51 protein-coding genes and 2 tRNA genes (1 of these 53 cut by a window edge) are annotated in these 54,191 nt (G+C 66.6%); 25 read left to right on the top strand and 28 right to left on the bottom strand.

Annotation, left to right across the window (positions count from 1 at the left end):
• Positions 1 to 2: 2 nt before the first annotated feature.
• The 3 genes from CQ039_RS13045 to CQ039_RS13035 form a co-directional block, all read right to left on the bottom strand.
• Positions 3 to 79 (bottom strand) — tRNA-Asp (locus CQ039_RS13045).
• A 99-nt stretch (positions 80 to 178) separates the two neighbouring features.
• Entirely contained in the window at positions 179 to 721 is a 543-nt protein-coding gene (locus tag CQ039_RS13040) for a GNAT family N-acetyltransferase (protein WP_105563483.1), read from the bottom strand.
• Positions 718 to 2,940: a S9 family peptidase gene (locus tag CQ039_RS13035; RefSeq protein WP_105563484.1), complete on the bottom strand. Its 2,223-nt coding sequence runs from the start codon at positions 2,938 to 2,940 to the stop codon at positions 718 to 720. The genes CQ039_RS13040 and CQ039_RS13035 overlap by 4 nt, the downstream gene beginning before the upstream one ends.
• A 64-nt stretch (positions 2,941 to 3,004) precedes the next feature.
• On the opposite strand from CQ039_RS13035, the gene CQ039_RS13030 reads away from it, so the two are divergent.
• Positions 3,005 to 3,832, top strand: coding sequence for a serine protease (locus tag CQ039_RS13030; protein ID WP_105563485.1), 828 nt, complete (start codon positions 3,005 to 3,007; stop codon positions 3,830 to 3,832).
• Here the strand turns inward: CQ039_RS13030 and CQ039_RS13025 are convergent.
• Both CQ039_RS13025 and CQ039_RS13020 read right to left on the bottom strand, forming a co-directional pair.
• Positions 3,787 to 4,503 (bottom strand): energy transducer TonB, encoded by a 717-nt coding sequence (locus tag CQ039_RS13025; RefSeq protein WP_105563486.1) that lies wholly within the window; start codon positions 4,501 to 4,503, stop codon positions 3,787 to 3,789. The two genes, CQ039_RS13030 and CQ039_RS13025, sit on opposite strands and share 46 nt — an antisense overlap.
• A 303-nt stretch (positions 4,504 to 4,806) precedes the next feature.
• Positions 4,807 to 6,591 (bottom strand): acyl-CoA dehydrogenase, encoded by a 1,785-nt coding sequence (locus tag CQ039_RS13020; RefSeq protein WP_105563576.1) that lies wholly within the window; start codon positions 6,589 to 6,591, stop codon positions 4,807 to 4,809.
• Positions 6,592 to 6,714: 123 nt separating this feature from the next.
• On the opposite strand from CQ039_RS13020, the gene CQ039_RS13015 reads away from it, so the two are divergent.
• Together CQ039_RS13015 and CQ039_RS13010 are read left to right on the top strand one after the other, a co-directional pair.
• Complete coding sequence (locus CQ039_RS13015) at positions 6,715 to 7,266, top strand: cytochrome b (RefSeq protein WP_105563487.1); 552 nt, start codon at positions 6,715 to 6,717, stop codon at positions 7,264 to 7,266.
• Positions 7,263 to 8,186, top strand: a complete 924-nt coding sequence (locus CQ039_RS13010) for an L-threonylcarbamoyladenylate synthase (protein WP_105563488.1) — start codon at positions 7,263 to 7,265, stop codon at positions 8,184 to 8,186. Before CQ039_RS13015 ends, CQ039_RS13010 begins: the two co-directional genes overlap by 4 nt.
• Here the strand turns inward: CQ039_RS13010 and CQ039_RS13005 are convergent.
• The 4 genes from CQ039_RS13005 to CQ039_RS12990 form a co-directional block, all read right to left on the bottom strand.
• Positions 8,183 to 9,223 (bottom strand): patatin-like phospholipase family protein, encoded by a 1,041-nt coding sequence (locus CQ039_RS13005; protein WP_105563577.1) that lies wholly within the window; start codon positions 9,221 to 9,223, stop codon positions 8,183 to 8,185. The genes CQ039_RS13010 and CQ039_RS13005 overlap by 4 nt on opposite strands.
• Positions 9,224 to 9,244: 21 nt before the next feature.
• Positions 9,245 to 10,042, bottom strand: coding sequence for a 3-hydroxybutyrate dehydrogenase (locus tag CQ039_RS13000; RefSeq protein ID WP_105563489.1), 798 nt, complete (start codon positions 10,040 to 10,042; stop codon positions 9,245 to 9,247).
• A gap of 65 nt (positions 10,043 to 10,107) precedes the next feature.
• A complete protein-coding gene (yaaA, locus tag CQ039_RS12995) occupies positions 10,108 to 10,881 on the bottom strand; it encodes a peroxide stress protein YaaA (RefSeq protein ID WP_105563490.1) in 774 nt (257 codons plus the stop codon).
• A gap of 94 nt (positions 10,882 to 10,975) precedes the next feature.
• The gene (locus CQ039_RS12990; protein WP_105563491.1) at positions 10,976 to 12,379 is read right to left on the bottom strand and encodes an FAD-binding oxidoreductase; all 1,404 of its coding nucleotides are present in this window, start codon (positions 12,377 to 12,379) and stop codon (positions 10,976 to 10,978) included.
• A 77-nt stretch (positions 12,380 to 12,456) separates the two neighbouring features.
• Between CQ039_RS12990 and CQ039_RS12985 the strand changes: the two genes are divergently transcribed.
• From CQ039_RS12985 to CQ039_RS12975, 3 genes are read left to right on the top strand one after another with little or no spacing between them, the layout of a single operon-like run.
• Positions 12,457 to 12,936 (top strand): NUDIX hydrolase, encoded by a 480-nt coding sequence (locus CQ039_RS12985; RefSeq protein WP_105563492.1) that lies wholly within the window; start codon positions 12,457 to 12,459, stop codon positions 12,934 to 12,936.
• Between the two features lie 24 nt (positions 12,937 to 12,960).
• Positions 12,961 to 13,983: an SPFH domain-containing protein gene (locus CQ039_RS12980; RefSeq protein WP_105563493.1), complete on the top strand. Its 1,023-nt coding sequence runs from the start codon at positions 12,961 to 12,963 to the stop codon at positions 13,981 to 13,983.
• 3 nt (positions 13,984 to 13,986) lie between these two features.
• Entirely contained in the window at positions 13,987 to 14,445 is a 459-nt protein-coding gene (locus tag CQ039_RS12975) for an NfeD family protein (protein ID WP_105563494.1), read from the top strand.
• Positions 14,446 to 14,449: 4 nt separating this feature from the next.
• Here the strand turns inward: CQ039_RS12975 and rnhA are convergent, their stop codons facing one another.
• Entirely contained in the window at positions 14,450 to 14,902 is a 453-nt protein-coding gene (gene rnhA / locus CQ039_RS12970; protein WP_105563495.1) for a ribonuclease HI, read from the bottom strand.
• 110 nt (positions 14,903 to 15,012) lie between these two features.
• Here rnhA and CQ039_RS12965 point away from each other — a divergent pair, with 110 nt between their 5' ends.
• From CQ039_RS12965 to tatC, 3 genes are read left to right on the top strand one after another with little or no spacing between them, the layout of a single operon-like run.
• Positions 15,013 to 15,231: a twin-arginine translocase TatA/TatE family subunit gene (locus CQ039_RS12965; RefSeq protein ID WP_105563496.1), complete on the top strand. Its 219-nt coding sequence runs from the start codon at positions 15,013 to 15,015 to the stop codon at positions 15,229 to 15,231.
• 26 nt (positions 15,232 to 15,257) lie between these two features.
• Entirely contained in the window at positions 15,258 to 15,824 is a 567-nt protein-coding gene (tatB, locus tag CQ039_RS16980) for a Sec-independent protein translocase protein TatB (protein ID WP_105563497.1), read from the top strand.
• On the top strand, positions 15,821 to 16,708 hold the full coding sequence (gene tatC, locus CQ039_RS12955; RefSeq protein WP_105563498.1) for a twin-arginine translocase subunit TatC: 888 nt from the start codon (positions 15,821 to 15,823) through the stop codon (positions 16,706 to 16,708). Before tatB ends, tatC begins: the two co-directional genes overlap by 4 nt.
• Before the next feature lie 254 nt (positions 16,709 to 16,962).
• Here the strand turns inward: tatC and glnA are convergent, their stop codons facing one another.
• Positions 16,963 to 18,372, bottom strand: coding sequence for a type I glutamate--ammonia ligase (gene glnA / locus CQ039_RS12950; RefSeq protein WP_105563499.1), 1,410 nt, complete (start codon positions 18,370 to 18,372; stop codon positions 16,963 to 16,965).
• 73 nt (positions 18,373 to 18,445) lie between these two features.
• On the bottom strand, positions 18,446 to 18,784 hold the full coding sequence (locus CQ039_RS12945; protein WP_105563500.1) for a P-II family nitrogen regulator: 339 nt from the start codon (positions 18,782 to 18,784) through the stop codon (positions 18,446 to 18,448).
• A gap of 120 nt (positions 18,785 to 18,904) precedes the next feature.
• Between CQ039_RS12945 and CQ039_RS12940 the strand changes: the two genes are divergently transcribed.
• Positions 18,905 to 19,729 carry an NAD(P)H-hydrate dehydratase gene (locus tag CQ039_RS12940; protein ID WP_105563501.1) on the top strand — a complete coding sequence of 275 codons (825 nt, stop codon included), beginning with the start codon at positions 18,905 to 18,907 and terminating at the stop codon, positions 19,727 to 19,729.
• Positions 19,730 to 19,736: 7 nt separating this feature from the next.
• Here CQ039_RS12940 and CQ039_RS12935 read toward each other — a convergent pair.
• Positions 19,737 to 19,821: transfer RNA gene (locus tag CQ039_RS12935), tRNA-Leu, on the bottom strand.
• Positions 19,822 to 19,977: 156 nt separating this feature from the next.
• Positions 19,978 to 21,636, bottom strand: a complete 1,659-nt coding sequence (locus CQ039_RS12930; RefSeq protein WP_105563502.1) for an amino acid permease — start codon at positions 21,634 to 21,636, stop codon at positions 19,978 to 19,980.
• 155 nt (positions 21,637 to 21,791) lie between these two features.
• Between CQ039_RS12930 and hrpB the strand changes: the two genes are divergently transcribed.
• A complete protein-coding gene (gene hrpB, locus CQ039_RS12925; protein WP_105563503.1) occupies positions 21,792 to 24,227 on the top strand; it encodes an ATP-dependent helicase HrpB in 2,436 nt (811 codons plus the stop codon).
• Positions 24,228 to 24,291: 64 nt separating this feature from the next.
• The gene (locus CQ039_RS12920) at positions 24,292 to 25,581 is read left to right on the top strand and encodes an MFS transporter (RefSeq protein ID WP_105563504.1); all 1,290 of its coding nucleotides are present in this window, start codon (positions 24,292 to 24,294) and stop codon (positions 25,579 to 25,581) included.
• A gap of 4 nt (positions 25,582 to 25,585) precedes the next feature.
• Here CQ039_RS12920 and CQ039_RS12915 read toward each other — a convergent pair whose 3' ends face one another.
• From CQ039_RS12915 to CQ039_RS12905, 3 genes are read right to left on the bottom strand one after another with little or no spacing between them, the layout of a single operon-like run.
• Positions 25,586 to 26,398, bottom strand: a complete 813-nt coding sequence (locus CQ039_RS12915) for an RNA methyltransferase (protein ID WP_105563505.1) — start codon at positions 26,396 to 26,398, stop codon at positions 25,586 to 25,588.
• Complete coding sequence (locus tag CQ039_RS12910) at positions 26,398 to 27,294, bottom strand: class I SAM-dependent methyltransferase (RefSeq protein WP_105563578.1); 897 nt, start codon at positions 27,292 to 27,294, stop codon at positions 26,398 to 26,400. The genes CQ039_RS12915 and CQ039_RS12910 overlap by 1 nt, the downstream gene beginning before the upstream one ends.
• Positions 27,295 to 27,311: 17 nt before the next feature.
• A complete protein-coding gene (locus tag CQ039_RS12905) occupies positions 27,312 to 28,589 on the bottom strand; it encodes a glycosyltransferase family 2 protein (protein WP_233190219.1) in 1,278 nt (425 codons plus the stop codon).
• A gap of 255 nt (positions 28,590 to 28,844) precedes the next feature.
• On the opposite strand from CQ039_RS12905, the gene CQ039_RS12900 reads away from it, so the two are divergent.
• From CQ039_RS12900 to CQ039_RS12880, 5 genes are all read left to right on the top strand, one after another.
• The gene (locus tag CQ039_RS12900) at positions 28,845 to 29,510 is read left to right on the top strand and encodes a TetR/AcrR family transcriptional regulator (RefSeq protein WP_105563507.1); all 666 of its coding nucleotides are present in this window, start codon (positions 28,845 to 28,847) and stop codon (positions 29,508 to 29,510) included.
• Positions 29,511 to 29,545: 35 nt separating this feature from the next.
• Positions 29,546 to 30,301 carry an ABC transporter substrate-binding protein gene (locus CQ039_RS12895; protein ID WP_105563508.1) on the top strand — a complete coding sequence of 252 codons (756 nt, stop codon included), beginning with the start codon at positions 29,546 to 29,548 and terminating at the stop codon, positions 30,299 to 30,301.
• Positions 30,298 to 31,287 (top strand): iron ABC transporter permease, encoded by a 990-nt coding sequence (locus CQ039_RS12890; RefSeq protein ID WP_105563509.1) that lies wholly within the window; start codon positions 30,298 to 30,300, stop codon positions 31,285 to 31,287. The genes CQ039_RS12895 and CQ039_RS12890 overlap by 4 nt, the downstream gene beginning before the upstream one ends.
• The gene (locus CQ039_RS12885; RefSeq protein WP_233190220.1) at positions 31,284 to 32,048 is read left to right on the top strand and encodes an ABC transporter ATP-binding protein; all 765 of its coding nucleotides are present in this window, start codon (positions 31,284 to 31,286) and stop codon (positions 32,046 to 32,048) included. The genes CQ039_RS12890 and CQ039_RS12885 overlap by 4 nt, the downstream gene beginning before the upstream one ends.
• Before the next feature lie 125 nt (positions 32,049 to 32,173).
• Positions 32,174 to 32,467, top strand: coding sequence for a hypothetical protein (locus CQ039_RS12880; protein WP_105563510.1), 294 nt, complete (start codon positions 32,174 to 32,176; stop codon positions 32,465 to 32,467).
• On the opposite strand, the gene CQ039_RS12875 is transcribed toward CQ039_RS12880, so the two are convergent.
• The 4 genes from CQ039_RS12875 to CQ039_RS12860 are packed head-to-tail and all read right to left on the bottom strand — an operon-like array spanning position 32,460 to position 34,553.
• A complete protein-coding gene (locus tag CQ039_RS12875; RefSeq protein WP_105563511.1) occupies positions 32,460 to 32,948 on the bottom strand; it encodes a GNAT family N-acetyltransferase in 489 nt (162 codons plus the stop codon). The two genes, CQ039_RS12880 and CQ039_RS12875, sit on opposite strands and share 8 nt — an antisense overlap.
• Positions 32,949 to 33,476, bottom strand: coding sequence for a phage tail protein (locus CQ039_RS12870; protein ID WP_105563512.1), 528 nt, complete (start codon positions 33,474 to 33,476; stop codon positions 32,949 to 32,951).
• 7 nt (positions 33,477 to 33,483) lie between these two features.
• Positions 33,484 to 34,005 (bottom strand): phage tail protein, encoded by a 522-nt coding sequence (locus CQ039_RS12865; protein WP_105563513.1) that lies wholly within the window; start codon positions 34,003 to 34,005, stop codon positions 33,484 to 33,486.
• A 17-nt stretch (positions 34,006 to 34,022) separates the two neighbouring features.
• Positions 34,023 to 34,553, bottom strand: a complete 531-nt coding sequence (locus CQ039_RS12860; protein ID WP_105563514.1) for a phage tail protein — start codon at positions 34,551 to 34,553, stop codon at positions 34,023 to 34,025.
• Positions 34,554 to 34,792: 239 nt separating this feature from the next.
• Here CQ039_RS12860 and CQ039_RS12855 point away from each other — a divergent pair, with 239 nt between their 5' ends.
• The 7 genes from CQ039_RS12855 to CQ039_RS12825 all read left to right on the top strand — a co-directional run bounded on the left by CQ039_RS12855 (position 34,793) and on the right by CQ039_RS12825 (position 43,769).
• On the top strand, positions 34,793 to 36,991 hold the full coding sequence (locus CQ039_RS12855) for an IPTL-CTERM sorting domain-containing protein (RefSeq protein ID WP_146112090.1): 2,199 nt from the start codon (positions 34,793 to 34,795) through the stop codon (positions 36,989 to 36,991).
• Positions 36,988 to 37,365, top strand: a complete 378-nt coding sequence (locus CQ039_RS12850) for a hypothetical protein (RefSeq protein ID WP_105689996.1) — start codon at positions 36,988 to 36,990, stop codon at positions 37,363 to 37,365. Before CQ039_RS12855 ends, CQ039_RS12850 begins: the two co-directional genes overlap by 4 nt.
• A gap of 7 nt (positions 37,366 to 37,372) precedes the next feature.
• Positions 37,373 to 38,188, top strand: coding sequence for an aspartyl/asparaginyl beta-hydroxylase domain-containing protein (locus tag CQ039_RS12845; RefSeq protein ID WP_158255996.1), 816 nt, complete (start codon positions 37,373 to 37,375; stop codon positions 38,186 to 38,188).
• Entirely contained in the window at positions 38,179 to 39,153 is a 975-nt protein-coding gene (locus tag CQ039_RS12840) for a sulfotransferase (RefSeq protein WP_158255997.1), read from the top strand. The genes CQ039_RS12845 and CQ039_RS12840 overlap by 10 nt, the downstream gene beginning before the upstream one ends.
• Positions 39,154 to 39,857: 704 nt before the next feature.
• A complete protein-coding gene (locus CQ039_RS12835) occupies positions 39,858 to 40,655 on the top strand; it encodes a hypothetical protein (protein ID WP_105568008.1) in 798 nt (265 codons plus the stop codon).
• A gap of 60 nt (positions 40,656 to 40,715) precedes the next feature.
• Entirely contained in the window at positions 40,716 to 41,210 is a 495-nt protein-coding gene (locus CQ039_RS12830) for a hypothetical protein (RefSeq protein ID WP_146112091.1), read from the top strand.
• Between the two features lie 48 nt (positions 41,211 to 41,258).
• The gene (locus CQ039_RS12825) at positions 41,259 to 43,769 is read left to right on the top strand and encodes a hypothetical protein (RefSeq protein ID WP_105563521.1); all 2,511 of its coding nucleotides are present in this window, start codon (positions 41,259 to 41,261) and stop codon (positions 43,767 to 43,769) included.
• A gap of 13 nt (positions 43,770 to 43,782) precedes the next feature.
• Here CQ039_RS12825 and CQ039_RS12820 read toward each other — a convergent pair whose 3' ends face one another.
• The 5 genes from CQ039_RS12820 to CQ039_RS12800 form a co-directional block, all read right to left on the bottom strand.
• Positions 43,783 to 45,291, bottom strand: coding sequence for a type IV secretory system conjugative DNA transfer family protein (locus CQ039_RS12820; protein WP_105563522.1), 1,509 nt, complete (start codon positions 45,289 to 45,291; stop codon positions 43,783 to 43,785).
• The gene (locus CQ039_RS12815; protein WP_105563523.1) at positions 45,288 to 46,721 is read right to left on the bottom strand and encodes a hypothetical protein; all 1,434 of its coding nucleotides are present in this window, start codon (positions 46,719 to 46,721) and stop codon (positions 45,288 to 45,290) included. Before CQ039_RS12815 ends, CQ039_RS12820 begins: the two co-directional genes overlap by 4 nt.
• A gap of 95 nt (positions 46,722 to 46,816) precedes the next feature.
• A complete protein-coding gene (locus CQ039_RS12810) occupies positions 46,817 to 47,770 on the bottom strand; it encodes a hypothetical protein (RefSeq protein ID WP_105563524.1) in 954 nt (317 codons plus the stop codon).
• 17 nt (positions 47,771 to 47,787) lie between these two features.
• Complete coding sequence (locus tag CQ039_RS12805; RefSeq protein ID WP_105563525.1) at positions 47,788 to 48,708, bottom strand: hypothetical protein; 921 nt, start codon at positions 48,706 to 48,708, stop codon at positions 47,788 to 47,790.
• Positions 48,709 to 48,736: 28 nt separating this feature from the next.
• The gene (locus tag CQ039_RS12800) at positions 48,737 to 49,048 is read right to left on the bottom strand and encodes a hypothetical protein (RefSeq protein WP_105563526.1); all 312 of its coding nucleotides are present in this window, start codon (positions 49,046 to 49,048) and stop codon (positions 48,737 to 48,739) included.
• A 249-nt stretch (positions 49,049 to 49,297) separates the two neighbouring features.
• Here CQ039_RS12800 and CQ039_RS12795 point away from each other — a divergent pair, with 249 nt between their 5' ends.
• The gene (locus CQ039_RS12795) at positions 49,298 to 51,961 is read left to right on the top strand and encodes a tetratricopeptide repeat protein (protein ID WP_158255998.1); all 2,664 of its coding nucleotides are present in this window, start codon (positions 49,298 to 49,300) and stop codon (positions 51,959 to 51,961) included.
• Between the two features lie 75 nt (positions 51,962 to 52,036).
• On the opposite strand, the gene CQ039_RS12790 is transcribed toward CQ039_RS12795, so the two are convergent.
• Complete coding sequence (locus CQ039_RS12790) at positions 52,037 to 53,665, bottom strand: Na+/H+ antiporter (RefSeq protein ID WP_199183649.1); 1,629 nt, start codon at positions 53,663 to 53,665, stop codon at positions 52,037 to 52,039.
• 4 nt (positions 53,666 to 53,669) lie between these two features.
• Positions 53,670 to 54,191, bottom strand: partial view of a GTPase HflX gene (gene hflX / locus CQ039_RS12785; RefSeq protein WP_105563528.1) — the end only. 792 nt of this gene lie beyond the right edge of the window; the window shows 522 of its 1,314 coding nt (coding positions 793–1,314); the start codon falls outside the window, past its right edge; the stop codon is at positions 53,670 to 53,672.

The raw sequence follows: 54,191 nt of genomic DNA, 5'->3' as shown, positions 1-54,191 counted from the left end.
AATGGCGCGAGTGACGGGGCTCGAACCCGCGACCTCCGGCGTGACAGGCCGGCACTCTAACCAACTGAGCTACACCCGCATTCCCCTCCGCGAGGAGGAGAAGGGCCGATTAAGGGCGACTCACGATGGGGTCAAGCGCAATGTGCGAAGATCCCGAAAATAGCTGAAAAATCAGCCTCTAGCGTCCGCAGTCGAGACCGGGCGCGTCGGGAGCGGCGGTCGCGCCTAGACCCAGCGCCTTCTGCATGAAGACTACGTCGCGCCAGGCATCGAACTTCCATCCGGCGGCATGGAAGACACCCACGTTCTCGAAGCCCGCGGCGGCGTGCAGGGCAATGGAGCCGGCGTTGGCGCTGTCGCCGATCACGGCCACCATCTGACGCATCCCCAGGGCTTCGCAGGCGCTCAGCAAGGCGTCGAGAAGCGCCTTGCCGACGCCGCGCCCGCGAAACGCCTCAGCCACATAGATCGAGTCCTCGACCATGAAGCGATAGGCGGCGCGCAGGCGATAGGGGCCGGCATAGGCGTAGCCCGCGACGGCTCCGTCGATCTCGGCCACCAGGACGGGCAGGCCCAGGCCGGCGGGCGCGGCCAGGCGCGCCCGCATCTCGTCCGCCGAGGGGACGTCCAGTTCGAACGTCCCCGTGCCGTTCAGCACGCTGTCGGCGTAGATGGCCGCGACGGCCGCCAGGTCAGCATCCGTGAACGGCCGGACGATCATGCTTTTTCCCAACCCTTTTCGACGGCCCAGACGGCAAAGGCGTAGTCGTGGGCGATGTCCTTCAGATAGTCGAAGCGGCCCGATGAAGCGAAGTGGCCCGCCTCCATGTTGATCTTCAGCAGCACCGGCTTGCCCGAGGTCGAGGCGGGGCGCAGCTTGGCCACCCACTTCTCGGGCTCCCAATAGGTGACGCGCGGGTCGGACAGGCCGCCAGTCGCCAACAGAGCTGGATAGGGCTTGGCCTCGATCTGGTCGTAGGGGCTGTAGCTCAGCATGTAGTCGTAGGCGGCGGCGTCCTCCAGCGGATTGCCCCACTCGGGCCATTCCGGCGGCGTCAGCGGCAGGCTGGTGTCGCTCATGGTGTTGATGACGTCGACGAAGGGCACGCCGCCAATGACGCCGGCCCAGAGCTCGGGCCGCATATTGGTGACGGCGCCCATCAGCAGACCGCCCGCCGAACGGCCTTCGGCCACGATATTGCCGGCCTTGGTGTAGTTCCGCGCGATCAGGTGGTCGGCGGCGGCGGTGAAGTCGGTGAAGGTGTTCTTCTTGGTCATCCGCCGGGCGTCCAGGAACCAGCCCCAGCCCTTGTCCGAACCGCCGCGGATATGGGCGATGGCGTAGATGAAGCCGCGATCGACCAGCGACAGCCGGTTGGTCGAGAAGCTGGCGGCGATCGGGATGCCGTAGGAGCCGTAGCCGTAGAGCAGCAGGGGCGCCGAGCCGTCGACCGGCGTGTCCTTGCGCCGCAGCACTGTCACCGGCACCAACTGGCCGTCCGAGGCCGGGGCGTTCAGCCGTTCGACTACATAGTCCGCCGGGTTGTGGCCCGAGGGGATCTCCTGGATCTTGCGCAGGGTCCGCTCGCGCGTTTTCAGGTCGTAGTCATAGGTCGAGGTCGGCGTGGACGGCGAGTTGTACCCATAGCGCATGACCGTGGAGTCGAACTCCGACGCCCCGCCCAGCGACAGGGCGTAGGCGGGCTCGTCCACCGCGATCTCATGCTCGGCGCCCGCACGGTCGCGGATGACGATCTTGGTGTTGGCGTCGGCGCGCTCCTGACGGCCCAGGTAGTCCTTCACCAGGGCCACGCCCTCGATGAAGCGGCCCGGCGTGTGGGGGATCAGGTCCTTCCAGTTGGCCTTGGCGGGCGCATCGGTCGGGGCCTCGACGACCTTGAAGTCGATGGCGTCGTCGGCGTTGGTGCGGATCACCCAGCGGTCGCCCCAGTGGTCCAGGTCATAGAGGCGGCCGACATGGCGCGACTCGACCACCACGGGCGTGGCCGTGGGGGTCGCGCCGGGAATGATGCGGCCCTCAGAGGTTTCCTGATTGCCGATGCTGATGATGATGAAGGCGTCGTCCGAGGTGCGGCTGACGCTCTGGAACATACCGTCGTCGGTTTCCTCATAGACCAGGGTCGTCTCGCCGCCGCGCGCGGGACGGCGGAAGATCTTGTCCGGGCGGCCGTTGTCGTCGCGGTTGGTCCAGAAGATCCACTGGCTGTCGGGCGAGAAGGTGAAGTTCTCGGTCGCCGATTCGATGGGGTTGGGCAGGACCTCGCCGGTCGCCAGATCCTTGACGTAGATCTTGAAGACCTCGGAGCCTTGCGCGTCCTCGGCATAGGCGAACAGGGCGTGGTCAGGGCTGTGCTCGGTGGCCGAGACCTCCGAATAGGCCTTGCCCTCGGCCAGTGCGTTGCAGTCCAGCAAGAGCTGAGGCGTCGGGGCTTGGATGAAATTTTTGGTCACGGGCTGGCCATCGACCATCCAGGTGCCCTGGCGTTCCACCCGCATGTAGCGCGGGTGCTGCTCGCCCGTCCGGTATTCGGTGTAGTATTCCCACGGACCGTCGGGCGCCGGGACGGAGCTGTCGTCCTCCTTTATGCGGCCCTTCATCTCTTCGAACATCGCGGCCTGCAGCGGCAGGGTCGAGGCCATCATGGCCTCGCGATAGGCGTTCTCGGCGGTCAGGTGTTCCTTGACGTCGGCCTTGATCAGCGACGGATCGCGGAGCACGGCCTGCCAGTTGTCGTCCTTCATCCACTGATAGTCGTCGGTGCGGACGCGGCCCAACTGTTCGATGCGGACAGGGACCTTCTTGGCGACGGGCGGTTGGGGCAGGGACATCGAGGCTCCGGTAGTCGAACGGGCGAGTGCAGGGGAGGCGGCCACAAGGCCGACGGCGGCGGTCGAAGCGATCAGTTCGCGGCGATTCATCAATAGGCTCCCCAATGGTTCGGGCGGACCTTGTGCCTGCGCGCGGGCGGCGTCAAATGGCGGAATGATCACTCAGGACGTTCCGCCCGCACCGCCCGCCGCCGTCGCGCCTGTCCCCTGGGACCTGACCGTCGGCTTGATCAACGCGACTGTGCAGATCGACCAGCCCCTGGACGCGAGCACGCGCAAGGTCGGCACGGGTTTTCTGATTTCCGCACCCAAGCCGGACGGGACGCCGCGCGTCGTGCTCGTGACGGCCGCCCATGTTTTCAATGTCATGCCAGGGGCCGAGGCGCGCATCGGCTGGCGTACGCCGGAAGCGGACGGGGCGTGGAAGTTCACGCCCGGCAACCTGACCATCCGCGATGCATCGGGGGCGCCGCTATGGACCCAGCATCCCGAGCGCGACGTGGCGGTCATGGAGGTCGCCGCGCCCGCCGCCTTCGCTCAGGCGGCGATTCCGCTGGGTTGGCTGGCGGATGATACGACCTTCGATCGCTGGCGCGTAGGGCCGGGCGACGAGTTGATGGCCCTGGGCTATCCGCACGGCCTGTCAGCGAACAAGGCGGGTTTCCCCATTCTGCGCCTGGGCCGGATCAGTTCCTGGCCGCTGACGCCGATCCGCCACTTCCCGATCTTCCTGCTGGATTTTGCGGTGTCCCAGGGCAACTCGGGCGGGCCGGTTTTCTGGACCCCCGCTGTCGACCGCTTGCCCGGCGCGCCGACGCCCGACCATCCCTATATCGCCGGGGTTCTGGTGCAGGAGGTCCAGGGCGGCGGCGAGGGGCTGGAATTGGGCGTGGTCGCCCATGCCCAGTATGTCCGCGAGGCGATTGCGCTGCTGGATCAGTCGACCGCTGCTCCCGAAACGCAGTCGAACGCCGCGCAATAGCGGCGCCGCATTTCGTTTCTGATCGGGGCAGGGTCTTCTGGGCTGGCCTGGGTGACCTGGGCGTACCAGACGTCCCAGCCGATCGGTTTCCGGGTTGGCAGATAGTCCAGGCCGTGCAGCGCCAGGACGTGAGCGACCCCTGCGGCGTGCCAAGCCTTCTCGGCTTCAAGATCGGGATATAGCTCGGCCATCCAGCCGCGCAGAAGCGCTGCTTTTTCGGGCGGCATCTCGTCGACCTTCCAGTCACGGATCGAGCGTTCGGTCGCAGAGCGGCTGCCGCGATAGAAGCTGTCGGTAAAGGCCTGGGCCGCCTGGACATGTTCTGAGCCGGGCTCAGGACCCTCCCAGGGTTGACGTAGCGGTTCGTCGCCTTCGGTCAGGATGTCGAAGGGCAGTTCGATTATGAAGGGGACGCCCGCAGGCTGGGCGACGCGCCCTCGGAACACGATCGCCAGGGCGGCCTGCTGAAACCCCGAATCGGCCGGCTTGGCCGACACCGCCGCGCACCGGGCGAGGGCGCCGGTGTCGTTATTCTCGCACTCGAGCGTGACGGTCCCGTTGATCCGCAAATCTCTGGCCAGGGCCGGGTAGTCGGAACGTTTCACATCCGGCGGCGTCTCCCAGTGTGCGGGTTCGGCCAGCAGGGCCAAGGTGGCCAGAAGCGTAATCATGCGGTGAACTCCAGGCTAATCAGGGCTGGCGAGGGTTTCGGCCGTTGGCCCGCAATCGTAACCGGCGCAAAAGCGGCGACGCAGTTCGATCATCGGTTCGCGAGGATGGAGATCGCGGTTGGCCTCATTTAACGGTGAAATCTAGGATTCACTCCAATCATCCGGCTGTTTTCCAGCTCGCGCATGGCAAGGACGCGCGCCATGGACAGACCCCGTCGCTGACGCTCTGTCTTCTCATGAGAACGCCTCCCGCGCGCAGGTTGCACGGGAGGTGACGTGCGCTCAAGCCATAGAGGCCGACAATCAGCCCGCCAGAGCCTCAACGGTGAGGCCCTCTAGCAACTCTCCGCCCTGTCCCACGGCGGCCAGGCGGCTGGAGACGTGGCCCAGGACGTTGGCGGCGTAGATTTCGTAGAGGTCCAGCTTGCCCTGCAGCCAGACGGGATCGCCGTTTCCGGCGTCCAGGCGGGCCTTGGCGGCCAGGGCGCCCTTGGCCAGCATCCAGCCGCCGACCACGTCGCCCATCAGCTTCAGATAGGCGTCAGCGCCGGCCAGAACGTCAGCGGCGCCGTCTGCGGCGGCCTTGCGGTCCAGCAGCCACAGGGTGGCGTCCTCGACGGCTTCGATGGCGGTGGCGAGGCGCTCGACCGGCTTGCCGGTATAGAGGCGGTCGATCTGGGCCAGGGTCAGCTTCATGTCGGCGATCAGGGCCTTGGCGGAATCGCCGCCGTCCATCGACAGTTTGCGACCGACCAGGTCCATGGCCTGAATGCCGTTGGTGCCCTCGTAGATCGGGGTGATGCGGGCGTCGCGATAATATTGGGCCGCGCCGGTTTCCTCGATGAAGCCCATGCCGCCGTGGACCTGAACGCCCAGCGAGGCGACTTCGCAGCCGACGTCGGTGGACCAGGCCTTGGCGATGGGGGTGAACAGGTCCTCGCGACCCTTCCACAGCTTGCGGTCGGCCTCGGCAGCGGCGTGCTTGGCCAGGTCGGCAGCGACGCCGGTGGACAGGCAGATGGCGCGGGCGGCGGCGATCTTGGCCTTCATGACGCCCAGGGTGCGGCGCACGTCGGGGTGGTCGAAGATCGGAGCATTCTTCTCGCCGGTCCAGATGCTGCGGCCCTGACGGCGTTCCAGGGCATAGGCCAGGGCGTGCTGGTAGGCTCGCTCGGCGACGCCGACGCCCTCGACGCCGACGGCCAGACGGGCAGCGTTCATCATCACGAACATATGGGCCAGGCCCTCGTTCGGACGGCCGACCAACTCGGCGCGGGCGCCTTCATAGGCCATGACGCAGGTGGGCGAGGCGTGGATGCCCAGCTTGTGCTCGACCCCGACCGGGTGGAAGGCGTTGCGCTCGCCCAGCGAACCGTCGGCGTTGACGGCGAACTTGGGCGTCAGGAACAGGCTGATGCCCTTGGGTCCGGCAGGGGCGTCGGGCAGGCGGGCCAGCACTAAGTGGACGATATTGTCCGTGGCGTCGTGGTCGCCCCAGGTGATGAAGATCTTCTGGCCGTTCAGGGCATAGGTCCCGTCGCCGTTCGGCGTGGCCGTGGTGGTCAGGGCGCCCAAGTCCGAACCGGCGTGGGGTTCGGTCAGCACCATGGCGCCGGTCCATTCGCCGCTGACCAGCTTGGTCAGGTAGGTGGCCTTTTGATATTCGGTGCCGACCGCCTCCAGCGCCTCGATCGAGGCCAGCGACAGCATGGGGCAGAGGCCAAACGCCATGTTGGCGGCGTGGACGGTCTCATAGGCGGCCAGTTCCAGCGCCTTGGGCAGGGCCTGGCCACCGGCCTCGACCGAGGCGGTCAGGCCGGTCCAGCCGCCTTCGGCGAACTGTTTGTAGGCATCGACGAAACCAGGGGCGGCGGTGACGGCGCCATTGGCGTATTTGGCGCCGGCCAGATCGCCGGGACGGTTCAGCGGGGCCAGGACCTGTTCCGAGAACTGACCGGCGGCTTCCAGTACCGCGCCCATCACGTCGGCGTCGTAGTCGATGAATGCGCCGGTAGCGGCGACCTGATCAATGCCGGCGACGGCCTCCAGGGCGAAGGCGAGGTCACGGACGGGGGCGCGGTAGCTCATGGCGGTCTCCAGAATCTTCAACATGCTTCTGACGCCCCAGCGGTCGCTGATGCAAGGGCGCTTGGACTTTGGTCGCGGTTCGCGCCACTCTCTGCATCAGTGCCGTCGCGGAAGGAAAGAGCCTTGGCCGAGCCTCGAAATCGCTATTCCACCGTCTCCTTGATCCTGCATTGGGTCATCGCCTTGGCCGTGGTCGCCCAGGTGGCGCTGATCATGGCCCATGACGCGACCGAGGGGCCGCTGTCGCGCGAGTTCGTGCAGGTTCACAAGGCAGTCGGCCTGACCATCCTGGTCCTGACCCTGGGGCGAATCGGCTGGCGGCTGGCCAATCCGCTGATCGCCCTGTCGGTCGAAATGCCGAAGTGGGAGCGCATCCTCGCGCGGACGACGCAGATTTCCTTTTATGTCGTGCTGCTGGCCATGCCGATGACCGGGTGGCTGGCGTCGTCGGCGGGCGGGCGTGAAATCAACTGGTTCGGTTTGTTCCAGTGGCCCTTGCTGCCGGTCGGCGGCGGGCGCGAGGCGGCGGGTCAGTTCATGGATATGCACGGGATGGTGGCCAAGCTGCTCTATGTGCTGATCGCCCTGCACGTCGTGGGGGCGCTGAAGCATCAGTTCATTAACCGGGACAATGTGCTGCACCGCATGATCCCGATGATCCCGCGTCGGCCATGAAGGGCGACACCCCTGAAATCGCCGCAGAGGCGCTGAAGACCGGGCGGCTGGTCATGCTGCCGACCGAGACCGTCTATGGGCTGGCGGCCGACGCCTCGAACCCGCAGGCGGTGGCGCGTATCTTTGAGGCCAAGGGAAGACCGCGCTTCAACCCCTTGATTGCACACGTCGCCAACGCCTTGGACGCCGAGGCCGTCGCCGTCTTCGACGAGCGGGCGAGGGCATTGGCCGAGGCCTTCTGGCCGGGCCCATTGACCATCGTGGCGCCGGCGCGGGACCGCGAGCGGGTCTGTGATCTGGCCCGCGCCGGTCTGGACAGCGTCGCCGTGCGCGTGCCGGGGCACCCACGCGCGCGGGCGGTCATTGCGGCCTTTGGCGGCGCTGTGGTGGCGCCCTCGGCCAACCGTTCGGGACGGCCCAGTCCGACGACTTTTGACGACGCTCTGGAGGAAACCGGCCATGCGGTCGGCGCCGCCGTGGACGGCGGGCCGTGCGCGGTCGGTGTGGAGAGCACGGTCGTCTCGGTGCTGGACGGGCGGGTAGCCCTGCTGCGTCCCGGCTCGGTAACGCGTGAGGAGATCGAGGCCGTGGTCGGACCGTTGGCGGAAGAAGGCGGGCAGGGGCACCGCTCGCCCGGCCGCCTGGCCCTGCACTACGCTCCCGACGCCCCCGTGCGGATCGAGGCGGAGGCGGCGAAGGATGGCGAAATCCTGTTGGGCTTCGGCCCCGGCGTTGGTGATCCGCGCTGGAGCCTGAGCCCGGCGGGCGACCTGCGCGAGGCGGCGGCCAATCTGTTCCGCCTGCTGCGCGAGGCCGACCGGGCCAAGCCTGCCGGCATCGCGGTGTCGCCTATCCCGCACAAGGGGCTGGGCGAAGCCATCAATGACCGGCTGCGGCGCGCGGCGGGGTTTGTGGGCTAGAGGAAGCGGGCCTTCAGATCAACGCTGGAGGTCTGCCCCACCTGAGGCGCGCAGGTTTCAAGCCACTGTTCCGCCGCCTGACGCCCGCGCGACTTCAGGTCGTTGAGGAAGCTCCATTCCGTGTCGAACTTGGTCGACAGCGACAGGCTGCCCAGCCAGTCATCGACCTCGATGGCGTGCATGCGGACGGCGCGGTGGCGGTCCTCGGTGCGGCTCAGTTTCCCCTCGGCGATCAGGTCCTGGACGAAGGCGACGGCGCGCAGTTCGGCAACGAGAGGCGCGTTGAACAGAATCTCGTTCAGACGGTCCATGATCTCACCCGCCTCGCGCGGGGCCTCGTCACGCACGAAGGGGTTGAGCGGCAGCAGCAGGATGTCGTCGGGCGTGTCGGCGTAGAACAGCGGCCATAGCGCCGGATTGGCCAGATAGCCGCCGTCCCAGTAGGGCTCGCCCTCGATCTCGACCGCCTGGAACAGGTGCGGCAGACAGGCCGAGGCCAGCAGGACGTCGGGGGTGATATCAGGCGTCTTGAATAGGCGCGATCGCCCGGCGCGGACTGCCGTGGTCGAGACGATCAACTGAATGTCGGAGCCTCGCACCGCCTCAAAATCGACGGCGGTCTCTAGCACGCGCTTTAACGGGTTCAGGTTGAAGGGATTGAAGGCGTAGGGGCTCATGGACATGGCCAGGGTCTCGCCTGCCTTCCACATGGGCGTGTCCTTGAGCCAGCCGGGCGTCAGGGTCCTGGACCAGATGGCGCTGTCGCCAAAGACGTTGCGGCCGCCGGACTGATTGACCTCGCGCCACAGTCTGTCGAGCGACATGCGAGCGCCCTCAGCGCCGCCTTGCTCTAGTCCGGTGATCAGGGCCGCCGCATTCATCGCCCCCGCCGAGGCGGCGGTAACGGCGCGAATGTCGAGAATGTCGGCTTCCAGAAGCCGATCCAGCACGCCCCATTGGAATGCGCCGTGCGAGCCGCCGCCTTGTAATGCGAGACAGACAGGATGGCGGTCAGGCTGTGACTTCGACTTGGCCATCATCCGCCCTCGTTCAGATCGCTATTGCGCGGTCCAGCCGCCATCGACCGAATAGTGCGAACCATTGGCCGAGGCCCCGAGGTCGGACACCAGATAGAGGAAGATGCCCGCCAGTTCGTCGGTCGTGACGAAGCGCTTGGTCGGCTGCGAGCCCAGGATGACGTTCTTCATCACGTCCTCGGTCGTCATGCCGCGCGTGCGGGCCTGATCCTCGATCTGCTTGGCGACGATGGGGGTCTCGACGAAGCCGGGGCAGATGGCGTTGCAGGTGATGTTCTGCTGGGCTAGTTCCAGGGCCACGGTCTTGGTGAAGCCGATCACGCCGTGCTTGGCGGCGACATAAGCCGACTTGAAAGGGCTGGCGACCAGGCCGTGGGCCGAGGCAATGTTGACGATGCGGCCGCGTCCCTGGGCCTTCATGATCGGGATCGCCGCCTTGGTGGCGTAGAAGGTCGAGGACAGGTTGATCGAAATGATCTTCTCCCACGCCTCGGCGGGGAAGTTCTCGACGGCCTCGACATGCTGGATGCCGGCGTTGTTGACCAGGATGTCGAGGCGGCCCAGCTCGCGGTGGGCGGTGGCCACCATGTCGGCGATCTGATCCGGCTGAGTCATGTCGGCGGGGTGGTAGAGGACGCGCACGCCCGTCTCGGCCGCCAGATCAGCGCGGGTCTGTTCGATGACGGCGGGATCGCCCAGGCCGTTCAGCACCACGTCGCCGCCGCATTGCGCGACAGCGCGCGCCAGAGCCAGGCCGATGCCCGAGGTCGAGCCTGAGACGACGGCCACCTGGCCCTTAAGATCGTTCATGGCGAACATGCGGAGAGAACCCGTGAAATGGCTATGTTGCAATGCAGCCTAACCGCAGTCTTTCGATCTGGCGATCAGGAATTTCCCTCTCTGATGAATATCCAGTCCGCATCGGTCGAAAGCGCCTTGTCGAAGCGGTAGCCGTCGCGATCGAAGGCCCTGAGATCCTCAGCCTTTTCGATGCGGTTCTCGATGGCGTAGCGGGCCATGGCGCCGCGCGCCTTCTTGGCGAAGAAGGAGATGATGCGGGCCTCGCCGTCCTTGCGCTCCTTGAAGTGGGGCGTGACCAGCGGCAGCTTCAGCGCCTTGGCGTCCACGGCGCCGAAGTATTCCTGGCTGGCCAGGTTGACCAGGGTGCGATCGGCCAGGGGCGCCGCGTCCTCGTTCAGGCGCAGCGAAATGCGCTCGCCCCAGAAGTCATAGAGGTTGGCGCCGCGCTTGGTCTTCAGGCGAATGCCCATCTCCAGGCGATAGGGCTGGATGGCGTCCAGCGGGCGCAACAGGCCGTAGAAACCCGACAGGATACGCAGGTGGTCTTGCGCCCAGGCCAGGTCGGCCGGGGCCAGCGAGCGGGCGTCCAGCCCGTCATAGACGTCGCCGGCGAAGGCAAAGACGGCCTGCAGCGCGCCTTCGGTCGTCTCGTTGTCGAAGGACTGGAAGCGTTCGTAGTTCAGGTCGGCCAGGGCGTCGGAAATCGACATCAGGCGGCGCAGGTCGGCGCGGCTCAGCTTCTTCGTGACCTTGGCCAGCTCCGCCGTCTCGTCGGCGCATCGACGCGGAGTCGCGACGACGTCGAGGGCAGGGGGCGTGAAGTCCAGCCGTTTGGCTGGGGACAGGACGATCAGCAAGGCGACACAGGCTCCGAAACATCGGGAAGCGGGCCTCATAGGCCGCTTCCGTGACGATTTGAACCGTCGGCGGCGTCACATGCGGTCGTGGCGCCTAGAAGAGGACGGCCGGATTCATGATCCGCTGTGGGTCGATGGCCTGACGGATCGCCTGCATTGTGGCGATCTCCAGCGGCGACTTGTAGCGCCGCGCCTCCTCGGTTTTCAGCCGTCCCAGGCCGTGTTCCGCCGAGATGGAGCCGTTGTAGCGGGCGACCACGTCGTGGACGACTTCAGAGCCCGCCATCCAGCGGGCGATGAAGGCGGCAACATCTTCACCGACGCCGGGGATCACGTCATAGTGAAGGTTGCCGTCGCCGACATGGCCGAAGACGGAGACCCGGCAACCCGGATGGAACTTCTCGACCGCGGCCGTAGCCTCGTCGATGAAGTCTGCGATGCGGGACACCGGCACGGACACATCATGCTTCCATCCGCCGCCCTCGGGCTTGAGGCCGGCCGAGTGTTCTTCGCGCAGACGCCAGAAGGCGGCCTTCTGGGCGTCGTTCTGGGCGATGGCGGCATCCGTGATCAGGCCTTCCTCGAAGGCATTGGTCAGCAACCGCTCCATAGCCGAATCAGCGCCGCCGGGCTCGCCCGAGGTCAGTTCGATCAGGACGTACCAGGGCGGGGTCGATTCCAGCGGTTCGCGCGTGTCGGGAATGTTCTTGAGCACCAAGGCCATGCCAAGGCGTTTCATCAGCTCAAAGGCCTCGACCCCGCCGCCGGTCTCGGCCTTGGCGCGGGCCAGCAGGGCGACGGCGGCGTGGTGGCTTTCCAGCCCTACGATGGCCGTGGCGCGGCTGCGCATGATGGGAAACAGCTTCAGCGTCGCCGCCGTGACCACGCCCAGGGTGCCCTCGGCGCCGATGAACAACTGCTTCAGGTCATAGCCGGTGTTGTCCTTGCGCAGCCGTTTCAGACCATTGAAGACCTGACCGTCCGGCATGACCGCCTCGATGCCCAGCACCAGATCGCGCATCATGCCGTAGCGCAGGACCGCCGTGCCGCCGGCATTGGTCGAGATGACGCCGCCGATGGTGGCAGAGCCTTCGGCGGCGAGGCTGAGCGGGAAGAAGCGGTCCTTTTCCTTGGCCAGTTCCTGGGCCTCCAGCAGGGTCACCCCGGCCTCCAGCGTCATGGCGTCGTCCAGCGGCGTCACGTCGCGCACGGTCCGCAGCTTGCGTGTGGACAGCAGAACCTCGCCAAACGGGATCTGGCCGCCGACCAGGCCGGTGCCGCCGCCTTGGGTCACGACGGCGACGCCGTGGCGGGCGCAAATCGCGACGGCCTTGGCCACCTCCTCGGTCGTGCGCGGTTGCAGCAGGATCGGCGTTTCGCCCGTCCAGCGCCCGCGCCATTCGGTCAGCCAGGGCGCCATGTCATCGGCGTCCGTGGTCCAGGCGCCGGGCAGGGCGGCTTTCAACTCTTCGAGGGCGGCGGGCGTGGGGAGGGTCATATCCGCCTTGTGGCAAAAGGCGTGGCGTGGTGGAAGCGCAAAACCCTGCCTCCAGGCGGTCCATTCGCGGAGAAAACATGATTCCGACCCCGGCCGTCGGCGTGGTCTGCCTGAAGGGCGACGAAGTCCTGCTGATCCGGCGCGGCACGCCGCCGCGTCAGGGCGAATGGAGTTTGCCGGGCGGCCGAATCGAGCCGGGCGAACGTCTGGCGGACGCTGCGCTGCGCGAACTGCGTGAGGAAACGGGCGTCGAGGCCGAACTGATCGGCCTGATCGATGTAGTGGACGGCCTGTTTCCCGAAGCCGGGCGGCACTATGTCCTGATCGACTATGCTGCGATCTGGACGGGCGGCGAGCCGCTGGCGGGCGATGATGCGGTCGAGGCCGCTTTCGTGCCGTTTGAGGAGGCGTTGCAGAGGGTCGACTGGTCCGAGACGCGGCGGATCATTCGACAAGGCCGCGACATGGCGGCTGCCCGTGGCGCGGGAAGGGGCGCTGACGGCCTTGTCATCGCCAGCGAACCGGATTCGGTGGCGCGAGGGCTAGGCGACCGTTAAGCTGGCCTCCAACCGGAGGGGCTTATGGATTTCTCGATTATCTTCTTTTTGATGTTCGCGGCCTTCGCGATCATCTTCCTGTTCAGCGTCATCAAGATCGTGCCGCAAGGCCGTGAATTCACGGTGGAACGCTTCGGAAAATACACCAAGACCCTGAAGCCAGGCATCAGCATCCTGACTCCGTTCGTGGAGCGGGTGGGCAAGCGCATGAACATGATGGAACAGGTGCTGGACGTCCCGACCCAGGAGGTCATCACCAAGGACAACGCCATGGTGAAGGTGGACGGCATCGTCTTCATCCAGGTGATGGACGCCGCCCGCGCCGCCTATCGCGTCGATGACCTGCCCTACGCCATCGCCCAGCTCTGCATGACCAACCTGCGGACCGTGGTCGGCTCGATGGAACTGGATGAGGTCCTGTCGCAGCGCGACGCCATCAACACCCGTCTGCTGCACGTCATCGATGCGGCCACCGAGCCGTGGGGCGTCAAGGCCAACCGCATCGAGATCAAGGACCTGACGCCGCCGACCGACATCACCAACGCCATGGCGCGTCAGATGAAGGCGGAGCGTGAGCGTCGCGCCGTCATCACCGAGGCGGACGGCGAGAAGCAGGCCGCCATCGCCCGCGCCGAGGGCGCCAAGCAGGCGGCGATCCTGGAGGCCGAAGGTCGCCGCGAAGCCGCCTTCCGCGACGCCGAGGCTCGCGAGCGTGAAGCCGAGGCCGAGGCCAAGGCGACGGCCATGGTGTCCGAAGCCATCGCGCGCGGCGACGTCAACGCCATCAACTACTTCGTGGCCCAGAAATACGTCGAAGCCTTCGCCGAACTGGCTCGCAATCCCACGGCCAAGACGGTCATCGTACCCGCCGAGATGGGCGGCCTGGTCGGCACCATCGCCGGTCTGGGCGAACTGGTCGGCCTGGCCAAGGAACAGCAGCAGGGCCGCACCGAGACGCGGGCCGTCTCGCGTCCGGCGCCTGCGCCCGCTGCACCGGCTCGTCCCGCACCGCGTCGCCCCGGCGGCGCCGTTCCGACCACGGAGTAGGGCATGGACTGGATTTTGAATCTTTATGCCGCTCAGCCCTTCTGGCTGTGGTTGGCGGTGGGCGTGGTCCTGTTGGCCATCGAGGCGGCGGCCTCGACCGAGTGGCTGTTGTGGCCGGCCGTTTCCGCCGGACTGACAGCCCTGATCGCGGCGCTGGCGCCCAATCTGGGCCTGCCGGTCGAGATCGGAATATTCGCCGCCTTGACCGTGGCCTCGACGGTCCTTTCGCGCCGTCTGATCAAGCGGGTGAACCCTGCCGATGAACCCGACATCAACGACCGCGACCTGCGGCTGGTAGGCGAGCGGGCGCGGGTAGTCGAGGCCTTCGTGGACGGTCGCGGCCGGGTCTTCGTCTCGGGCGCCGAATGGCCCGCCGAGATCGAGGGCGCGGGGCCTCTGGCCGGCGAAAGCGTGGTGATTGAATCGGTCGACGGACCGCGCCTGCGGGTGCGCCCGGTCTGACGCTTTAGCGGCGTCGCATCTCTTCGACGCCGCGATTCGCCAGGGCGTCGGCCCGTTCGTTCAGGACGTGGCCGGCGTGACCCTTGACCCAGTGCCATTTGACCTCGTGACGGCTGCGAGCTTCGTCCAGGCGTCGCCAGAGGTCGTCGTTCTTGACCGGCTTCTTGTCGGCGGTCTTCCAGCCGCGAGCTTTCCAGCCGCGAATCCATTCGGTGATGCCCTGCATGACGTATTTGCTGTCGGTATGCAGATCGACACGGCAAGGCCGCTTCAGGGCCTCCAGCGCAGCGATGGCGGCCATCAGCTCCATGCGGTTGTTGGTGGTGTTGGGCTCGCCGCCCCACAACTCCTTCTCGTGACCGCCGCCGGTCTGCAGGATCGCGCCCCAGCCGCCAGGGCCGGGATTGCCCTTGCAGGCGCCGTCGGTATGGATGATGACGTGATCAACGAGACTCATGGTCGGGTCCCTACAGCGTCCCTTGGCGCGCCGCCATCAGTCAGCCTATATGACGCACAACAATCAGTCGGACAGGACCGCGTTCGTGGTCCTTTTGAGGAGGTAACGCCATGGGCTCCATGAGCATCTGGCACTGGGCCATCGTCATCGTTGTCGTCGCCCTGCTGTTCGGCGGTCGCGGCAAGCTGTCCGGCATCATGGGCGACGCCGCGAAGGGCATTCGCGCCTTTAAGGACGGCCTGAGGGACGACACGGATTCCAAGGGGCCGAAGGATGGCGTCAGCTCGCTGCCGCGCACCGAGGCCGAAAAAGAAGACCTGAACCGCTGATCGCCTTCGCGGAAAGACGCTGAATCATGGGTGGTCTTGGCCCCGGAATCGGCGGGTTCGAAATCCTTGTCATCGGCCTGGTGGCCCTGCTTGTCGTAGGGCCCAAGGATTTGCCGATGCTGATGCGCAAGGTCGGTCAGTTCGTCGCCAAGGCGCGCGGCATGGCCAACGAATTCCGCGCGAGCTTCGACGAAATGGCTCGCCAGTCCGAGCTGGACGACCTGCGCAAGGAGGTCGAGGCGCTGAGGACTGGGCAGGGCATGCATCCGCTCGGCGCAGACGCCGAAGCGGCCTTCAAGGATATTCGCAAGGACCTGGAAGCCCCGCTAGACGCCCCGGCTCTGGCTGCGCCTGCTCTGGCGACGCCGGTCGCCACGGGCGTGGACGAATGGCCGGACGAGTTCCAGACCGCTGCCGAGCCGATTGCAGAGACCGTCGTCGCTGAACCCAAGATCAAGGCGGCTGCGAAGCCGAAGGTGGCACGCTCTTCGGCCAAGACCGCTGCCAAGCCGACCACGAAAACCACCAAGGCCGTCGCAGAAACAGAAGCGCCCAAACCCAAGTCCGTGCGTAAGAAGAAGGTCGATCAATGACGTCGCTCGACCGGGATGAGGCTGATATCGAGGCCTCACGCGCGCCCCTGATGGATCACCTGATCGAGCTGCGTGGACGGCTGCTGATCTGCGTTGTGGCCTTCATTGTCGCCTTCATCGGCTGCTTCGCCTTCTCCGAGAAACTCTATCTCTTCCTGGTCCAGCCCTATGTGGTGTCGGCGGCCTTCCATCAGACGGTGGGGGCGCATGGCCATGTCTCGCCGTTCGACCTGATCCTGGGCACGGCGCGCCTGATCCCGGTGCCGGACGTGGACCATCAGAGCGTCAAGCTGATCTACACGGCGCCGCTGGAAATCCTCTTCACCAAGATGAAGCTGGCCGGTCTCGGCGCCGTCATCGTGGCCTTCCCGGTTCTGGCCTGGCAGCTGTATCGCTTCGTCGCGCCGGGCCTTTACCGGAACGAGAAAGGCGCCTTCCTGCCCTTCCTGATCGCGGCGCCGGTGCTGTTCCTGCTGGGCGCGGCGCTGGTCTATTTCGTCATGCTGCCCTTCGTCATGTGGTTCTCGCTGAGCCAGCAGATCATAGGCGACGGCGTGGCCGCCGAGTTGCTGCCCAAGGTGTCGGACTATCTGAACCTGGTGACCGCGCTGATCCTGGCCTTCGGCCTGTGCTTCCAGTTGCCGGTCGTGATGACCCTGTTGGGACTGGCCGGGCTGATCAGTTCCAGCGTCATGGCCAAGGGCCGCCGCTACGCCATCGTCGCCGTGGTCGTGGTCGCCGCCGTGGTGACGCCGCCGGACCCCATCAGCCAACTGATGCTCGCCGTGCCGATGGTGCTGCTCTACGAAGTCTCGATCTGGTGCGTTCGCATCATCGAACTACGCCGCAAGAAGGCGGATGCAGACGAGGGTCTAGCCGCCTGAAGGCCGCCTAGAAGATGCTGATTTGAGCGGGCGCGGCCTAACGGTTCGCGCCCGTTTTCTTTGCTGATAGGTCCTTCATGAACAACCGTGACTAAGGGACCTTCGTGGCCTGGCCTGGTGAAGGGGCCAACAGTTCTTGGACTGAGGATCAGCAGGGTCTTTCTGACGGCTTCTTCACCACCTCCGCAGCGACGAAATGAAAAAGGCGCCGGACGTTTCCGTCCGGCGCCTTGATCGTCAGACTGATCCGGGGATCAGCAGCTATAGTACATGTCGAACTCGACCGGGTGCGGGTGCAGTTGCAGGCGGGCGACTTCTTCGGACTTCAGCGCGATGTAGCTGTCGATGAAGTCGTCATCCATGACGCCGCCCTTCTTGAGGAAGGCGCGATCGGCGTCGAGGGCTTCCAGAGCTTCCTTCAGCGAGCCGGCGACCTCGGGGATCGAGCCGCGCTCTTCCGGCGGCAGGTCGTAGAGGTTCTTGTCGGCGGCCGCGCCCGGATCGATGCGGTTCTCGATGCCGTCCAGGCCCGCCATCAGCAGGGCGACGAAGGTCAGGTAGGGGTTGCCCATGGGGTCGGGGAAGCGGGCTTCCAGGCGCTTGGCCTTGGGCGACGAGACGTGCGGGATGCGGATCGAGGCCGAACGGTTGCTGGCCGAGTAGGCCAGCTTCACCGGGGCTTCATAGCCGGGCACCAGGCGCTTGTAGGAGTTGGTGGTCGAGTTGGCGAAGGCGTTGATGGCCTTGGCGTGCTTGATGATGCCGCCGATGTACCACAGGCATTCCTGCGACAGGCCGGCGTACTTGTCGCCGGCGAACTGGGGCTTGCCGTCCTTCCAGATCGACATGTGGACGTGCATGCCCGAGCCGTTGTCGGCGAACATGGGCTTGGCCATGAAGGTCGCCGACTTGCCGTAGGCCGCGGCCACGTTGTGGATGACGTATTTGTAGAGCTGCAGACGGTCGGCCATGGTCAGCAGGTCGCTGAACTTCAGGCCCAGTTCGTGCTGCGCCGGGGCGACCTCGTGGTGATGCTTCTCCGGGTCCATGCCCAGGTCCTTCATCACGCCCAGCATCTCGCCGCGCAGGTCCTGGGCGGAGTCGACCGGGTTGACGGGGAAGTAGCCGCCCTTGTGACCCGGACGGTGGCCCAGGTTGCCCTCGGCGTATTCAGCGCCGGTGTTGGACGGCAGTTCGATCGAGTCGAAGCTGTAGCCGGTGTTGTGCGGGGCGGTGTTCCAGCGCACGTCGTCGAAGATGAAGAACTCGGCTTCCGGGCCGAAATAGACCACATCGCCCACGCCCGAGGACTGGACATAGGCCAGGGCCTTCTTGGCCATCGAGCGGCTGTCGCGGTTGTAGGGCTCGCCGGTGTCGGGGCTGAGGACGTCGCAGAACAGGAACAGCGTGGTCTGCTGATAGAAGGGGTCGATATAGGCGCGCGTCAGGTCCGGCTTCAGCAGCATGTCGGACTCGTTGATGGCCTTCCAGCCCGCGATCGACGAGCCGTCGAACATGGTGCCTTCTTCCAGGAACTCCTCGTCGACCATGTCGATGTCGAAGGTCACGTGCTGCAGGCGGCCGCGCGTATCGGTGAAGCGGATGTCGACGTACTGGACGTCTTTTTCCTTGATCTCTTGAAGGATCTTTTGGGCGGCGCTCATTCTCGAAGTCCTGTCAGTTCGGGGAGGAGAAACGAAAAGCGGCCGCCCTTGCGGGACGGCCGTGGTGGTGGGGTCAGATAGCCTGGGCGCCGGTTTCGCCGGTGCGGATGCGGATGACGTCTTCCAAGGCGGAGACGAAGATCTTTCCGTCGCCGATCTTGCCGGTGCGGGCTGCGGTCTGAATGGCGTCGACCACGGCGGGGGCCAGATCATCGGCCACGACGACCTCGATCTTGATCTTGGGCAGGAAGTCGATGACGTACTCGGCGCCCCGATAAAGCTCGGAATGACCCTTCTGGCGACCGTATCCCTTGGCCTCCAGCACAGTCATGCCCTGCACTCCGATATCCTGGAGAGCGTCCTTCACTTCATCCAGCTTGAACGGCTTGATGACGGCTTCAATCTTCTTCATGGCGAGTCCCGAGCCGGCTCCCTTGGTTGGTCCGACGCTCGGGGGGTAAAGGGACATTGCATTGCACAATAAGGCAAGCAATTTTCGTGCGTAGAGGCCATCCGTGAACGGAATTCGATCATGAACCCGATCAACGACCCCATGACATGGCAAAGCCGGCTGCCCTGGCCCGAAGCAGAGGCCCACAAGCACGCTAGAGGACGGCTCGGCGTGGTGTCGGGCGGCGCGCTGTCGACGGGCGCGGCAAGGCTGGCGGCGCGGGCGGGTCTGAGAATCGGGGCGGGGCTGGTGAAGGTGTTCTGCCCGCCAGATGCGGCGTCCGTTCTGGCGCCGACGCTGGAAGCGGTAATGCTGGCCAGCTTCGCCACAGCCGATCAGTTGGCGGCGCTGGCCCAACCGATGGACGCAGTGGTGATCGGACCTGCAGCAGGCCTCACAGAGGCAACGGGAGGCAATGTGGCGGCGTTGGCTCGGACGGGGGCGGCCCTGGTGATCGACGCCGACGCTCTGACCCTGTTCCGCGACCGACCGGGCGACCTGTTCGCCTGTCTGGACCGCGACGACGTATTGACGCCGCACGAGGGCGAGTTCGAGCGCCTGTTTCCCGGCCTGCTGGCCAAGGGGCGGGAGGCGGCGGCGGCGGAGGCTGCCGGGCGTGCGGGGGCCGTGGTGGTGCTGAAGGGCGGCGCCACTGTCATCGCCGCGCCGGACGGGCGCTGTGTCGTCAACGGCAACGGATCCCCTTGGCTGGCGACGGCCGGCAGCGGCGATGTTCTGGCGGGGATGATCGGCGGCCTGCTGGCCCAGCACATGGACAGCTTCGACGCGGCCTGCGCGGCGGTGTGGATGCATGCGGACGCGGCAAAGCGGTTCGGGCCGGGGCTGATCGCGGAGGATTTGCCGGATCTGATCCCAGCGGTCCTGGCCGGGCTCTATCCCGGCTGAGGACCTGTGGTGCGGATGAGAGGACTCGAACCTCCACGCCTCTCGGCGCCAGAACCTAAATCTGGTGCGTCTACCAGTTCCGCCACATCCGCATAGGTAGGCGGATGCCTGTAAGCGAGAGTGCGGGATTGGGCAATCAGCCATTGATCCCGCCATGAAAAAAGGCCCCGGATTGCTCCGGGGCCTTTCTCTTTTTTTGTGGTCTGTCGCAGCTTGCGCGGCTTGAGACCGTGAGACTGATCCGAGGATCAGTCCTTCTTGTTGTCGACGCCGTGGCCGAGAGCCTCCACGGCCGTTTCCAGCGTGGTGTCCTCGGTGATGTCGATGCCCTTGGCCAGCTTCGAGTGAGCGAAGCCGTAGAGGCCGTAGATCAGGGCGCCGACGACCGCGTAGATGCCCAGGATGGTCAGGGGCAGCGGGTTGTCGTTCAGGGCGTGCTGAACCATCGGGATGAAGTTGAACGAGGCCAGCGCCAGGCAGGCCAGGATGCCCAGGACCGCGGTGACGATGCCGCCGGGGACCTTGAACGGACGCTCCATCTCAGGGTGCTTGATACGCAGCACGATGACCGAGAGGCAGACGATGGCGAAGGCCGTCGCCGTGCCCAACGACACGAGGTCGCCCAGAATCGAGATCGGCAGGAAGGAGGCCGCGATCGCGATCACGATGCCCAGCAGGATGGTGCCGATCCACGGAGTGCGGAACTTGGGGTGGATGGTGGCGAACACCTTCGGCAGCAGGCCGTCGCGGGCCATGGTGTAGAAGATGCGCGTCTGGCCATAGCAGAGCACCAGCATGACCGAGGACAGGCCGGTGACAGCGCCGATCTTGATCAGGAAGGCGATCAGGTTGAGCTGACCGCTGGGCGCGGCGGCCAGCGGCACATTGGCCCATTCCAGACCCATGCGGTCGATGGCCACGGCGATCGGAGCCGGCGAAGCCAGTTCCAGATAGGGAACCACGCCGGTCATGACGGCGGCCACGGCCATGTAGATCAGGGTGCAGACGAACAGGGCGCCCAGGATGCCGACCGGCACGTCCTTGGACGGGTTCTTGGCTTCGGCGGCGGCGGTCGAGACGGCCTCGAAGCCGACGTAGGCGAAGAAGATGATCGACGCGCCGCGGAAGATGCCGCCGACGCCGAACTGGTCCCAGCTATCGCCCTGGGCCGGAATGAAGGGCTGCCAGTTGGCCGGGTTGATATATTGAATGCCGACCGCGATGAACGTCAGCAGGACGATGATCTTGATGACGACGATGGCGTTGTTGATGTTGGCCGATTCCGACACGCCGAGCACCAGCAGACCGCAGACTGCGGCGATGCCGACGGCAGCGACCAGGTTGAAGGTGCCGGTCATCGGGAAGCCCGCGTCAGGGCCGCTGGCGATGTACTGGATCAGGGGGGTCGCCCACTGAGGCCCTTCGCCGCCGGCGAAACTTATTGTGGGGAATAGACTGGCGCTTAGGCCGAAGTCATTGAGGATCGACACGACATAGCCGGACCAGCCGACCGCCACGGTAGAGGCCGCGACGCCGTATTCCAGCACCAGCAGCCAGCCCATGATCCAGGCGAAGACCTCGCCCAGGGTGCCATAGGCATAGGTGTAGGCTGACCCCGAAACGGGCATGGTCGAGGCCAGTTCCGCATAGCAGAGGCCCGCCAGACCGCAGGCGATGCCGGCGATCACAAAGGAGAACATGATGGCCGGACCAGCGTGCGCCGAGGCCACCTGACCCGTCAGAACAAAGATGCCGGCGCCGATGATGGCGCCGATGCCCAGGCTCATCAGATTCATCGGGCCCAAGGTCCGTTTCAGCTCGCTCTTGGCGGCTTCTTTCTGGATCTGAGCGATGGATTTTTTAAGGAATAGCCGGTTGCCGGCTGGCTTTACGCCGTCTGCGGACATGAAGTCGCGCCCCCAATTACGCAACGACCCCTCCCGGGTCGTCTTCTTGGGGGCGGACGCTAACCATCCGAAGGGCCGCGCGCAACGCGGTTTCGGTTGGATGAAGCGATGACGACGCTTTCGTGACCGGGGCTGTTGCGGCTAGAGCCGATGTGATGCTGCCGATTCACGCCGTACTGGAGCCGCTGAAAGCGGCGCTGAGCGCGACCAATGCGGTCGTTCTGGCCGCCCCGCCGGGGGCGGGCAAGACCACGGTCGTGCCTCTGGCCCTGCTGGATCAGTCCTGGCTGGGCGATCAAAAAGTGCTGGTGCTGGAGCCCCGTCGGCTGGCCGCGCGGGCGGCGGCGGACCGGATGGCGACGAGCCTGGGCCAGAAGGCGGGCGGCGCCGTCGGCTATCGCACCCGTCTGCAAAGTCGCATCGGCCCGGACACGCGCATCGAAGTCATTACCGAGGGCGTCTTCACGCGGATGATTCTCGACGATCCGGCGCTGGAGGGCGTAGGCGCGGTCCTGTTCGACGAATTCCACGAACGCAGCCTGGACGCAGACCTGGGTCTGGCCCTGGCGCGCGAAAGTCAGTCGGTGCTGCGCGACGATCTGCGGCTGCTGGTCATGTCGGCGACGCTGGATATTGCGGGGGTGTCCCGCCTTCTGGACGGCGCGCCGGTGATCGAGGCCGAGGGGCGGATGTTCCCGGTCGAGACCCTCTATCTGGGCCGCAACATCGCCGAGCGATTCGAGGACGCCGTGGCGCGGGCGGTCATGCAGGCCCTGGGCGAGCAGACGGGATCGATGCTGGTCTTCCTGCCGGGGCAGGGTGAGATCCATCGCACGGTCCAGCGGTTGAACGAACGCCTGCGCGACCCGAGCGTGGATGTCGTCGCCCTCTATGGGGCGCTGGACAAGGGCGAGCAGGACCGGGCGATCGAACCGGCGCCGCCGGGACGACGCAAGGTGGTGCTGGCGACCTCGGTGGCGGAAACCAGCCTGACCATCGAGGGCGTGCGGGTGGTGATCGACGGAGGCCTGTCGCGCGTGCCGCGATTCGAGCCGTCCAGCGGCCTGACGCGCCTGGCGACGGTCAAGGTCAGTCGCTCGTCGGCGGAACAGAGGCGAGGCCGGGCCGGGCGCGTCGAGCCGGGCGTCTGCTATCGCCTGTGGGACGAGGAACAGACGCGGGGTCTGGTCCCGCACCAACGGCCGGAGATTCAGGAAGCCGACCTGACCGCCTTTGCGCTCGATCTGGCGCGCTGGGGCGCCAAGTCGGTCGAGGGGCTGGCCCTGCTGGACCCGCCGCCCGCCGGAGCCTTGGCTGAGGCGAGGAAGGTGCTGACCCGGCTAGGCGCGCTGGACGCCAGGGGGGATCTGACGGCGCACGGGCGGCGACTGACCCGGATACCCCTGCCGCCGCGACTGGCGCACATGGTGGCGGTGGCCTCAGATCAGGACGACGCGCTGACTGGCGCGAAGATCACGGCGGTGTTGAGTGAGCCGGGGCTGGGCGGGAACGCCGTCGACCTACACGACCGTTTGAAGGGGCTGGAGCGGGACCGTTCACCAAGGGCGCGTGACGCGATGAAGCTGGCCGAGCGCTGGGCGCGGGCGGCGGGCGGAGGAAGCGGCGGCGAGGCTGACGCGGGCCTGCTGCTGGCCGAGGCCTTCCCTGAACGGATCGCGCGGGCGCGGGGCAAACCGGGCGAGGTGCTGCTGGCCTCCGGGCGCGGGGCCTTCCTTGATCCCACCGAACACATGGCGCGCGAGCCCTGGTTGGCGGTGGCGGAACTAGGCGGCGGCGACGCGCGCGACCGCATCCGGCTGGCGGCGGCGCTGGACGCGACGACGCTGGAGGCAGACCTGGCGCACCGGATCGAGGTCGAGGACCGGCTGGCGCGCGAACCTTCGGGCAAGCCGGTGATCCGCCGTATCCGCCGGATCGGCGCCCTGGTGCTGGATGAAAAGGTTGTCGGAGCCCCGGATCGGGCGACCATGACGGCGGCGCTGAAATCAGAAGTCGAGGCGGGCGGGCTGAAGGCCCTGAACTGGGGCGAACAGGTGTCGGCGTTACGGGGGCGGCTGGCCTTCCTGCATGGGCTGGACGCGATGTGGCCGGATGTGTCGGATGAAGGGCTGCTGGCCCTGCGCGAGGATTGGTTGTGGCCGCTGCTGGACGGGGCGCGGTCGCTGGGCGACATCGGCGACGGCAAGCTGGCCGAGGCCCTGCGCGGACTGATTCCGTGGGACCTGCAGCGCAAACTCGACGACCTGGCTCCGCCACGCCTGACCACGCCTCTGGGCAGCGCCAGTATCGACTACGCCGCCGAGGGCGGGCCACGCGTCGACATCCGGGTGCAGGAGCTGTTCGGGGTGAAGACCCATCCGATGGTCGGCGGCGGGCGGGTTCCGTTGACGCTCAGTCTGTTGTCGCCCGCGCGACGGCCGGTGCAGGTGACGAAGGACCTGCCGGGCTTCTGGACCGGATCATGGGCGGCGGTGCGTAGCGAGATGCGCGGTCGCTATCCGCGCCATCCCTGGCCGGAAGACCCCGCCAACGCCACAGCCACCAGCCGAGCCAAGCCGCGCGGAACCTGAGGCCTGAGCTTGACGCCGGGCGGCGGCGCACCGCAATGACCGTGCAGCAATGCAAGGATTTCGCGTGGCCGACGCTACACTCTCACCGCCTGTCGCCTCCAAGCGGAGAATTCTGTTCGCCAGCCTGATCGGCACGACGATCGAGTTCTTTGACTTCTACATCTACGCCACGGCGGCGGTGCTGGTGTTTCCGGCCCTGTTCTTCCCCGGCGAGGACGCGACGACAGCCATGCTGTCGTCTTTCGCCACCTTCTCCATCGCCTTCTTCGCGCGGCCGGTCGGCGCCGTCGTCTTTGGCCACTTCGGCGACAAGGTGGGGCGCAAGGCGACGCTGGTGGCGGCCCTGATGACCATGGGGCTGTCGACGGTGGCGATCGGCCTGCTGCCGACCTGGCACTCCGTGGGCGTGATCGCGCCGCTGTTGTTGGCCTTATGCCGGTTCGGGCAGGGCCTGGGTCTGGGCGGCGAGTGGGGCGGGGCGGTGTTGCTGGCGACCGAGAACGCGCCGCCGGGCAAGAAGGCCTGGTTCGGCATGTTCCCGCAGTTGGGGGCGCCGATAGGCTTCATCCTGTCGACCCTGAGCTTCATCATCCTGACGGCGACGCTGTCCAATGAGCAGTTCCTGACCTGGGGCTGGCGCATTCCCTTCATCGCCAGCTCGCTGCTGGTCTTCGTCGGCCTGTGGGTGCGGCTGCGCATCACCGAGACGCCCGAGTTCAAGAAGGCCATCGACAAGGCCGAGCGCGTCGAGACGCCGATCCTGACCCTGTTGGCGCGGCACAAGTTCGCCCTGCTGACGGGGACGCTGGCGGGGATGGCGACCTTTGTCCTCTTCTACCTGATGACCGTTTTCGCCCTGGGCTGGGGAACCACGGCGATGGGTTACACGCGCGAGCAGTTCTTGCCGATCCAACTTCTGGGGGTCTGCTTCTTCGGCCTGTTCATCCCGTTGTCGGCGCTGGCGGCGGATCGTTGGGGGCAGGGGCGGACGCTGCTGGTCACGTCCATCGCCATCGCCCTGTTCGGACTGGTGCTGGCCCCGCTGTTCGGCAGCGGCGGGCTGATCGGCGTGGTGGCCTTCTTCGTCATCGGCTTCAGCCTGATGGGCTGCACCTATGGTCCGCTGGGTGCAGCGCTGGCGCGGCCCTTTCCGACGGCGGTGCGCTACACCGGGGCGTCGATGACCTTCAATCTGGCGGGTATTCTGGGGGCGTCGTTGGCGCCCTTCGCGGCGACCTGGCTGGCCGGGCATTACGGCTTGCAAGCCGTGGGCGCCTATCTGGCCGTCGCCGCCCTCCTGACCATCCTGGCCCTGCTGGGCATGAACCGGATCAAGACGGACGGCGAGGCGTAGGGCTTTAGAGGTCTGTGCCGTAGGCCGCGTCGGTCACGGCATAGACCATGATGCCGGTGGCGATGGCCAGGTTCAGGCTGTCGGCCCGGCCGCGCATGGGGATCTTGACGTTCAGATCGCAGGCGGCGGCCAGTTCGTCGGTCAGGCCGGCCTGTTCATTGCCCATCAGGATCAGTGCGGGATGGCGCACAGGGCTGTCGCGATAGCCGTGGGTGGCGTCTAGACGGGTGCCGATGACGCTGCCCGGCCACCTGGCGCGCCAGGCCAGGAAGTCTTCCTTGGACGCCTTGCTGATAGTCACGGCGAAGACCGAGCCCATGGTGGCGCGCACGGCCTCGACCGAGAAGGGATCGACGCAGTCGCCGATCAGGATGACGCCGCCGCAGCCGGCGGAATCCGCCGTGCGGATGATGGTGCCCAGGTTGCCCGGATCGCGCACCTGCTCCAGCGCCACCCAGCAGGGCTTGGCGTCGGGCTGGATGGCGTCCAGCGGGGTATAGACCTGCTCGAACACGCCCAACACGGTCTGCGGATTGTCGCGACGGCTGATCTTTTCGAGGATGGCGTGGGTGACGACGATGATCTGGCCGCCGGCCTTGATCGTTTCCGCCTTGGCGCGGTCGAGCAGCGGATGAGGCCGGGCCTCTTCGCCGACCAGCAGCATGACCGGGGCGCGGTCCTGATCCAGGGCTTCGCCGATGAACTTCAGACCCTCGGCCAGGAAGCGGCCCGTCAGATCGCGTTCCTTGCGCATGTGCAGGGCGCGGACCGACTTGATGGTGTCGTTGGTCAGGGAGGTGATGACGCGCTCGTACATCAGGCGCTCCAGCGGGCGAAGAAGGACAAGCCGATGGCGCGGGCGTCCTTGCCGTCCTCGGACAGGGCCAATTCGCCCCAGTCGATGCGCCCGCCGCGATCATGCGTCGCCTCGGCCATCATGTGGGCCAGCGACAGGCCGGAGATGCGCGCCGCATAGGCGTTGAGCAGCAGGAAGGAGGCGTCGTCGGACAATAGGGAGGCGCAGTCCTTCAGCAACTCAGGCATGTCCTCGAACAGGCGCCAGACCTCGCCATTGGCGCCGCGGCCGTATTTCGGCGGGTCCAGAATGATGCCGTCATACTTGCTGCCACGGCGGACTTCGCGGGCGACGAACTTGCGGGCGTCCTCGACCAGCCAGCGGATCGGCCGGTCGGCCAGGCCGGACAGTTCGGCGTTCTCACGGGCGTAGGCGACGGACTTCTTGGAGGCGTCGACGTGGGTCACGTGCGCGCCCGCCGCCGAAGCAGCCAGGCTGGCCACGCCGGTATAGCCAAACAGGTTCAGGACCTTGGGTTGGTTCAGGGTGCGAATACGGGCGTCCAGCCATTCCCAGTTGGCCGCCTGTTCAGGGAAGAAGGCCAGGTGCCGAAACGGGGTGAAACGCCCCATGAAGCGCACGTCGCGCCACTGCAACGGGAAGGCGTCGATCGGCCCATGCTGGTCGAAGCGCCAGCGACCGGAATCCTCTTCCTCCTGCTGCGGGTCGAACATGGCGTTGGCGCGCTCAAAGGCGTTTTCATCGTGCGCTTTCCAGAAGCACTGCGGTTCGGGCCGGACCACGGTGTAGCGACCGTAGCGCTCCAGCTTGCGGCCATCGCCGCTGTCCAGCAGGGCGTAGTCGGACCAGCCTCGCGTGACGAGGGTTTCGGGAGCGGGAGAGAGAACCGGAGCCATCCGGCGCTGATAGGCGCTCAGGCGGCTGCTCGTCCAGCGTCGGCGATCAATGGCGGCAGGATCGGCGCTGTTTCCTCGCATGCGATATCGGGGCGATGCGCGGTCTTGTCCCAGCGATGGGGTTCCAGGATCAGGCGAACGAAGGCGTGGACGAAAGCCAGGCTGAGAAGCGACCAGTAGAAGGGGGCGACGACCATGTCGCGGACGGTGAAGGGCGTATCGGCGCGCTTCGCGCCGATCTTGGCTGCAAGAAGAGCCACAATAGTTCCACTCACCAGGATGCCCAGCCCGAACCACGGCGTGGGCGGCAGGTGACGGGCCAGCAAGGCCATCAGAAAGAAGAGACCTATCCAGGCGACAGACAGGGCGTGTAGGGCCGCCGAGGCCACGGCTGCCCCGAGCGTCAGGGCCAGGGCGAGCCAACCGCGCCATCCCATGCCCGAGGCGGACCGGGTGTGGACGCACAGGGTCTGCATATAGCCCTTCAACCAGCGAGTGCGTTGCGGCAGCCAGTGGACCAGATGGCCTGGCGGGGTTTCGTAGGTTGGGCGGGTAAGCATCCCGAGGCGCCAGCCGCGACGCCAGATCCGAAAGCCCAAGTCGGCGTCCTCGGTCACGTTCCAGGCGTCCCAACCGCCGAGCGCCCGCAGAGCCGCAACGCGGAAATGGTTGCTGGTGCCACCGAGCGGGAAGGGCAGGCCCATGCGGGCCATGGCGGGCAGGGTGACCTCGAAAAGGGCCGCATACTCAGCCGAGAACTGCCGATCGAGAAAGGGCGAGGCGCGTCGCTGTTTGTGTCGCCTACGGATGCGAAGCGGGGCCTGGAGACAGACGAGCGCGCCGTCCTCCGTGGCGAACCGAGCGGCCGCTTCCCTCAGTTGCAGGGGGTCTGGATCATCCTCGGCGTCATAGACGGTCAGCAGCTCGCCCTGCGCGACCGAGAGGGCGTGGTTCAGCGCGCGGGGTTTGGTCGTGGGGGCGCCGGGCGGCGCGATCAGCACTTGGAGCCAGTCGGGCAGGGTCAGGTCGTTTGCGGCGTCGATGGTCGCCTGATCGTGGGCTTCCAGGACCAGATAGCCATCCAGAAGCGTTGTCGGGTAGTCGAGGTTCGCCAACCGCTCGATCAGATGGGGTAAGATCGCCGCCTCGTCGTAGAGCGCCACGACGATGGAATATCGGGGTAAGACTATGGGCTCGACCCCGAACGGCGTGAAGGGGCGCTGGCTGATGATGAGGGTCAGAAATCGCCAACCGATGACGGCGAGGAACCCCAACTGAATTAGGAAAACGATCACACCGCCGACGGCCGGTGAGATTAGGGAGGCGCCAGAGGCCCCACCGAACAACAGAAATATCAATATGATCTGGCCCGGCGTTGCGGTGATCCTGGCGGCGTCTTTCGCGTCTTCAGCGCCCAGGCTGCCGGGGCGTTGTCCATGCATTTCAGGCCCCCCCTGACACGCCAAAGGTTAATTCTTATTAAGATCGCCGTAACTAATACCTTTGTTCTGCGAATGGCAAGTGGTTGGCGATTCGGGGAGGTTGAGGCTATGCAGGACGCCTTCCCGTCATGGAGTTCTGGATTGTCCGGCGACTCGACCCCCACGCCGCGCTCGGCCCGCAAGCCCAAGGGCGAAGGCCATGTTCGGCGCGCAGAAATATTGGCCGCTGCGGAACGCATTTTCGTTGAGCTCGGCTATGAAGGGGCGACGATCCGCAAGATCGCCGACGAGGTCGGCTTGTCGTCGACCGCGCTCTACATGCACTTCGCCGACAAGAGCGAGATGCTGCATGAGATCTGCCGCGGCGCCTTTGAGGCTCTGATCGCCTCGCACCAGAAGATTTTGATCGAGGACGAGCCGCCTGAGGCACGGCTGAGGCGGATGATTGAAGCCTATATCCGGTTCGGCTTCGAGAATCCCAACGCCTATCGCCTGACCTATCTGACGCGCCCGGTCGAGGCGCGCGAGGGGGCCCAAACCGTGGCCCAGGAGACGGGTTTCGAGTTGTTTCGCTCATTCGTGGCTGTGGTGGAGCAGGCTGTCGCCGCCGGCCGTATGAAGGGCGACCCGACAACCCTGGCCCAGGCCATCTGGGCCTGTGGTCATGGCATCGTCTCCTTGCGGATCACCAAGCCTTATTTCGAGTGGGCTGATCGGGATGAATTGACCCGCGTTACGCTGGACGCCTTGTTCGCTGGGCTACTGACGCCGTGAAAAGGCGCTGTGGGGCGCTGGCTGTCCTCTTTCTCATGACGCCCTTCGCGGCTGAGGCGCGGCCGTTGCGCGTGCTGTCGCTGGACCAGTGCGCCGATCAGTATGTCCTGGCCCTGTCGCCTGAGGCTGAGCTGGTTCTGTCGTCGCGGGCGGACGACCCGGATTCCTGGATGCGAGAGGCGGCGCGCGGGCGGCCTCGAGTTCGACCGACGCTGGAGGCGGCCATAGGCTTTCAACCCGACGTCGTAGTCCGTTACTGGGGCGGCGAGCCGCGCCTGCTGGCGGCGCTGGAGAAGCGCGGGACGCGGGTGCTGGCCATCAATGACGCGACTGACATGGCCGGCGTTCGCGAGAATCTGAGGGCGGTGTCGCAGGGCTTGGGACAGGAGGCGCGGGGCGCGGCCCTGATCGCCCATATGGATCGACGTCTGACCCAGGCGGCGGGCGGCGGACGCGGGCGCGAAGCCGTCTATGTCACGCCCGGTGGCTATACGACCGGCTCGGGGTCGCTGATCGACTCCATCCTGAAGGCGGCGGGGTTCCGCAATGGCGTGACCGGACCGGGCTATCAGCCGCTGGGGATCGAGAAGATCGCCTTGAGCCCGCCGGCCCTGTTCGTGCGGGGCTTCTTCCAGCAATGGCGATCCGACTGGCGCGGGCCGGGAAGGCATCCGGTGGTGGCGCGGGCGGCCAAGGGAAGGACGGTGACGGACCTGCCGGCCTCGACCTTGAGTTGCCCCGCCTGGTTCGCGGCTGACGCGGCGGTCCTGCTGGCGGAGGCCGCACGATGAACAGACATTTGAGGCTGAACCTGGGGCTGGCGGCGGCGATTCTGCTGGCCCTGATCGGTGCTGTGCTGCTGGGCGAGACCGCCCTGTCGGCCGCCCAGTATGGGCAGGCGCTGAGCGATCCTGCGTCGGGACCGGGAGAGGTGCTGTGGCAGGTGCGGGCGCCACGGGCGGTCTGCGCCCTGATGGTCGGGGCGGCCTTGGGGTTGGCGGGCGCGGTGCTGCAAGGCCTGCTGAGGAACCCGCTCGCGGATCCCGGCGTGCTGGGCGTGTCGGCCACGGCGGCGCTGGGGGCTGCGGGGGCTATCGTTCTGGGCGCGGCGGCTATTCCCGGGCTGGTCGAGAGCGCGGCCTTGGTTGGGGCGGCGCTGGCGGGTCTGCTGCTGGTCGCCATCGCGGCCAGGGTGCGGGCGCCCGAGGCGCTGATCCTGTTCGGGGTGGCGCTATCCAGTTTTGCGGGCGCGCTGACGGCCCTGATCTTCAACCTGTCGCCGTCGCCGATCGCTTCGGCCGAGGTGATGAACTGGCTGCTGGGATCGGTGCAGAACCGCAGTTGGATCGACGTGGCCTGGGTGGCGCCGGCCCTGGCCGTGGCCGCTGTCTTTGCAGCGGGGGCCTCGCCGGGCTTGCGGATGCTGACCCTGGGCGAGGAGGCGGCGCGGGCGTCGGGCCTGTCCATGGGACGGATGCGGGTTCTGGCCCTGATCGCCTCGGCGGTCGCGGCAGGCGCGGCTGTGGCCGTGGCGGGCGTGATCGGCTTTGTCGGGCTGGCGGCGCCGCATCTGGTGCGCGCCGCCGTTCGGGGCGATCCGGGGCGGTTGCTGCTGCCCTCGGCGCTGGCGGGCGGGCTGATGCTGGTTCTGGCCGACCTGGCGGCGCGGCTGATGCCGACGGATCAGGAGTTGAAGCTGGGCGTCTTCACAGCTCTGGTCGGGGCGCCGTTGTTCGCCTTGATCGCCTGGCGCGCGGCGCGGGAGTGGCGGCTGTGAGCGCCCTGTTGGAATTGGACGGCGTTGTCGCCCGCATGGGCGCGGCCACGGTGCTGGACGGCGTCAGTCTGTCGGTCGGGGCCGGGGAACTGGTGGCCCTGTGCGGGCCGAACGGGGCGGGCAAGTCCAGCGCTATTCGCGCGGCGTTGGGGTTGACCACCTTGCTGGGCGGCACAGCCAGGCTGGGCGGCGAGGATGTGCGCCGCCTATCCGAGCGGGAGCGCGGGGCGCGGGCGGCCTACCTGCCGCAGGAACGGCATATCGCGTGGAATCTGCCGGCCATCGAGGTCGCGGCCCTGGGCGCACCCTTCCTGTCGGGGAGCGAGGCGCTGGAGCGAGCGCGAGCGGCTCTGGACGACGTCGGGGCGGCGCATTTGGCGGATCGCGGCGTGGCCGAGATGTCGGGCGGCGAACGCGCGCGGGTGCTGCTTGCGCGGGCCTTGGTGGTTCAGGCGTCCCTGCTGCTGGCGGACGAACCCATCGCCGGGCTGGACCCGGATGCGCAGCTTCTGGTGCTGGAACGTCTGAGGGCGCGGGCCGACGCCGGCGGCGGGGTTCTGGTCAGCCTGCACGACCTGACACTGGCGGCGCGGATCGCGGATCGTGTGGTGGTTCTGGACGGTGGCCGAGTGGTCGCGGACGGGCCGCCGGTCGAAGCCCTGTCGTCGGCCGTGATGCGCACGACCTTCCATCTTGACGGGACCTGGTTCGATGCGCCGGGCGGGCCGCTTCTGGCGGCGCGGAGACTGCCGGACCGATGACGCCGACACTGGTTTGCCAGCGCCTGGCCAAGCGTTTTTTCAGGATAGTTTCTGCGCAAGGTCGGTTTGACGTGACTACGGCCATGACGCCGTTATGTTGGCGCCGAATAGCCAAGGACGCCTGAGTGCAGTTTCTACAGACCGAGCATTTCGGCGTGCGCGCCAACGAGACCTTTGATCTGTCGTTGGGCGAAACGACGCAGACCCTGACTTTGGTCGAGGTCCGGCCTCTTCCAGTTCAGAATTTCTCGGGAATGGTGCGCCAGCCCTTCTCCTTGCTGTTCCGCAGCCCCTCGCAGATCGCCTTGCCGCAGCGGATGTATCGGCTCAACAACGCCACGATGGGAGCGCTGGACGTGTTTCTGACGCCCGTGGGGCGGGACGCATCCGGCGTAATCTACGAGGCCGTGTTCAACTGATCGGACGCCACTCCATCCGAAGATGAGCGCCTTCGGCGCCGACTACGGTGAAGCCTATGCGTTGGTAGAGGCGCATCGCGCCGGGATTATTCGACAGCACATGTAGGCGGACGCAGGGATGGCCGTTGCGACGCGCCTGGGCCAGGGTCTTGCGGATCAGGCTGGCCCCCAATCCGCGCCCACGCGCGTCCGCCATCAGCGAGATGTCGACGATTAGCCGCCTCTTATCATCGTCATGCAACCAGAGGCGGCCCACTGGCTGACGATCCAGTTCGACGATGCTGTGCCCCTCCGGGCCGAAGTGCTGGTCGTAGTGGCGCTTTTGAAGTTCGAACTGGCTCGACAGGAAGCGGGCGCACTGATCCGGCGGCCACCCCGTCAGAGCCATTTCTTCGCCTCGCGTGTCGGCGTAGAGCGCGCGCAGAAAGACTTCGTCTCCCTCTGTCGCAAGCCTTGTTTTGGTTTTGAGCACGACGCTCATCTAGTTGAACGCAGGGAATTCCCCCTGAAGGGCGATACAGTAGTTCAGCGCCAAGACGGGCTGACGGTTCTCGTGCGGCGAATTATTACCTGCCAGCCCGATGGCCAAGGGATGCAGGTAGGTGTCGGCAGCCACGCCTGACCGGAACGTGCGCGACTGAACCGGTGACGATAAGGCATTGCCGGCTGCGGGTGTGCTGGCGCGGTTGTCGGGTCCGTTCGCGGCCAGCAGCGTGTGGCTATGCTGTGGCATCTCTGTGATCGATAGGGCGACTCCGCTCTCGCCAAGCGCCTCGCCGATCACATAGGGCGTCAGGCCAGGCGCTTGACCATAGCTGACGGCCACACGGTTCACCAAGTTAGGCAACTGGAAGTTCGATGTGCCGTTCCCGCCATAGTTGACGCCAAGCAGGGCGAACAGGGCCGTATTCTGCTGGATGGGCACCATGGCGCCATTGCAGTAGGCCCATCTGTACGGCGCGAAATTGAAGCCGAAGATCTGGATTTCGCCAACGTAAGGATTGCTCATTGGGTCATCAATTCCGAGAAGGGAAGATGCCGAATGCAGCGATGCAATAGCTCACCGCGAGCGTCGGCATGATATTGTTATGCGAGAGCCCGTTGCCGCTGTTGGAGATGGAGGCGGGCCCAAGCGTGATGTTGGGGGAGGTCGCCATATAGGCCGTGTCCGCGCTCTGTGCGGCGTGCAAGGCGGTCTGACCTGGCGTATCCGTGGTCGCAGCGGCTGACGTGGCGGAAAAGGCGTGCGTGTGCGGCGGCAGATTTGACTGGAGAAGCGTGACGTTCTCGCTTCCGCCCCGTTGACCCAGGACCTTGGCGCTAAGGCCCGGCCCCGTGCCGTGATGGATTGGCACCTGACCTCTCAGATCAGGCAAACCGAAGGTATTTACGCCGTCGCCGCCGTAAGCTGTGCCCAGGAGGGTGTACAGGACCTCATTGTCCGCGATCGAAACCAGGCCGCCGTTGCACGCAAGCCAGCCCACGGGAATGCGTGGAAATCCGAACATCCGAATCTCGCCGACGTAGGGAGTGGACATGGTTGCTCTCTGTCGACCTAGTTTCGTGAAGGGAAGGCGCCGCCGCTCAGGGCGATGCTGAAGCTGATCACGCTAAACGGTTGCATATTGTTGTGAGGGACGGCGCCGCCCGTCTGTCCGGTATTGGCGAGACCGACAAGCGGGCCTGGGGCCGCATAGGCGGGCGCGCCGCGCGATGAGCGCGCCGCCAAGCCGCCAGCAGGGCTGCGCCCTGCGCCAGGCTGGGTTGTCGCCTGGGCGAAGTGATTGTGGGTCGGTAACTGATCCGAGCTCAAAGACACGTTTTCAACGCCAAGGGGCGTCCCCAGTTGATACGCACTTGGCTGCCAGGCGCTATCTGCGGAGGAACCGGCTCCGACGGGCGTGCGCCCCTGAAGATTGGGAAGGGCGAAATTCTGGGTGCCGTTGCCGCCGTAGTTAACGCCTAGAAGGGCGAACAGGGCTTGGTTCTGCTGAATAGGTAACAGCGCCCCATTGCAGAACGCAAAGCCTTTGGGGGCAAAACCAAACCCGGTCATCATGACCTGGCCCAAGTAATATTCCGCCATGACGCCCCACCTCGCTCGGCCCGAAACGCTTACGGCTGCGCTTCCACAGGTGAGGGTATATACGCAAGCGTGGACCGCCGTCATCACCACTGGCGAAAATCATCATTCACTGTTACGTCTCAACTGTTTCGGTGAGCCGCGTTTTTTGCTTGTTGAAGCGTCCAGCCGTAAGGCGGCACGGGGGATAAGTTTTGGACCGATTTAACGGGCGCTTCGTGTCAAGCGTCGCACGCGGCCTGTTGCGTCGAGCAGCACTGACGCTGGTTGGTCTTTTTGTCCTTCTGGTCGGCACGACGGCAGGCGGCGGCTTGGCAAACGCCCAGGCCTGCAACGCCGGGTCGATCAGTTTTTCCGCCGTCGCCACGGCGCAAACCCTGAATGCGCAAGCCTGCGACGAACTCATCAATGACTTCGGCAGCTGGGGCGGCTTCTTTACGGACGCGACGGGCGACGCTTACAGCTTCTTCGGCCTGGGCGTCGATGATTTCGGAGCGCCCGCCGATGAGACCTTCGAAACCGCCAACGCCGTCTATAGCTTCAACGGCGTCCTGAGCACCGATCTCTTCACTATCACGCTCGTGTCGCTGAAGAACGGCGCGGTCGCCAATGACGTTATTTCGCTGTTCATGTGCCCTGGGCCTGAGGTTGCCCAGGCATGCCTGACCACTCAATCGACGACCATCAGCGTCAATTTGCCGGCTCCGCTGAACATCACGACCACGACCCTGAGCAATGCTTCGGCGGGCGCCGTCTATAGCGCGTCGGTTCTCGCCAGCGGCGGCGTGACGCCGCGAACCTTCGCCGTCACCACGGGGGCGTTGCCCGCTGGCGTGACCCTAGGCGCGAACGGCGTCTTCGCTGGCGCGCCGACGGCCGTTGGAACCTTCGACTTCACTGTCACCGTGACTGACAATAGCAGCGCCACCGATAGCCAGGCCCTGAGCCTGACGGTCGACGATCCGACGCTCCAGGTTACGACCCCCAGCCTCGCCGCCGGCACTGTCGGGGTCGCCTATAGCCAGACGATCGCCGGAACCGGCGGAACTGCGCCTCGCGCCTTTGCGGTGACGACCGGCGCCTTGCCGGGCGGCCTCAGTCTGTCGTCTGGCGGGGTGCTGGCCGGAACGCCCACGGCGGGTGGAGCCTTTGAAATTACCGTCACGATGACGGACGCGACGACGGGCGGCGCGGCGCCGTTCACAGCGGCGAGGAACTACACCCTGACGATTGGCGCGCCGACTATCGCGGTCAGCCCGGCAAGCCTCGCGAGCGCCACGGTCGCTTCGGCCTATAGCGCGACCGTCACGGCTTCGGGGGGCGTAGCCGGTTACACCTTCGCGATCACGGCCGGCAGTCTGCCCCCAGGGCTTAACCTGTCGGCTGGAGGGGGCTTGACCGGAACGCCGACGGCAGGGGGCAGCTTCAACTTCACGGTGACCGCCACGGATTCCGCTACGGGCGCCACGCGTTACACCGGCTCACGGTCCTATGGCCTGACGGTTGGCGCGCCCAATCTGCTTCTGGATACGACACCTCTGCCTTCGACCTCGGTCGGCGCCGCCTACAGCGCCAGCGTCACAGCGACCGGCGGCACGCTTCCTTATGTCTATACTATAGCCTCGGGTGACTTGCCGACGGGGGTCACGCTTTCCAGCGCAGGCGTCATCAGCGGCACGCCCGGTGCGTCGGGGACGTTTAATGTCACGATCAAGGTTAGAGACTCTTCGACCGGAACGGGGCCCTATGAGGCCAGCCATGCCTATACCCTGACTGTCACGCCTCCTACGCTGAGCGTCAGCGGCTTCCTGGGCGGAGCCAGCCTCTACGCCTCCTATTCGGGCAGCGTCTCGGCTAATGGAGGGCAGGGGCCGTACTCCTATGTCGTAAGCAACGGGAGCACGCCGCCGGGGATCACCCTGGCCGCCGACGGCGCGTTCAGCGGCACGCCGACCACGACGGGCAGCTTCACCTTCAGCGTCACGGCGACGGATTCGACGGCGGGCAATGTCGGCGGTCCCTACACCGGGAGCGACACCTTCACGATCGTCGTCGCCGCGCCGATCATCGTCCTGCCCGGAGCCAGCCTGTCGGACGCCATCCTCCATCAGTCCTATAGCCAACAGTTGCCCGGCGCGAGCGGAGGCCTGGCTCCCTATAGCTACATCTTTACTGGTGGCGCGCTGCCGTTAGGCATGTCGCTGAGCTCGACCGGTTTGTTGAGCGGCACGCCCACGCTCGACGGTGACTACACCTTCACTGTCGAGGTCCGTGACTCGAGCCCCACGCCCTATTCGGGCGCCCAGACCTATACCGTGCGGGTCGTCGATCGACCCCCCCTGGTCATTCCCACCCTTTCGGAATGGGCGATGATCCTGCTGGCGGCCCTGCTGGGAGCCGGTGCTGTAACCACCCTGAACCGTCGACGGACCAGCCGATGAACCGCGTTACCTCTCTGGATCGGACACATATGAACCGCCGCGGTCTATTGGGGGCAGGGGTGCTTGTAGCCGTGGCGGGTGTGTCGCTGGCGAACGGCGCGCAAGCTCTGACCCGCACGGTGCTAGAGGCAAACAACGGGCGGCGCGTGACGTTGCGCGGCATCATGGCACCCTCGTCATTGTCCGCCGTGCATTACTTCACCATACAGGGCGTCGGCGTCGATGATCAGGTCAGGGTCTTCCTCCGCGACGGCCGAGATCGACCGGCAGGACGGACCGTGTCTCTCGAAGGACGGCTGCAGTTAGGCAAGTTTCAGGACGCCGTGACGAATGATATTGCGAGAGCGGTGCTGCTCGACGCCCGCTTCGTCTAAGCGTCCAGTGATTGATCGTTTTCGCCTGCCGCTCGCGGTCGATGTCGAGGCGTTGCGCGCGGATCTGATCCGTCTGGGTGATGCCGGCTGGACCCCGCACTTCAACCGCGACTACTACGACGGCGACTGGAGCGGGCTGGTTCTGCGCGCCCCTCCGGGACACGGCGACAGTCTCTACACCGGGGGCGGCGACGGCGTTTGGCAGGATGCCCCGGCCATGGACCTGTGCCACGGCGTCCGCGCCTTGTTGGAGCAACTGGATCTCGATGTGCGATCCGTGCGTATTCTGCGCCTGGGCGCAGGGGCCGAGATCAAGGAGCATCGCGACTACGGCTTGGGTGCGCGAGAAGGCGAAGCGCGGCTGCACGTGCCCATCATCACCAACTCGTCTGTGGCGTTTCGTGTGCGCAATCGGCCGGTCGATATGCATCCCGGCGAAGTCTGGTATCTGGATTTGGGACAACCACATCGGGTGCACAATGCCGGCGAGACCGACCGCATCCACCTAGTGATCGACGTGGCGGCGAATGCGCGGTTGCGCATCTGGGCGCCGTTTGATCAGGTCGATCCGGAGGCCCAGAGGATCGCTGAAGTTGCGCACGCCACCTCGCCTGAAACGAGCGCGAGGAACTTCGCCGCCTTTCGCGAGAGAATGTTGAGCGATGCTGCGCTTCACGCCGAGTTGGCCGCCATTCGCGACCGGCCGCTGTTCATCGAGGAGACAGTTCGGCTGGGTGTGGAAAGCGACCTTCCGTTTGCCACGGCCGAGGTCGAGACGGCGCTGACCGACGGCCGTAATCGATGGAACCAGCCATGGAGTTGATGGATCGCCGCCCGGCCCATTGGCTGCCGGCGCGCCTGCTTTGGGGTGAGGGGGCAGAGGCGCAGGTGACCTGGCTGCATGGCGAGGACGCGCGATTCTCCGAGTCTTTTTTGCAAGAGACGTTCAATTCCTGGATGCGGCGGCCAATCAACGCTGCTTTTGCGCCAGTGACGTCGCTGGAACGGCTGAGAGCGCGCGCGGCGTCCTTGCCCGGTATTGCGCCGACGGGCTTCATCTTCCACGTGTCGCGCTGCGGTTCGACCTTGCTGGCCAAGCTTCTGGCTCAGGCCTCCGATACGCTGGTGCTATCCGAACCGCCGTCATTAGACGCCATTGTTCGCGCCAATCACCGCGAGCCTCGCATGGCTGAAGCGCTACAGATAGAGACTCTGCGCGCCATGGTCAGCGCCTTGGGCCAGCCGCGCGCTCCGGGCCAGAACCGGCTGTTTATCAAGCTGGACGCCTGGCACGCTCTGCAGGCGCCGCTTCTGCGCGCGGCTTTTCCTGACACGCCCTGGGTGTTCCTCTATCGCGACCCGATCGAAGTCATGGTGAGCCAGTTGAGACAACGTGGAATGCACACGGTTCCCGGCGTCCTGCCGCCAGCCCTGATCGGCGGGGCTGATCCCTCTGCCGCCTCGCTCGAAGATTATTGCGCGCAGGTGCTGGGGGCTATTTACGCAGCCGGCCTCGCCGCGCACGCGCCGGGCCGTTCATTGTTGGTCAACTACAGCGACTTGCCCAACGCGATAGATCCCGTCGCGCGCCATTTCGGCCTCGATCCGAATGACCCCGACTTCAAAGCGGGTTTGGCGCTTGAGGCAATGATCGACGCCAAGCGGGGAGGCGCCTTCACACCTGACGGCGACGGGAAGCGCGCAGACGCGACACCGGCGACGCAGAGGGCCACGGCGACCTGGCTGACCCCGATATATGACCAGCTTGAAGCCGTTCGGAAGGCATAGGGTCTGATTGATGGATGGTCAGCAGCATAGCGGCGTCCGCTGGTGACCGGACCGACGATGCTCTTGCGCTTGCATTTACTTCACAGACTGCACAGGTTCGGAAATGTAGTCGACCAACCGATTGCGGCAGACGCTTTCATTCTGTGGCTTGGTGGTCCGCCAGAATGCCTGCCACATGTCCGTGCTGCCTCCGCGGACGCGCTCCTGAAGCGCTTCGAGGCGGTCGGCGAAATAGGTCCGAGCGCGCCGTTCAAAGGTCTCTCATGATGCCGTCCGGCAAGGCCGGATACACAGAAACGGTCGAATAGGACGCGGTTCTGCGCGGCTTGGGGGCGAGCGCCTCGGGCCGCTACCTTCAAGGCTTCAGAAAATCTTGAGGACAGCGTTAAGACTTCACGGCGCGCGCGCCTATGCCTGTTTCCGCTTTAGAAGCGGGAGACGCTCGCATGACCAGACCAACTGGCCCATTCGATTCCGTACGAGCCTCAGGGCTAGCGAAGACTACCTTCGGCGGTTTGGATCGACCTGTTTCAGGCATGTCTCGGGGCGCCTGCGCGCTGTTGGCGACGTTCCTTTCACTTGCCGCTTGCAACTCGCCATCGGTCGCGAATGACAGCGACAGGGCTCCGCCATCCCCTGAGGAGACGACGGCGAGCGGAGCGGCGGCTACGCGGCTTGAGGCGAATCCGCAGATCGGACCGGGCTTGTCCGCGCGGGATCAGGCCTCCGCCATGCGCGCGGCGGGGTTCTCCAACCCTCAAGCCGACAGTCGTTGGACCTGGCGCGATCCCGACGACGCCGAAAATCTCTGCGAGGACGTGTGGGCCGAAATCGAGGAAGTTCGGGATCTGAACGGCGACGGCCAGCCGGAGGCCGTTGTGAAGGCTGACGGCGACCAGTGCTGGGGCATGAACCAGCACTTCGTCACGGTCCTGCATCGCACGAGCGGAGGGTGGGCGTCGCTGATCGCGTTCCAGACGCGTTTCGCCAACTACGGTTTCCATGCCCGTCCCGGGGCGGCCTGGCCCGACATCGAGATCGCCAGTGGAGACGAGACGGGTTGCGTCGGCTTCCAGCGCTGGAACGGGCGTGCCTACATCGACGGAGGAACGTCGGCCGAAGGTCACATCTGCACCCTGACGCCCGAGGGTCGCGCCGCGGGGGACGGGGCCGCGCAGGCGCGGGGGACGGTCGCGTTCCCGCCGATCGAGAAGGGCTACTACGCCATCGGGGTCAGTTGCGCCGCCGCCGCCGCCGATCCGACCGGGGTGCTGATGTATCTGGACGAGAGGCGCGTGGCCTCGTTCGACGGCGGCAAAAGAGTCCAGGGCGTAGAGGCGCTTGGCGGTGATCGCTACCGGTTCCGGGGAGCGGATCTAGTCATCACCGTTTCCGGTCGCACAAGCTTCGCCAACACCTATGGCGACATCCACACCCACTGCCCGACCGTCCAGATTCCGCGCGGTGAGCGCGAGGACTGGGGTGACCTTTCGGGACGATAGGAGACCCAGGACCCGTCGGCCGCTCGGCCGTCGGGGGTGGCGGTACGACAGGGAAGAACCGTGGGATCACACTATAATCGACGAGATCAGGACGGCGATGTTCTGTTCATCATGACGCAGGCTCCCTATTTGGGAGACAAGGCCGCCGGGCAGATCATGATGCTGGGCGTGGGGTCGATATGTGTCGGCGTCCTGCTGCTGCTGTTCGTCGTCGGGATCGCCTTCATCGGGCTGGGGATCGCCTGGATCGTACAGAGTCGAAAACTCAGGGCGCGCTGGACACGAGAGTCGGGTGTCGTGGCTGACGGCTGCCTTTACGCGGCTGCCGACATCGTGGAACTGGTCGCGACCCATCCCGACGCCGGGGCGTGCGGGCGTACCGGCACTGCCGTCGTGGACCTCAGGAACGCCCAAGCGGCCTTCAGCTACCAGGCAAGCGTGCGCTTGCGTTCGGACAGCCGGGCGATCGTCCTGGTCGGCGGCCTCACTCATCAGACCGCGATCGCATTGATCCGGGACATGGCCGCAGTGCTCTTCGTCGCACGAGAAGCGTGACGAGGCGCGTCGATAGGGTCTACCTTGGCCGTTCACGTGGAGGATCCGATGTCCGAGTTCCGCGTTTCCTTGCTCCAGTTCGGCGTCGCGCTGACCGGCGCGCTGCTGTTTCTGGTCGTGGCCGCTGTCTTGATCCGGGGGCTTCATCCGGCGCTCGAATGCGGGCTGATCTGGGTGAGGCCGGGGTTTCAGCGGCTGGATCGCGCCTTGGCGCTGACCGTGGCGCGGTGGATCGGGCTGGACGAAGAGGGACGGGCGCGTCGCTGGGGGCGTTTGCTGACCGTGCTCCTGGGGGCCGGCGCCGTCGGCGCACTGCTGCCGCCGCAACTCGGCGCGCCGGTGCTGGTGCTGGGCCTGGTCGCCGTCCTGGCCGTGTTTCGACGCTGGGCCTGGGACGAGGAGGATCGCGCCGCCGGCGTGCGTTCGGATCGGCGTCGGACGCCGGGAAGCGAGGACTACAACAACGAACTCCTAGTCGCCCTTTCGGCGGTCTTCATGCTGGGCAGCCTCCTGGTCTGGAGGCTAACAGGCCTGCACGTCTTCAGCGCGGCCTCGAGGATCGGGGGCCTGGAGTATGTGACCTATGTCGCCTCCGAAGCGTTGGAGGCGCTGCCGATCGTCGGCAACATCGAGGTGATGGGCTATGACAACCCATCCGGGGTCCAGGCCGTGCTGCCCACCGGCGGCGGGGTCGCCTTCGCCTTGCGCATGGGGTTAGACCTTCTGGTCATCGGCGGCCTGCTTCAGGCGCTCGCCGTCGCGCGCCGGATCGCGACAGGTCAGGACTTGCGGCGACACGAAGAGGCCCTGCGCGCCGCGGAAACCGAGGAGCGGGTCGACGCTGCGCTGCAGGAGGTGGCGGATCTGGCGCATCGCGGCAACGTCGCCGCACTGGCCTTGCTCGAGGGGATTGCGCTTCCGGCGGATGGCGGCGCTCGTCATGAGGTTTTCAAGCGGCGTGCCGCTGCAGACATGCTGCTCAACCTCTATGAAGGGGGTTCTGTCATAGGAGTTTCGGGGTTGAACGCCGCGATCCTGACCTATGACGTCTTGATCACGTCAGAGCTGCAGCGCGAGGTGCCTCTGCAATGGGCCAGGTCGGTGGCGGCCAGGGCCCACGCCGCCTACCTGCTGGGCATGCTGCTGGGGGGGGAGCAGGGCCGGCGTCGTCTGATCGAAGCAGGAGACGGCTTCAAGTTGGCCGCTCAGAGCCTGTCCATTCTCCAGGCACCGCAGCTCGCGGATCGCGCGGAGCTCGGCTACTGGGCGGTGCAAGTGGAAGCGCTTTATCAGGTCGAGGCGATCCCGCCGGAGCATCCGCCGTTGCTGATCACGGACATCCAAGGGTTCATCGACCGTATGGGGCCGGCGGGGGAGGCCGAGGTCGTCGAGGAAACCCGCAGACTGGTCGCACGGATCGCAACCTGGATGCTGTCGCGCGGCATGACGCCCCCCGCCGTGTCCGCCGTGACGCCAGGCACGCCCCTGGCGCAACTGGATCAAGCCGCGGCGACCATCCAGCAATTCGGCCGCGAGCCCTCGGAAGACGCCCTCGAACGTTTGGATCGGACGATCCGTAGTCTCGAGACGCTCTACGCCCAGGCGCAGGCCGCGGCGGTTCGATCCGACGCCGCCCTGCGTCTGGCCCAGGCCTGGAGTGCTCGCGCCCGCGCGGTCGTTTCCTCGCGGCAGGACGCGCTTCGACAGATCGACAGGTGGTGCGAGGCGCTCGGCCCTGAGACGAGCAAGGCGCCGCGGGTCCGGGCGGTCGTGCGGGAGATCCAGGCGAACTGCTTTGTGATGGAGGCCTCAACCACGCCGTTCGGGCCGAAGCGGGAGGCGCTCGCGGAGCGCGCGATCGAGACCTATCGACAGTTGGTGAACGCCCCGGATTTGAGAGAGGATCCGCTTTCGATCGAGGCTCGGGCCAATATGGCGATCGCCCTTCTCAATTTCGCGAAAGGCGCTCGTCCCGACCGCGCGCGGATCCGGCTGGAGGAGGCGGCTCAACTCGCCGACAGCCTGCGCGAGACCCCGGATCCGACGGCGAGAGCGTCCGCGGCGCTCACCGGGGCGAACGTTCGGAGAGATCTGGCGCTGCTCAAGCCCGAGGACCAGCGGGGCGAAGTGCTGGACCAGGCGATCCGCGACGCCAAGACGGCGGTCGACGGCTATGCCGGGTTGGGCAACGAGGAGGGCCGGCTGCTCGCCATGCGGGCGCTGGGCTTTGCCCATATGGATCAGGCCGTGCTGGAAGGCTACGGTCCCGAGGCGGACCGGCATGCTCGCGAGGCGTTCCCAGCGTTGGAATTCACCGTGGCTCATCTCGATCGGGAGCGCAATCCGAGCTCTTGGTTCGAGGCGGCGCACGCATTCTCGAAGTTGGCGGCCGATCTGGGCGTGCAGGACCGCGATCGGGACAAGTTGATCACGGCGAGGGCCCTGCTGGCCGAGCTGCGCCAGCTTTGCATTGGCCCACTGGAGGCCCAGGCGCCCTATGTCGAAAAGGCCGCAGCCGCCGTCGAGCGGACCTTAGGAGACTGGGATCGACAAGCCTGAGCGCGATAGACGGTCACACGGATGTCGATCGGGCTCGCAACCGCGCCAAGACCTCCGCCGGCGTGTCGGGTTCGACGACCGGCGGTGAACGCTCGAACACACGCAGGACCGGCTTGGATCTTTGCACCGGACGGGACGGATCATGGAAGGGATTGACGTCGTAAAGGCCGGCGAAGATCGGGTCCGCACGATAGTTGGGTAGCCGGGCGATCACCGGCATATCGCCGGACAACTGCAGCAGGATCTCGTCGTCGTTGAGATCCAGAAGCTGTTCGGGTGAGCCGAAACCGACCAGCCGCGCCATGGCCTCGGCGGCCAGCATGGTGTTAGCGCCGAAGCACTGAACGGCCCGGCAGTTGTTGACCATGGTCTGCCAGTCCCGCGGATAGAGGTTCCGGAGTTGGCTGGGATCCTGCCAGAAGCTCCAGGTCTGCAGGCCGTAGCCGCGCATGAGGGTGATGGCCCGCCGCAGATCGTCGAACGCCCCGAGCTGAGCGGCCTCGTCAAGGATGAACAGCGTCGACTTCGGCGGTCGGCCGCAGCGTCCCGAGATCAGCGTCATCAGGGTGTGCACCCACAGCCGCAGCAACCGGCCGTGGCTCTCCAGCATATGTGGCGGCAGCACCAGATAGATCGAGAGGGGATCGCCGCGCTGCACCGCGCCCAGGTCGAAACTGGTGGTTCTCAGCGAGGGGGCGATCATCCCCGAACGCGCGATATCGACGAGATTCTGAGAGAAGGACAGAATGCCGCCCAGGGTTGAGACCGCGCCGATCCGCAGCATTCGTCCGATGTTGCGCGCCTCGGCGTTGCGCGAGGCCTCCAGCGCCGCCAGCACGGTGCCGCCCAAACTGCTGGGGGCATCTTGGCGCTCGGTCGCGGCGCTATAGAGGCCGATCTCTCCGACCGCCTGGTTGACTAGGGACCGCACCGTTTCGAGGTGGCGGCTGGCGGGCGGCAGATCGCTCATCACGTGCAGCACCACTCCGAGGACGAAGGTCGCCCCGCGCTCGCGCCAATAGCCGCCGTCGCTGGCGTCGGTCTCGACATCGGGATTGGCTAGGGTCGAGACCATGGCCATCGCGTCGTCGACGAATGTCGCGCTTTCCGGGTCCAGGATGTCGAGCGGATTGAGTGAGGCGGCCGGTAGGCCGGTCACGCCCATGGGATCGAGGACGGCGACCTCGTGTCCCAATTCGCGCCGGCGTCGCTCGGTCATTAAGGCGTTCTCGCCCTTGGGGTCGACGATGATGACGGGCCCGTCGAAGCGCAGCAGCGCCGGCACGATGCAGCCGGTACCCTTGCCGGCGCCGGTCGGCGCGATGGTCATTAGGTGACCTTCCCGTTCCATCAGGATCGGAGCGACGACGGCGGTCGCCGGATCGGCGGCCGCCGCGGCTCCGAATTTGAAGCCGATCGGCCGGCCCCGGCGCTCGCGTTCCAGTGACCAGCCGACGATCAGGCCGGGTTCGTCGATGCTGTCGGGCAAGGCCAGCTCGCTGTCGATCGGGATCAGGCTCATGAGATCGCTTCCTTCGGCTCCAGAATGACGAAAAGGCCGTCCATGCGTTCGGACCGAACCGGGACGCCGTCGGCCAGCAAGGTGTCGTCGATCATCTCCACGACGCCGTTCGGCGCCAGGGCCAGGCCGATCGCGAAGAAGCCCTGCCGGTGACAGACCACGAGCAGAAACAGCCAGCGACCTTCGGCGTCGAAACCGGCTGGTTCGATGACGCGGGCATGGCCCACGCAGAGGTCGCGCAGGAGGTCGATGTCCGTCGCCCGGTCGGCCAGATCCTCGAAGGATTCCGTGGGCTGGAACCGCTCTCCGTCATGGCGAACACAGTTCATGAAGAGTCGGATGTAGTCCAGCCGCGCGCCTTCGTCCTGGAGATGGGGGCCGACGGCGTCGTTCAGGTTGTGAATCCAGGCGGAGGTCCCATCGACTGCTAGAACCTTGTCTTCGGTCAGCACGAAGGCGGCGATCCCGGTCGCGCCGCCGCTGACCCGGCCCTGGGTCTCGATCAGCATCACGCCGCCGTGGCAGCGCAGCGCCAGGGCTCGCACCCGATCGCAGAAGCCGGCCAGCGGGAAGGGCGCGCGCGCCGAGCCGACCCTGTGGTGCGCGCTGATCAGGCGCAGAACCTCGCCGGCTGCTTCGGGGTCCAGATCGATCCAATCGCCGGGGACGGCGGGCGCTCGACTCCACGGCTTGCGCGGGGACCGCACGGCCTCCGCCAGCTGCGCGGCCTCGACCGCGGTCAGCGGCCATCCCTTTTCGCGCACCCGCAGCCACGCAAGCGCCAGCTTGCCGGACCACACCGCGCTGGCCATGGCGGGCAGGTCGTCGAGTTCGCGCCCGACCACGATGCGGTAGGCGTCCTGGGCGGCGGCGTGGAATATCGGATCCGCGGTCACGCCGTCGATCAATAGCGGCGGAAAGGGCGTCTCTCCTTCGACCGGCCGCACGAGCTCCCGGAGCAAGGGCATGAGCTCGGTCAGGCGCGGCCCCAGTTGGGCGTTGGGGGCGAGGTCCAGCAAAGTCCGCACGCGCTGCAGCCGCTGGGCGTACAGAAGCAGGCGGTTTTTCAGCTCGCCGTCAGCCGCGGGAAGCGCCTCCATCAGGTCGGCCGTGTGGCCCAGGAGGTAGCTGGCGACCACGGCGTTGGGCCACATGCGCTCGGTGAGGGTGAAGAAGCGCCCGTCCAGGTCCGTCGGCGCCAGAACCCGAGACGAGTTTCGCAAGGGAGCGAGGGCAACCGCCTCGGCCATCTTGCGGCACACCCCGGCTTCGTCGGTCAGCGTCTTGCGTGCGTCGGCGTCGTCGCTTTCGATCGAGTCGAGGAAGTCCGCGGCGACCCGGAGCGCATCGCCGGCGAGAACGCCGACCGTGTCGCCCTCGCGTCGGGCGGGATCGAGGTCCGGCGGCGGCGGGGCGGCTCTGGCGCGCATGGTTTCCTCTCTTGCTCGGGGCGAAGTCGAAGACGCCATGTCGGCAGGGCCGGGGTCAAGTATCCACCGACGCAGGCGTCGCACGCGCTCGGAGATCATCGGACGAAGCGCGAGCGGGCGGGCACGCGCTCGATCGGGCAGTAGCGGAGGCTCGGCACGCCAGGCGTATCGTAGGCGTAGCCGTCGGGGCCAACCCGCCAGACATCAACCATGGGCGCCTCTCCGCCTTCCTCGGACGGGCAGGACTTCGTCGTCTCGTAGCGATCGCCGCCCAGTGATCGGGTGCGCACGAAACGGCAACCCGCGGTGGGCAGATCCGAGAACCGGATGCCGTCTTCAGCCAAATACTGAAGGTGGAAGGGGTCGGCCGCGCAGTTGCCGTCCGGCGCATAGTAGCCGATCGGCAGCGGCAGGAAGCGCGAGGGCGTCCCCGTGGGAGGCGCGGGCCGCGCCGCACCCCTCCGGGACGAGCCGTCGGAGTTCACCCTCCGATCACGGTCGTCATAGAAGGCCAGATCGTCCATCGTGCTTCCGGTCCAGCCCCAGGCGTGGCTATAGAATGGAAGCCTGACGGCCCCGGGGCCGCCGTCGAACAGGATCAGGACCGGCTGGCCGTCGAGCTCGCGCAGTTCGGGCGTGCGGACCTCCGACGACTGGAAATGCTCCAGCCGATAGCCGTCGGGCGATGACAGGATCAGGCCTCCGGGAACGGAGGGGCTGAACAAAGCGGCCATGGGGGCGCCGTCCAAGCGGCAGGTCAGGTCGCCGACGCCGATCACATAGTCTGGTCGGCCGTCGCCATTGAAGTCGGCGGTGTGATCGATCGAGGGCGCGCCGGCGGCCTCGAAACCGGGGCCGGAACAGGCGTCCTCGAGGATCTCGGCGCGCCAGGCGGAAACCAGGCGGGCCGCGGCCGGGGGGAGGGGGCCGCGTTGGGCGGCGACGGCCGTCGCTGTCGACCCGGCTCCGGCGGGGCCGGCGTCGCACGCCGCGCCAGTCAGCAGGGTCGCCGCTGAAAGGGTTGCGAGCGTGGAGATACGGAGGCGCATGGCGGTCCCTTTCAGAGTCAGGTTCGTCCAAGGGGGTTGCGGACCAGGCCCAGCCCTGAGGCGATCAGGCCCGCGCCCGCGGCGAGCAGCAGCCAGGGCCCGATCTCAACCGAAATGAGGGCTTCCGCCTGGGCGGCGGCGGCTTCGCCGAGCGGGTTCATGGCTGAGGCCAGGCCCAGGATCGCGGACCGCAACAGGAAGGTCAGGCCGCCAGCGAGAATGGCGGCGGTCCCCGCCGCCAGCTCCCAGGGGCGCAGCGCCGCGCCCGCCCAGGCCTGCCAGATCAGCCACAGGGCGGCGAGCAGGGCGGCGAAGCGCAGGATCAGGGCGGCGTCCACGGCCTTCAGGAAGTCCACGGCGCTCAGACCCTTGCGGATTTCGGCGCGTTGCTCCTCCAGCGATGCGATGCGGTCCCCGACGTTGCCGTAGCCGTAGATGCTGTCCGGGGCGCCGGCCCCGCCCCGGACCGCCTCGGTCTTGAAGCGGGCGAGGTCGCGTTCCAGGTCGGCTAGGCGGCGCCGGCCATGCTCGGCCTGCTCCAGGTTCGGTCGGACGGCGGCCGTGATTTTGTCCAGTCCCAACTGGGACGCGGTCAGCATCGGCGACGACAGGGCCGGCAGGAAGAAGGCGATCAGCACCAGGATCGCCAGCGGCAGGGCCAGGGTCCCCTTGAATAGGCCGATGATCTTTTCGCCCCCGGACGACCGGGCCAAGGCCTCGACCGAAGCCGCGCTTGCGCCGACGCCGCTAAAGGCGCCGACGGCCGGATAGACGTCGCGTGCGGCGCCGTCTTCGACCTCGAAGTCGACGCTGGCCCCGACCGAGGCGGGTCGTTCGCCGCGCCAGTCGGCGGCCTCGTAGCGATAGCGATTGCCGTCGTCACCGGTGATGGCGCCGACCATGTCGCCAGCGGCGACGCCCAGAATTTTACCTTTCATGGCTTTCCTCCTGCCGATGATTGATGGGTCAGGCCGCCAGGGGCGTCGCTGTGAACTCGGTCATGACGTCGTCGACCAGGCGGATGTTCTTCTTGGCGCGGGCGCTCACCCACCAACCCAACAGCACCATGGCGATGCCGGCCGGGATGCCGATAATGGTCAGGCTGATTGCGACGCCGCAGATGATCAGCCCCGTTCCGCCGTGGACTGCGGTTCGCGACGTCTGGACCAGCGCGGCTCGCACCGACGCCAACACATCGGGGTCCGTAGACCCGGCGCGCTTGAACGCGCCGAGCGCGGCGGATCGATCAATCCGGTTCGGGAAAAGCGGGTTCTCCATGCCTGTCGGCCTCCATGACGGAGCGCGTCTGTCGCGCTTCCAGAAGGTCAGCCTGACCTGCCCGCCTCGCAGGGTCCTGACGCCAAGCTAAAGAAGTTCTGAAGTGGCCAGCCGGCGCTCGTCGAGCGTTGCCATCCCGGTCCGTGCTCCCTTAGGCTTCGGATCGCAGGCGGGATTCGAGGTGGCTTCATGGCAGAGGGCGGTTCAGCGCCGCGCCGGAGACGGCGCAGATGGCGCTTCGCGGACGCGGTGTTCGACGAAGCAGCCTGGAGCCTGCTCGTCGCCGGTAGGCCCGTGGAGTTGGAGGGGAAGCCGCTTCAGGTTCTGCACGAACTGCTGCTCAGCGCCGGCGAGGCGGTGACCAAGGCCGAGTTGCTTGACGCCGTCTGGCCCGGCGTCCACGTGGTGGAAGCCTCCCTCACCACGGCCGTGTCCAAGCTACGCGGAGCCCTCGGAGAGGGCGGAGCCGATGTGATCCAGACCCTGCCTCGGGTCGGCTACCGGCTTGCGGGGCCGGTGGAGGTCGAACAGTTGTCGACGCCTCTGGCGCCGCGCTTCGCCTTCGCTTCCGGAGACCCGGTCCCGGGCCGTCCACAATGGGTGCTCGAGGAGGCGTTGGGCGACAGCGGCGCCGACGACGTCTGGCGGGCACGTCACCAGAAGGTCCACGAGAGCCGCATCTTCAAGTTCGCCGACGCGCCGGACCGCTTACGCAGTCTGCGCCGTGAGGTCGCGCTTTTCCGGCTGATGCGCAATGTTCTGGGCGATCGGCGGCCCTGCGCCGATGTATTGGAGTGGAATTTCGACGTCGCGCCTTTCTTCATCGAAGCGGCAGACGCCGGTCAGGACATGCGCGCCTGGGCCGGCAGCCTGAAGGGCGGGCTGGCCGCCATGCCGTTGGAGCGCCGGATCGCCATCGTCGCCGACCTTGCCCGCGCCGTGGCGGCCGCACATGGCGCCGGGGTGCTGCACAAGGATCTGAAGCCCGCCAACGTGTTGATCGAGACGCCGCCGGAGGGGGCTCCCGTCGTCCGTCTCGCCGACTTCGGCAGTGGCTGGCTGCTCGACCAGGCGACGCTGGATTTGCACGGCATCTCGGGCGGCGGCTTTCCGCCGGGAGAGGACGAGGCCTCGACCCGATCCGACACCGCCGCCTATCGCGCGCCAGAGGTGACGCAGGGCGGGGCTCCGGGCATGGCTGCGGACCTCTATGCCCTGGGGCTGATCCTCTATCAGATGACCGTGGGCGACCTCGACCGGCCGCTCGCTGCGGGCTGGGAAGGGGAGGTGGACGATCCCCTCCTGCGTGAGGACATCGCCCTGGCCGCCGCCGGCGACCCGAGCCGGCGACTGGACTCCGCCGCGCTGCTGGTCGAGCGGCTCGATACGCTCGACCAGCGGCGAAAGGCGCGGGCCGAGGCCGAGGCGGAAGCGGAGCGGCGCGAGGCCGAACGCCGCCGCGAGGACGCGCGCGCCACCCGACGTCCATGGATCCGGCTGGCCGTCGGGCTCGGCGCCGTGGGCCTTGTCGCGACCTCGACGGCGGCGCTGGTCGCGGTCAATCAGAAGAACGAGGCCCGGGCCCAGACGGCGGCGGCCGAGGCCAGTTACGCCTTCCTGGTGGACGACCTGCTGGGGCAGGCCAATCCGCTGTCCGGCTCGGCCGCCGAGGAGACGCTGGCGGCCGCGGCGCTGCGCGCCCGCTCCACCGTCGACGCCCGCTTCGCCCGTCAGCCAGAGGTGGCCGCGGGCCTGCACCTATCTCTGGCTACCGCCTTCGTCCAGCGCGGACAGTACGACGAAGCGCGCCGGTCGTTCGGCCTCGCCGCCGCCGCTTACGAACGGGCAGGGCTGCAGAAGTCGCCTGCGGCGGCGCGCGCCCGACTGCTGCATGCCCGAGCCGAGGCGCTGTCGGCTCAGCCCGGAGGGTTGGCCACGGCCAAGACTCTCGCTGCCGTCGAGCGCCGTAACCTGGGCCCGGCGGCCGACAAGGGCATGCTCGGCTTCCATCTCGCCCAGGCGGAGGCAGTGATAGGCTTCTTCGAGGATCTCGATGCGTCCAGCGCCGCCTTCGCCCGCGCCTTGGCCATAGCTGGGACCCGACCCGAGGGTCTCTCGGATCGCGATGTGCTGCTGGTCCGCCAGCAGCAGGCTGTGGTGTTGATGCGCCTAGGCCGGCCGGCCGAAGCTCTGCCCTTGGCCCGGCGGGTGGCGGCCGACTGGGCGAGGACCCTTGGTCCCGACCACGCCAATGCTCTGATCGCCCGCCAGCATGTGGCCCAGGCCCGACTGATGACCGGCGATCTGGAGACCGCGCTGGCCGAGGCCGACGCCCTGCTGCCGGTGATGACCGAACGGTTCGGCCGCAACAGCCGCTACACCCTCGGCCTCCAGTCGACGCGCTACGAGGTTCTGGCCGCTCTGGGCCGATACGACGAGGCGGCCGAGGCGGCCAATGCGGTGTGGAGGGGCGCCGAGATCAGCCAAGGACCGAATGCGCACCAGACGCTTGTGGGGCTCAATGACCTGGGCGCCGTCCTGTGTCGGACCGACGAGCGACGCCAGGGCCTGCGCCATCTCGATCAGGCCTACCGGGCCTCCCGCGAGGGGTTCGGCGACGACTATCCTCTGACCCATGTGATCCGATTTTACCTTGGTGAATGTCTGGTCCTGGACGGGCGGTACGGCGAGGCCAAGCAGTTGCTGACCCGAGTCGATCGCGAGCGGGTCGGCGGCTTGGTTGGCGACGCGGCCTGGGGCGTGATGCTCGACCTAGCCTTGGCCGAAATCGCCGCGGCCGAACATGACCAAGCCGCCCTACGACAACTGCTGCCGCGCCTGAGCGATCTGACAGCGTCCGACACACCTCCCTTCGAGCGTCGCCGTCATGCGAGGCTCGTGAGGTCGGGTTGACGTGCACATTCCGAAGTGAACTTGGTCGGCCTTCGCATAATATATCTTAGGCGAAAGTCGTGCTCGCTCGTCCATCTAGACATAGCGTAGCTCCTGCAGGTCGACTTCGCGGATCAGTTTTCGCGTCGTTTCTTCGTCTACGAGATGCATGCGTCCAAGGCGGACCAGTTCCGCGCGCTCAGCGGACAGGCCGGCCAGTCTTAGATGACGTTCGACCTCGTCTGCTTGACGGCCAAGTGTAACGTCGTCGCCTTCGACATGGGTGCGCGTCTCGATGCGATGGCGGTAGATCTCCATCAGGCGCGCCGCCGTCTCGGCATAGAGATCTGGATTATTCTTACCCTCGGCCATGGCATGTTGGGTGTTTTCGATGGCGCGCATGGCGGCGGATGCGGCGGCAATGCGCGAACGATCCTCCTCCGCGAGGTGGGATGGCTCAGGCGGGAGTTCGATCCCCTTAAGCAGACGCGGCAAGGCGACAGTGGCCAGAACCAGAGAGACGATAATGACCCCCGCCGCCAGGAAGATGGCCAGGTTGCGCGCCGGCATGGGCGTGCCGTCACCAAGAACAAACGGCAGGGTCAGGATGCCCGCCAGGGTGATGGCGCCGCGCACCCCTGCCAACGACATAACCGCCACCAGCCGCCAGCCGACCTTGGGCGGCGCGCTCTTGCCGCGCCTGCGAAACAAGGTGAATTTCAGCGAGGTCCACACCCAGACAAAGCGCAGGGTCGCCAGCGCCGCCACGATGGCGAAGACATAGACCGCCAGCCACCAGATTTCCTTGTGCTGCGTGGTCTGAATGACCTCGGCCGCGCGCGCCATGATCGAGGGCATCTGCTCGCCTAGGATGACGAAGATCAGGCCGTTGGCGACGAACTGCACCGTGTCCCAGACAACCGCGCGGCGAATACGCGTGGCCGCCATGGCCGAACCCTGACGCTCGGTGAAGCTCATGGTCACGCCGGCTGCGACGGCCGCCAGAATGCCGGAGGCGTGAATGGTTTCGGCCGCCAGATAGGCGGCGAAAGGCATCAGCAGACTGATGAGAATCTGACCGCCGACATCCTCGCCCCAGCGGCGACTGATCCAGCTCTTCAACAGGCCAATGGCCAGGGTCACGGCAATGCCGATGGCGACCCCGGCTACGGCCAACCAGGCAAAGGTTCCAACGGCGTTGGTCAGCGAAAAAGCCCCGGTCGTCGCGGCGATCACGGCGATGCGCATGCAGGTCAGGCCGGTCGCGTCGTTCAAGAGCGACTCGCCTTCCAGAATATGCATCAGGCGCTTGGGTATCGGTGAGCGCGAAGCGATGGCCGACACTGCGATGGGATCGGTCGGCGACAGAATGGCCGCTAGGGCGAAGGCCACGGCCAACGGCATGGCCGGGATCATCCAGTGGATGAGGAAGCCCAGACCCACCACGGTAAAGACCACGAGGCCTAACGCCAGCTCCAGAATGACCACCCGGTCACGGAACAGGGCCTCTTTCGGGATGCGCCAGCCATCCACGAACAGCAACGGCGGCAGGAACAGCAGGAAGAAGATGTCCGGCCGCAAGTCCACCGCCTCCCCCGTGATCATCACGACCCCGGCGCCGAGGGCGATCTGCACCAGAGGCAGGGCGATCCGCGTGATCCGCGCCACCCATCCTGACAGCACAACGGCCAGCAAAAGGAACAGGATGGTCTCGATCAGGTGCATAGGCTCAGTCGATGATATCTGGGTAGAGGCGCTCCAGCCGTCCCAACGCCGACGGATGCAGGCGCACGACCAGATGGGTCCGCCCTTCTGCGTCCGTGTCGCGGAAGGTCACACGGCCGTTCTCATACAGCCAGGCCAGGGCCTCGCCCTCATGCGGCTGCAGCGTCAGGCGGATTTCGGGGTCGTCGTCGATCAGGCCGGCGATGGCCTCACGCAGGACCTCGATGCCCTCGCCGGTCCAGGCGGAGACGGCGACCGCCCTGCCCTCGCGCGTCAGGCGTTCGGCCTGACCCAGCACTGCCTCGCGCGCATCGCTATCCAGCAGATCGGTCTTGTTCCAGACTTCAAGAATGCGGCGGGTTTTGCCTTCGGGCGTCGGGATCTGCTCCAGCACCGCCTCGACGTCCTTGGCTTGGGCGTCGCTGTCGGGCGAGGCGATGTCGCGAACGTGCAGGATCAGATCGGCCTCGCCCACCTCTTCCAGAGTGGCGCGGAAGCTCTCGACCAGTTCGTGCGGCAGGTCGGA

Origin of the sequence: Brevundimonas sp. MYb52 (assembly GCF_002979535.1) — a bacterium.
Taxonomy (GTDB): domain Bacteria; phylum Pseudomonadota; class Alphaproteobacteria; order Caulobacterales; family Caulobacteraceae; genus Brevundimonas.
Note: the sequence above shows the minus strand (reverse complement) of the source record. Positions and strands in the feature narration are given on the sequence as shown.

Bases quoted from the DNA above. Each gene is read 5' to 3' on its own strand.
- CQ039_RS13040 (WP_105563483.1), bottom strand. From the start codon at position 721: ATGATCGTCCGGCCGTTCACGGATGCTGACCTGGCGGCCGTCGCGGCC.
- CQ039_RS13035 (WP_105563484.1), bottom strand. From the start codon at position 2,940: ATGAATCGCCGCGAACTGATCGCTTCGACCGCCGCCGTCGGCCTTGTG.
- CQ039_RS13030 (WP_105563485.1), top strand. From the start codon at position 3,005: ATGATCACTCAGGACGTTCCGCCCGCACCGCCCGCCGCCGTCGCGCCT.
- CQ039_RS13025 (WP_105563486.1), bottom strand. From the start codon at position 4,503: ATGATTACGCTTCTGGCCACCTTGGCCCTGCTGGCCGAACCCGCACAC.
- CQ039_RS13020 (WP_105563576.1), bottom strand. From the start codon at position 6,591: ATGAGCTACCGCGCCCCCGTCCGTGACCTCGCCTTCGCCCTGGAGGCC.
- CQ039_RS13010 (WP_105563488.1), top strand. From the start codon at position 7,263: ATGAAGGGCGACACCCCTGAAATCGCCGCAGAGGCGCTGAAGACCGGG.
- CQ039_RS13005 (WP_105563577.1), bottom strand. From the start codon at position 9,223: ATGGCCAAGTCGAAGTCACAGCCTGACCGCCATCCTGTCTGTCTCGCA.
- CQ039_RS13000 (WP_105563489.1), bottom strand. From the start codon at position 10,042: ATGTTCGCCATGAACGATCTTAAGGGCCAGGTGGCCGTCGTCTCAGGC.
- CQ039_RS12990 (WP_105563491.1), bottom strand. From the start codon at position 12,379: ATGACCCTCCCCACGCCCGCCGCCCTCGAAGAGTTGAAAGCCGCCCTG.
- CQ039_RS12985 (WP_105563492.1), top strand. From the start codon at position 12,457: ATGATTCCGACCCCGGCCGTCGGCGTGGTCTGCCTGAAGGGCGACGAA.
- CQ039_RS12980 (WP_105563493.1), top strand. From the start codon at position 12,961: ATGGATTTCTCGATTATCTTCTTTTTGATGTTCGCGGCCTTCGCGATC.
- CQ039_RS12975 (WP_105563494.1), top strand. From the start codon at position 13,987: ATGGACTGGATTTTGAATCTTTATGCCGCTCAGCCCTTCTGGCTGTGG.
- rnhA (WP_105563495.1), bottom strand. From the start codon at position 14,902: ATGAGTCTCGTTGATCACGTCATCATCCATACCGACGGCGCCTGCAAG.
- CQ039_RS12965 (WP_105563496.1), top strand. From the start codon at position 15,013: ATGGGCTCCATGAGCATCTGGCACTGGGCCATCGTCATCGTTGTCGTC.
- tatB (WP_105563497.1), top strand. From the start codon at position 15,258: ATGGGTGGTCTTGGCCCCGGAATCGGCGGGTTCGAAATCCTTGTCATC.
- tatC (WP_105563498.1), top strand. From the start codon at position 15,821: ATGACGTCGCTCGACCGGGATGAGGCTGATATCGAGGCCTCACGCGCG.
- glnA (WP_105563499.1), bottom strand. From the start codon at position 18,372: ATGAGCGCCGCCCAAAAGATCCTTCAAGAGATCAAGGAAAAAGACGTC.
- CQ039_RS12945 (WP_105563500.1), bottom strand. From the start codon at position 18,784: ATGAAGAAGATTGAAGCCGTCATCAAGCCGTTCAAGCTGGATGAAGTG.
- CQ039_RS12940 (WP_105563501.1), top strand. From the start codon at position 18,905: ATGAACCCGATCAACGACCCCATGACATGGCAAAGCCGGCTGCCCTGG.
- CQ039_RS12930 (WP_105563502.1), bottom strand. From the start codon at position 21,636: ATGTCCGCAGACGGCGTAAAGCCAGCCGGCAACCGGCTATTCCTTAAA.
- hrpB (WP_105563503.1), top strand. From the start codon at position 21,792: ATGCTGCCGATTCACGCCGTACTGGAGCCGCTGAAAGCGGCGCTGAGC.
- CQ039_RS12915 (WP_105563505.1), bottom strand. From the start codon at position 26,398: ATGTACGAGCGCGTCATCACCTCCCTGACCAACGACACCATCAAGTCG.
- CQ039_RS12910 (WP_105563578.1), bottom strand. From the start codon at position 27,294: ATGGCTCCGGTTCTCTCTCCCGCTCCCGAAACCCTCGTCACGCGAGGC.
- CQ039_RS12900 (WP_105563507.1), top strand. From the start codon at position 28,845: ATGCAGGACGCCTTCCCGTCATGGAGTTCTGGATTGTCCGGCGACTCG.
- CQ039_RS12895 (WP_105563508.1), top strand. From the start codon at position 29,546: ATGACGCCCTTCGCGGCTGAGGCGCGGCCGTTGCGCGTGCTGTCGCTG.
- CQ039_RS12890 (WP_105563509.1), top strand. From the start codon at position 30,298: ATGAACAGACATTTGAGGCTGAACCTGGGGCTGGCGGCGGCGATTCTG.
- CQ039_RS12875 (WP_105563511.1), bottom strand. From the start codon at position 32,948: ATGAGCGTCGTGCTCAAAACCAAAACAAGGCTTGCGACAGAGGGAGAC.
- CQ039_RS12870 (WP_105563512.1), bottom strand. From the start codon at position 33,476: ATGAGCAATCCTTACGTTGGCGAAATCCAGATCTTCGGCTTCAATTTC.
- CQ039_RS12865 (WP_105563513.1), bottom strand. From the start codon at position 34,005: ATGTCCACTCCCTACGTCGGCGAGATTCGGATGTTCGGATTTCCACGC.
- CQ039_RS12860 (WP_105563514.1), bottom strand. From the start codon at position 34,553: ATGGCGGAATATTACTTGGGCCAGGTCATGATGACCGGGTTTGGTTTT.
- CQ039_RS12850 (WP_105689996.1), top strand. From the start codon at position 36,988: ATGAACCGCGTTACCTCTCTGGATCGGACACATATGAACCGCCGCGGT.
- CQ039_RS12840 (WP_158255997.1), top strand. From the start codon at position 38,179: ATGGAGTTGATGGATCGCCGCCCGGCCCATTGGCTGCCGGCGCGCCTG.
- CQ039_RS12825 (WP_105563521.1), top strand. From the start codon at position 41,259: ATGTCCGAGTTCCGCGTTTCCTTGCTCCAGTTCGGCGTCGCGCTGACC.
- CQ039_RS12820 (WP_105563522.1), bottom strand. From the start codon at position 45,291: ATGAGCCTGATCCCGATCGACAGCGAGCTGGCCTTGCCCGACAGCATC.
- CQ039_RS12815 (WP_105563523.1), bottom strand. From the start codon at position 46,721: ATGCGCGCCAGAGCCGCCCCGCCGCCGCCGGACCTCGATCCCGCCCGA.
- CQ039_RS12810 (WP_105563524.1), bottom strand. From the start codon at position 47,770: ATGCGCCTCCGTATCTCCACGCTCGCAACCCTTTCAGCGGCGACCCTG.
- CQ039_RS12805 (WP_105563525.1), bottom strand. From the start codon at position 48,708: ATGAAAGGTAAAATTCTGGGCGTCGCCGCTGGCGACATGGTCGGCGCC.
- CQ039_RS12800 (WP_105563526.1), bottom strand. From the start codon at position 49,048: ATGGAGAACCCGCTTTTCCCGAACCGGATTGATCGATCCGCCGCGCTC.
- CQ039_RS12790 (WP_199183649.1), bottom strand. From the start codon at position 53,665: ATGCACCTGATCGAGACCATCCTGTTCCTTTTGCTGGCCGTTGTGCTG.